This is a genomic window from Variovorax sp. FW305-3-2-15-B-LB1 (genome assembly GCF_058787635.1).
The window spans coordinates 1-45724 of the sequence record NZ_JBYSZY010000050.1; the positions used below are offsets into that span (position 1 = coordinate 1).

The 45724-nt window shown below is 66.2% G+C and carries 39 protein-coding genes, 5 tRNA genes and 1 pseudogene; 33 read left to right on the plus strand and 12 right to left on the minus strand.

From position 1 onward, the window contains the following. Window positions 1-423 precede the first annotated feature (423 nt). Together AC3WQR_RS24460 and AC3WQR_RS24465 are read right to left on the minus strand one after the other, a co-directional pair. Window positions 424-681 (minus strand): annotated as a pseudogene (locus AC3WQR_RS24460) (helix-turn-helix domain-containing protein); the annotation flags it as partial. Window positions 682-832: 151 nt separating this feature from the next. Continuing rightward, window positions 833-1225, minus strand: coding sequence for a hypothetical protein (locus AC3WQR_RS24465; protein ID WP_492744243.1), 393 nt, complete (start codon window positions 1223-1225; stop codon window positions 833-835). A gap of 800 nt (window positions 1226-2025) precedes the next feature. On the opposite strand from AC3WQR_RS24465, the gene AC3WQR_RS24470 reads away from it, so the two are divergent. Next, a complete protein-coding gene (locus tag AC3WQR_RS24470) occupies window positions 2026-2703 on the plus strand; it encodes a phosphoglycolate phosphatase (RefSeq protein ID WP_492744245.1) in 678 nt (225 codons plus the stop codon). Window positions 2704-2719: 16 nt separating this feature from the next. Here the strand turns inward: AC3WQR_RS24470 and AC3WQR_RS24475 are convergent, their stop codons facing one another. Next, window positions 2720-3325: a chalcone isomerase family protein gene (locus AC3WQR_RS24475; protein ID WP_095743420.1), complete on the minus strand. Its 606-nt coding sequence runs from the start codon at window positions 3323-3325 to the stop codon at window positions 2720-2722. Between the two features lie 334 nt (window positions 3326-3659). On the opposite strand from AC3WQR_RS24475, the gene trpE reads away from it, so the two are divergent. The 26 genes from trpE to AC3WQR_RS24605 all read left to right on the plus strand — a co-directional run bounded on the left by trpE (window position 3660) and on the right by AC3WQR_RS24605 (window position 29892). Further along, the gene (trpE, locus tag AC3WQR_RS24480) at window positions 3660-5162 is read left to right on the plus strand and encodes an anthranilate synthase component I (RefSeq protein WP_492744247.1); all 1503 of its coding nucleotides are present in this window, start codon (window positions 3660-3662) and stop codon (window positions 5160-5162) included. After that, window positions 5159-5551: a GxxExxY protein gene (locus AC3WQR_RS24485; RefSeq protein ID WP_070063895.1), complete on the plus strand. Its 393-nt coding sequence runs from the start codon at window positions 5159-5161 to the stop codon at window positions 5549-5551. The genes trpE and AC3WQR_RS24485 overlap by 4 nt, the downstream gene beginning before the upstream one ends. Continuing rightward, window positions 5548-6132 carry an aminodeoxychorismate/anthranilate synthase component II gene (locus AC3WQR_RS24490; RefSeq protein ID WP_492744250.1) on the plus strand — a complete coding sequence of 195 codons (585 nt, stop codon included), beginning with the start codon at window positions 5548-5550 and terminating at the stop codon, window positions 6130-6132. The genes AC3WQR_RS24485 and AC3WQR_RS24490 overlap by 4 nt, the downstream gene beginning before the upstream one ends. 6 nt (window positions 6133-6138) lie before the next feature. Further along, window positions 6139-7197, plus strand: a complete 1059-nt coding sequence (ltaE, locus tag AC3WQR_RS24495; protein WP_492744252.1) for a low-specificity L-threonine aldolase — start codon at window positions 6139-6141, stop codon at window positions 7195-7197. A gap of 36 nt (window positions 7198-7233) precedes the next feature. After that, window positions 7234-8256, plus strand: a complete 1023-nt coding sequence (gene trpD / locus AC3WQR_RS24500) for an anthranilate phosphoribosyltransferase (RefSeq protein WP_492744255.1) — start codon at window positions 7234-7236, stop codon at window positions 8254-8256. Window positions 8257-8293: 37 nt separating this feature from the next. Further along, complete coding sequence (gene trpC, locus AC3WQR_RS24505) at window positions 8294-9094, plus strand: indole-3-glycerol phosphate synthase TrpC (RefSeq protein WP_487848674.1); 801 nt, start codon at window positions 8294-8296, stop codon at window positions 9092-9094. Continuing rightward, window positions 9091-9813, plus strand: a complete 723-nt coding sequence (locus tag AC3WQR_RS24510) for a uracil-DNA glycosylase (RefSeq protein WP_487848673.1) — start codon at window positions 9091-9093, stop codon at window positions 9811-9813. Before trpC ends, AC3WQR_RS24510 begins: the two co-directional genes overlap by 4 nt. 94 nt (window positions 9814-9907) lie before the next feature. Next, window positions 9908-9993 (plus strand) — tRNA-Tyr (locus AC3WQR_RS24515). A gap of 65 nt (window positions 9994-10058) precedes the next feature. Continuing rightward, window positions 10059-10132 (plus strand) — tRNA-Gly (locus AC3WQR_RS24520). A gap of 42 nt (window positions 10133-10174) precedes the next feature. After that, window positions 10175-10249: transfer RNA gene (locus AC3WQR_RS24525), tRNA-Thr, on the plus strand. A gap of 73 nt (window positions 10250-10322) precedes the next feature. Continuing rightward, entirely contained in the window at window positions 10323-11516 is a 1194-nt protein-coding gene (tuf, locus tag AC3WQR_RS24530) for an elongation factor Tu (RefSeq protein ID WP_062478858.1), read from the plus strand. Between the two features lie 21 nt (window positions 11517-11537). Continuing rightward, a tRNA-Trp gene (locus tag AC3WQR_RS24535) sits at window positions 11538-11613 on the plus strand. Between the two features lie 101 nt (window positions 11614-11714). Next, entirely contained in the window at window positions 11715-12098 is a 384-nt protein-coding gene (gene secE, locus AC3WQR_RS24540) for a preprotein translocase subunit SecE (RefSeq protein WP_062479313.1), read from the plus strand. Then, on the plus strand, window positions 12098-12709 hold the full coding sequence (nusG, locus tag AC3WQR_RS24545; protein ID WP_062479316.1) for a transcription termination/antitermination protein NusG: 612 nt from the start codon (window positions 12098-12100) through the stop codon (window positions 12707-12709). The genes secE and nusG overlap by 1 nt, the downstream gene beginning before the upstream one ends. A 141-nt stretch (window positions 12710-12850) precedes the next feature. Then, window positions 12851-13282, plus strand: a complete 432-nt coding sequence (gene rplK, locus AC3WQR_RS24550) for a 50S ribosomal protein L11 (protein WP_056584627.1) — start codon at window positions 12851-12853, stop codon at window positions 13280-13282. Continuing rightward, complete coding sequence (gene rplA / locus AC3WQR_RS24555) at window positions 13283-13981, plus strand: 50S ribosomal protein L1 (protein WP_062479319.1); 699 nt, start codon at window positions 13283-13285, stop codon at window positions 13979-13981. It begins immediately after the preceding gene. A 246-nt stretch (window positions 13982-14227) separates the two neighbouring features. Further along, the gene (gene rplJ, locus AC3WQR_RS24560; protein WP_056584633.1) at window positions 14228-14767 is read left to right on the plus strand and encodes a 50S ribosomal protein L10; all 540 of its coding nucleotides are present in this window, start codon (window positions 14228-14230) and stop codon (window positions 14765-14767) included. A 47-nt stretch (window positions 14768-14814) separates the two neighbouring features. Beyond that, entirely contained in the window at window positions 14815-15189 is a 375-nt protein-coding gene (gene rplL, locus AC3WQR_RS24565; RefSeq protein ID WP_070063901.1) for a 50S ribosomal protein L7/L12, read from the plus strand. A gap of 301 nt (window positions 15190-15490) precedes the next feature. Then, window positions 15491-19615 carry a DNA-directed RNA polymerase subunit beta gene (rpoB, locus tag AC3WQR_RS24570; protein ID WP_369631092.1) on the plus strand — a complete coding sequence of 1375 codons (4125 nt, stop codon included), beginning with the start codon at window positions 15491-15493 and terminating at the stop codon, window positions 19613-19615. A 21-nt stretch (window positions 19616-19636) separates the two neighbouring features. Further along, a complete protein-coding gene (rpoC, locus tag AC3WQR_RS24575; RefSeq protein WP_062479330.1) occupies window positions 19637-23872 on the plus strand; it encodes a DNA-directed RNA polymerase subunit beta' in 4236 nt (1411 codons plus the stop codon). A 115-nt stretch (window positions 23873-23987) separates the two neighbouring features. Beyond that, window positions 23988-24587 (plus strand): LemA family protein, encoded by a 600-nt coding sequence (locus AC3WQR_RS24580; protein WP_492744258.1) that lies wholly within the window; start codon window positions 23988-23990, stop codon window positions 24585-24587. Window positions 24588-24681: 94 nt separating this feature from the next. Beyond that, a complete protein-coding gene (gene rsmB, locus AC3WQR_RS24585; protein WP_492744260.1) occupies window positions 24682-26070 on the plus strand; it encodes a 16S rRNA (cytosine(967)-C(5))-methyltransferase RsmB in 1389 nt (462 codons plus the stop codon). A 52-nt stretch (window positions 26071-26122) separates the two neighbouring features. Continuing rightward, window positions 26123-26692, plus strand: a complete 570-nt coding sequence (locus AC3WQR_RS24590) for a DUF4390 domain-containing protein (protein WP_175497139.1) — start codon at window positions 26123-26125, stop codon at window positions 26690-26692. After that, window positions 26689-29019, plus strand: a complete 2331-nt coding sequence (locus AC3WQR_RS24595) for a sensor histidine kinase (protein WP_062480362.1) — start codon at window positions 26689-26691, stop codon at window positions 29017-29019. Before AC3WQR_RS24590 ends, AC3WQR_RS24595 begins: the two co-directional genes overlap by 4 nt. Before the next feature lie 77 nt (window positions 29020-29096). Beyond that, window positions 29097-29798, plus strand: coding sequence for a response regulator (locus AC3WQR_RS24600; RefSeq protein ID WP_062480363.1), 702 nt, complete (start codon window positions 29097-29099; stop codon window positions 29796-29798). Window positions 29799-29816: 18 nt separating this feature from the next. Then, a tRNA-Phe gene (locus AC3WQR_RS24605) sits at window positions 29817-29892 on the plus strand. A gap of 77 nt (window positions 29893-29969) precedes the next feature. Here the strand turns inward: AC3WQR_RS24605 and AC3WQR_RS24610 are convergent. Further along, window positions 29970-30398, minus strand: a complete 429-nt coding sequence (locus tag AC3WQR_RS24610; RefSeq protein ID WP_095743449.1) for a low affinity iron permease family protein — start codon at window positions 30396-30398, stop codon at window positions 29970-29972. Window positions 30399-30664: 266 nt separating this feature from the next. Between AC3WQR_RS24610 and AC3WQR_RS24615 the strand changes: the two genes are divergently transcribed. Together AC3WQR_RS24615 and AC3WQR_RS24620 are read left to right on the plus strand one after the other, a co-directional pair. Continuing rightward, window positions 30665-31156 (plus strand): ferritin-like domain-containing protein, encoded by a 492-nt coding sequence (locus tag AC3WQR_RS24615; RefSeq protein WP_492744262.1) that lies wholly within the window; start codon window positions 30665-30667, stop codon window positions 31154-31156. A 29-nt stretch (window positions 31157-31185) separates the two neighbouring features. Continuing rightward, a complete protein-coding gene (locus AC3WQR_RS24620; RefSeq protein WP_492744264.1) occupies window positions 31186-31512 on the plus strand; it encodes a hypothetical protein in 327 nt (108 codons plus the stop codon). Here the strand turns inward: AC3WQR_RS24620 and AC3WQR_RS24625 are convergent, their stop codons facing one another. Both AC3WQR_RS24625 and AC3WQR_RS24630 read right to left on the minus strand, forming a co-directional pair. Then, on the minus strand, window positions 31513-31941 hold the full coding sequence (locus AC3WQR_RS24625; protein WP_492744266.1) for a DUF1810 domain-containing protein: 429 nt from the start codon (window positions 31939-31941) through the stop codon (window positions 31513-31515). A gap of 5 nt (window positions 31942-31946) precedes the next feature. Further along, on the minus strand, window positions 31947-34205 hold the full coding sequence (locus AC3WQR_RS24630) for a hypothetical protein (protein ID WP_492744268.1): 2259 nt from the start codon (window positions 34203-34205) through the stop codon (window positions 31947-31949). A gap of 150 nt (window positions 34206-34355) precedes the next feature. Here AC3WQR_RS24630 and AC3WQR_RS24635 point away from each other — a divergent pair, with 150 nt between their 5' ends. Then, window positions 34356-34718, plus strand: a complete 363-nt coding sequence (locus tag AC3WQR_RS24635) for a hypothetical protein (protein ID WP_492744270.1) — start codon at window positions 34356-34358, stop codon at window positions 34716-34718. 131 nt (window positions 34719-34849) lie between these two features. Here AC3WQR_RS24635 and AC3WQR_RS24640 read toward each other — a convergent pair whose 3' ends face one another. From AC3WQR_RS24640 to AC3WQR_RS24655, 4 genes are all read right to left on the minus strand, one after another. Continuing rightward, the gene (locus AC3WQR_RS24640; RefSeq protein WP_492744272.1) at window positions 34850-35380 is read right to left on the minus strand and encodes a winged helix-turn-helix domain-containing protein; all 531 of its coding nucleotides are present in this window, start codon (window positions 35378-35380) and stop codon (window positions 34850-34852) included. A 440-nt stretch (window positions 35381-35820) separates the two neighbouring features. Then, window positions 35821-36816 carry a fimbrial protein gene (locus AC3WQR_RS24645; protein WP_492744274.1) on the minus strand — a complete coding sequence of 332 codons (996 nt, stop codon included), beginning with the start codon at window positions 36814-36816 and terminating at the stop codon, window positions 35821-35823. Further along, window positions 36813-39425, minus strand: a complete 2613-nt coding sequence (locus AC3WQR_RS24650) for a fimbria/pilus outer membrane usher protein (RefSeq protein WP_492744276.1) — start codon at window positions 39423-39425, stop codon at window positions 36813-36815. The genes AC3WQR_RS24645 and AC3WQR_RS24650 overlap by 4 nt, the downstream gene beginning before the upstream one ends. Before the next feature lie 80 nt (window positions 39426-39505). Continuing rightward, complete coding sequence (locus AC3WQR_RS24655) at window positions 39506-39814, minus strand: fimbrial biogenesis chaperone (protein ID WP_492744278.1); 309 nt, start codon at window positions 39812-39814, stop codon at window positions 39506-39508. Between AC3WQR_RS24655 and AC3WQR_RS24660 the strand changes: the two genes are divergently transcribed. The 3 genes from AC3WQR_RS24660 (at window position 39804) to AC3WQR_RS24670 (ending at window position 44105) form a co-directional block, all read left to right on the plus strand. Continuing rightward, the gene (locus AC3WQR_RS24660; RefSeq protein WP_492744280.1) at window positions 39804-42278 is read left to right on the plus strand and encodes a fimbria/pilus outer membrane usher protein; all 2475 of its coding nucleotides are present in this window, start codon (window positions 39804-39806) and stop codon (window positions 42276-42278) included. The genes AC3WQR_RS24655 and AC3WQR_RS24660 overlap by 11 nt on opposite strands. A gap of 166 nt (window positions 42279-42444) precedes the next feature. Further along, window positions 42445-43449: a fimbrial protein gene (locus tag AC3WQR_RS24665; protein WP_492744282.1), complete on the plus strand. Its 1005-nt coding sequence runs from the start codon at window positions 42445-42447 to the stop codon at window positions 43447-43449. Between the two features lie 200 nt (window positions 43450-43649). Beyond that, the gene (locus AC3WQR_RS24670; protein ID WP_369631105.1) at window positions 43650-44105 is read left to right on the plus strand and encodes a hypothetical protein; all 456 of its coding nucleotides are present in this window, start codon (window positions 43650-43652) and stop codon (window positions 44103-44105) included. On the opposite strand, the gene AC3WQR_RS24675 is transcribed toward AC3WQR_RS24670, so the two are convergent. Together AC3WQR_RS24675 and AC3WQR_RS24680 are read right to left on the minus strand one after the other, a co-directional pair. Continuing rightward, a complete protein-coding gene (locus tag AC3WQR_RS24675) occupies window positions 44096-45139 on the minus strand; it encodes a helix-turn-helix domain-containing protein (RefSeq protein ID WP_492744284.1) in 1044 nt (347 codons plus the stop codon). The genes AC3WQR_RS24670 and AC3WQR_RS24675 overlap by 10 nt on opposite strands. 269 nt (window positions 45140-45408) lie before the next feature. Then, on the minus strand, window positions 45409-45724 hold a 316-nt coding region (locus AC3WQR_RS24680; RefSeq protein ID WP_492744286.1), incomplete at its 5' end, for a response regulator.

Here is a 45724-nt window from a genome sequence, read left to right on the forward strand (position 1 = left end):
CGGGGGCGTCGTGGGGGTCATGGGCGCCTATTTTGCGGCCGGGGGACAATGCGTGCCTCGCGCATCCACCACCCACTTCGCTCCCCGGGAGCCGCCTGTTTTGGACACTCTTCGCACCGATCTCTCCCTGGGAAGCACTAATAGAGTTCGCAACAAGCAAGCTCCAGTTTCCCCTCGGAGAGCTATGCAATCTTCCTCCTTGCCCGTGTCCGGAATAGTTCAAAAAAATCGCCAAAATCGGAAACTGGCTCAAGCCGATCACGAAATAGAGTTCAGAAGACCCCCATACCTGCCTGTGCTACCACCAGGAGGTGTTGAATTTCGCCGATCTCTGACCCTAGATTTCCATTGAATACTGACCCACCCGCTTTGTGAGCCTGAAGGCCTCACGGTGTGGATAAGTGCTTGATGTTCTCCTTTTGTGTGGATCTGCCGCAGATTGCGCCGCTGTTTCCGCGATTTGGTTGCCTCGATCGCGAGCCAGGTCGCGAGCTTCTCGGCATAGGGATCGAGCTTGCTTGAGCTCGTCCGCTTGGCGTAGCGCGGCATTTCTTCGCCCGCACGCAGGTACTTCTTTACGGTGTTGCGAGACAGGCCTGTACGCCTGGCTATCTCGCGGATGGACATCTGCTCGCGCAGGGCCCAACGTCTGATGACACTCAATGTCGCCACGTCTATCACTCCTAGGATCCCCTGCTTTAAAAATGAGCAGGGTAGGGTTTTACGTGGGTCAGTCTTAGACGGAAATTACTGCGCTAGCTGGGTCAATTTTCAGTGGCAATCAACACCCGCTATGCCACGAGTGCCGAATGCAGAGAGAGAAGGCGCGGCTTCACAAGACGCGGTCCTCCGCCGTCTTTTCCGAGACGTGTCGCGAACGCCGAACCCGCGCCATCGAGCCAATCCTCAAGAGATGATAGTGGTTGTCGCGGTGCAGTTTGATCAGTTGCACCGTCCGGCGCAGCACATCATCAAGGCCGATCGCCCGGTTCGGCAGTGGATCGACCTGGCTGCGCCCGTCCATGGCGACCACCCGGCCACCGCCCTGCTGAAACGCAAGCCGAACGGTCACGGTATCTATCGCATCTGCTTCTGGGTCAATGAAGAGGTGGCGCGGAAACGGATGGCGAGAGGAGGCGGTAGCGATGTACAGATCCTCATGCGGGTCAGGACGCTTGCCTTGACTCGAGTCTTCGAAGGTTGGACTTTCGAGGAGGATGACCATCTTCCTGGCGAAGCCGATCTGATCTGGAGCACTGAAGCGGTTTCGGTGGCCGATGAGGACTTTCGCAGGGGCGGCGTCCCTCTGGAGGACTTCGAGGTTTGGACAGAGGATGGAGGGTGGCGACCATGGCATTTTGCGGAGCCTATGTGGCCTGAGCCAGTACGCATGGCACGCATTGGTTGGGGCCGCGTTGCTTACCGGGGACCGCAGTACACCGTCGGTGGTTGCTACTGGCAGATACTGCCAGATCCTCGAGTTGGCCGCGCCCATCAGTTCTGGTGTCTGCTTACTTCTGACGAGGTGATTGGCGGCAGTGTGGTGGGCGATCTATCGGCCCTTTCAGGCGTCCTTGAGCAGGTGGTAGATGGTGCTGCGGGCGCGTACGCAGGTGCTATCTGTGGTGTGCTGGTCGTCGACTTGTTGAACGTCCCATTGCCCGAAGTGTGGACGCAACAATATGCAGTCCAATGGACCCTTGTCCATCGGAGCACTTGCGATCATTGGCCTTGGGGTACCCGATTTCTCGTGCGACGCCTGGTTGGCTCGCGCAACATGCTAGTCCCAGACGTCGAGCCCAGCGTTCTTCTCAAGTCAGGCGACGTGCGAAATCTGATCGTCCGATCGGGGCTGCGTTTGGCGAAAACTGCGCCTCGCGAGGCTTGGCTCTCCCATCTTCGATGAACTGCGCCAGCTGCTGGCGCACCCTCGCTTTTCACCCAGGATTTTCGAAATTTTTTTGAACTCTATTTTTTGATGGCCAGTAAAGTACTGGGCAATTTTTTGAACTCTATTTGCTTGTTTTGAACTCTATTAGCTTCGACCACTCCCGCTTCGACGCCGCCATCGTCGACCTCGACGGCACCATGGTCGACACGCTCGGCGACTTTGCCGAGGCCCTGAACCGCATGCTGCGCGACCTCGAGCTGCCGCCGGTGGCACCCGCCGCCATCGAGCGCATGGTGGGCAAGGGGTCGGAGCACCTGATCCTGTCGGCGCTGGCGCACGTGGGTGCACCGGCCCCGGCGGCGCTGTTCGATCGCGCGTGGGAGCGCTACCAGCACCACTACCTGGAGATCAACGGCCGGTATTCGGCCGCCTACCCCGGCGTGGTCGAGGGCCTGAAGGCGCTGCGCGCGCGCGGGCTGCGGCTGGCCTGCCTCACGAACAAGCCGACCTCCTTCGCCAAGCCGCTGCTGGCCGCGAAGGGGCTCGACGGCTTCTTCGAGCAGGTGTTCGGCGGCGATGCCTTCGAGCGCAAGAAGCCCGACCCGCTGCCGCTGCTGAAGACCTGCGAGGCGCTGGGCACGGTGCCCGCGCGCACGCTGATGGTGGGCGACTCGAGCAACGACGCGCGTGCCGCGCGCGCCGCCGGCTGCCCCGTGGTGCTCGTGACCTACGGCTACAACCACGGCGAGCCGGTGCGCGGCGTGGATGCGGACGGGTTCGTGGAATCGCTGGCCGACCTCGCGGCGGCCTGACGGGCCGCCCGGCTACTTACTGCTTTCCGAGCAGCGCGTCCTTCAGCTTCCAGTCGGCCGGGTTCGGGCCGAGCCAGATGCGCATCAGCGCATTGAAGAACGCCACTTCCTTCACCGGGTCGGGCTGCGGCACGCCGCGCACCGTGATCAGCGTGCCCGTGCCGGGCACCCAGTCGATGGTGAAGGTGTCGCCGGCCTTGAGCTGCTTCTGGTCCGCGAACATCTGGCCCATGCGCAGCAGGCCGGGGATCAGATTGACCATTTCGCTCTTGGGCGAGTTGTCTTCCACGCCCTTGACGAAGAGCTTGCCGAGCTCGTTGGCGTCGATGTCGCGCAGCATCGTGATCGCCACGCGCTTGGGGCCCGGCACGGCCAGCGCCTCTTCGGTGGTCGAGGCCTTCTTGCCCAGGTACAGGCCGGCGGTGTAGACCTTGATGATGGTCTTGTAGCGGATGCCCGCGCCATTGAGCACCAGCGGGGCGCCGCGCAGGTCCATCTGGTCGTCGAGCTTGACGCCCGCCACCTCGACCTGTGCCGCGAAGGCGCTGCCGCAGAGCGCGGCCGAGAGGACAGCGAGCGCCGCGAGGCGGGAGAACACGGCCGGGAGCAGGGGTGCGAGCAAGTGAGTCTCCTTGAATTTGCGAACGGTCGTGCGAATGTATCTTTTCGTTTTATCCGAGAGGCTCCGGGGGAACCCTGAAGCCTGCGGTTGCACAAGGCCTGGTTTTCGTGGGCTAAACTCGGCGCTCCATGTTCGTTCATCACATCATTCAAACAGGTGAAGGCAGCCGGGGAGCCTGGCCCTGGCGTCGCCATACATCGCTGACTGTTTGATTGCGCGGCGCACGCCGTGCGCCCGCGGTTCCGAGCCGGCACGCATGCCGGCACCGGGCCACTCTCGTGAATGACCTTGCCACCGGCCAAAGGAGCGTCGGCAGGCAACTGGAGAACGATCCGTGATCACCGAACTTGAATTCAAGAGCCTCAGCGCCCAGGGCTACAACCGCATCCCGCTGATGGCCGAGGCCTTTGCCGACCTCGAAACGCCTCTTTCCCTCTATCTGAAACTCGCCCATTCGCAGGGCGGCGGCAAGCACAGCTTCCTGCTCGAATCGGTGGTGGGCGGCGAGCGCTTCGGGCGCTACAGCTTCATCGGCCTGCCGGCGCGCACCTTGCTGCGTGCCTCGGGCTTCGGCGACGAGGCCGTCACCGAAGTCGTGACCGACGGCCAGGTCGTCGAGACCGCCAAGGGCAACCCGCTGGACTTCGTGGCCGACTACCAGAAGCGCTTCAAGGTCGCGCTGCGGCCCGGCCTGCCGCGCTTCTGTGGCGGCCTGGCCGGCTACTTCGGCTACGACACCGTGCGCCACATCGAGCGCAAGCTCGAAAAAAGTTGCCCGCCCGACGCGCTGGGCTGCCCCGACATCCTGCTGCTGCAGTGCGAAGAACTCGCGGTCATCGACAACCTGTCGGGCAAGCTCTACCTCATCGTCTACGCCGACCCGAAGCAGCCCGAGGCCTACGCCGTGGGCAAGCGCCGCCTGCGCGAGCTGAAGGACAAGCTCAAGTACTCGGTGAGCGCGCCCGTCGTGAAGCCCACGCAGGCACACCCGCCCGAGCGCAGCTTCGCCAAGGCCGACTACCTCGCGGCCGTGGAGCGCGCCAAGGAGATGATCGCCGCCGGCGACTTCATGCAGGTGCAGGTGGGCCAGCGCATCAGCAAGCGCTACACCGAGTCGCCGCTGTCGCTGTACCGCGCGCTGCGTTCGCTGAACCCGTCGCCCTACATGTACTACTACAACCTGGGCGACTTCCACGTGGTGGGCGCCTCGCCCGAGATCCTGGTGCGCCAGGAGAACATGGGCGACGGCGAACAGAAGATCACCATCCGCCCGCTGGCCGGCACGCGCCCGCGCGGTGCGTCGCTCGAGCTCGACAAGGCGGCCGAGGTGGAACTCATCAACGACCCGAAGGAGCGCGCCGAGCACGTGATGCTGATCGACCTGGCGCGCAACGACATCGGCCGCATCGCCAAGACCGGCACCGTGAAGGTGACCGAGGCCTTCGCGGTGGAGCGCTACAGCCACGTGATGCACATCGTGAGCAACGTCGAAGGCACGCTGAAGGACGGCATGACCGCCATCGACGTGCTCAAGGCCACGTTCCCCGCCGGCACGCTGACCGGCGCGCCCAAGGTGCATGCGATGGAACTCATCGACCAGCTCGAGCCCACCAAGCGTGGCCTGTACGGCGGCGCCTGCGGCTACATCAGCTACGCGGGCGACATGGATGTGGCCATCGCGATCCGCACCGGCATCGTGAAGGACCAGATGCTGCACGTGCAGGCCGCGGCCGGCGTGGTCGCCGACTCGGTGCCCGAGCTGGAGTGGAAGGAAACAGAAGCCAAGGCGCGCGCACTGCTGCGTGCCGCCGAACTGGTCGAGGAAGGCCTGGAATGAGCAACGCACCCGACATCCAGAACGACTTCTCGCACGAGATCATCGGCGCCGCCGTCGAAGTGCAGCGCGTGCTCGGCACGGGGCTCGACGAGGGCGCCTACGCCGCGGCGCTGGCCATCGAACTGGCCGAGCGCGAGATCGGCTTTGCGCGCGACGTGGCGCTGTCGGCCAGCTACAAGGGCCGGTCGCTGGGCGAGGTGTACCGCGCGGGCTTCGTGATCGAGCAGTCGGTCATCGTCGAGCTGCGCGCCGTCGACGTGCTGACCGACCTGCACCGCGCGCAGGTGCTCGCTGCACTGCGCCTGTCGGGCCTCAAGCTGGGCCTCCTGATCAACTTCAACGTGTTCCCCGTCGTCAAGGGCGTGCACCGGATTGTGAGCAAGCCATGAAACTGCTGATGATCGACAACTACGATTCGTTCACCTACAACATCGTCCAGTACTTCGGCGAGCTGGGGGCGGACGTGCAGGTGCACCGCAACGACGAGATCACCGTCGAGCAGATTGGCGTGCTGATCGCTTCGGGCGTGACGCGGCTGGTGGTGTCGCCGGGTCCGTGTTCGCCGGCCGAGGCGGGCGTGTCGGTGGCGGCCATCGAGGCCTTCGCGGGCAAGCTGCCCATCCTGGGCGTGTGCCTGGGCCACCAGGCGATCGGCGCAGCCTTCGGCGGCAAGATCGTGCGCGCGCAGCAGCTCATGCACGGCAAGACCAGCGAGATCACGACCACGCAAGAGGGCGTGTTCGCGGGGCTGCCGCAGAAGTTCATCGTCAACCGCTACCACTCGCTCTCGATCGAGCGCGAGAGCTGCCCGAAGGAACTGGCTGTCACCGCCTGGACCGACGACGGCGAGATCATGGGTGTGCGGCACACCGGCTTTGCGCATGACGTGCGCATCGAAGGCGTGCAGTTCCATCCTGAATCGATCCTCACCGAGCACGGCCACGCCATGCTCAAGAACTTTCTGGACTGACCCACCATGACCGAACGCACTCCCATCGTCGACCTGCGCAGCGACACCGTCACGCAGCCCACGCCCGCGATGCGCGAGGCCATGGCGGCTGCGCCGCTGGGCGACGACGTCTTCGGCACCGACCCGAGCGTCAATGCGCTGCAGGAGAAGATCGCTGCGCTGCTGGGCTTCGAGGCGGCGCTGTTCGTGCCCACCGGCACGCAGAGCAACCTGTGCGCGATCCTGTCGCACTGCGGCCGCGGCGACGAGTACATCGTCGGCCAGCAGGCGCATGCCTACCGCTGGGAAGGCGGCGGCGCCGCGGTGTTCGGCAGCGTGCAGCCGCAGCCGCTGGACCACGCGCCCGACGGCACGCTGCCGCTGGCGCAGATCGAGGCCGCCATCAAGCCCGACGACGCGCACTTTGCGCGCACGAAACTGCTGGCGCTGGAGAACACGCTGGGCGGCAAGCTGCTGCCCTTCGACTACGTGCAGGTCGCGACAGACCTGGCGAAAAGCAAGGGGCTGCAGCGGCACCTGGATGGCGCGCGGCTTTTCAATGCCGCCACCGCACAGGCTGCGCTGAACAAGCGAACCGACATCCGCGCCGAAGCCCGCCGCATCGCGCAGTGCTTCGACAGCGTGTCGGTGTGCTTCAGCAAGGGCCTGGGCGCACCCATCGGCTCGACGCTGGTCGGTTCGCGCGAGGTCATCGCGCGTGCCCACCGCATCCGCAAGATGGCAGGCGGCGGCATGCGGCAGGCCGGCCTGCTGGCGGCCGCGGCCTCGCATGCGCTCGACCACCACATCGACCGCCTGGCCGACGACCATGCGCTGGCGCAGCGCCTGGCACAGGGGCTCGAGGGCATCGAAGGCCTGAAGGTCGAGGCGCCGCACACGAACATCGTGTTCGTCGATCTCGCGGGGGCGGCGCAGGCGCGTTCCGCGGAGCTGCTCGCCAGCCTCAACCAGCAGGGCATCCTCGCGACCGGGCTGTACCGCCTGCGCTTCGTGACGCACCTGGATGTCGACGCCGCGGGCGTCGACCGCGCCGTCGCGGCGATCCGCGGCTTCTTCAAGGCCTGACGCCTGGCTACACGCACACACCGAGGAGACATTCCCATGATCACCCCCCAGGAAGCGCTGCAGCGCACCATCGAACACCGCGAAGTCTTCCACGACGAGATGCTGCACATCGTGCGGCTCATCATGAGCGGCGAGTGCTCGCCCGTGATGATGGCCGCACTGATCACCGGCCTGCGCGTGAAGAAGGAAACCATCGGCGAGATCACCGCCGCCGCGCAGGTGATGCGCGAGGTGTCGACCAAGGTGCCCGTGGCCGACACCACGAACCTCGTGGACATCGTGGGCACCGGTGGCGACGGCTCGCACACCTTCAACATTTCGACCTGCTCGATGTTCGTCGCGGCCGCGGCCGGCGCCAAGGTCAGCAAGCATGGCGGGCGCAGCGTGTCGAGCAAGTCGGGCAGTGCCGACGTGCTGGAGTCGCTGGGCGTCAACATCAACCTCAAGCCCGAGCAGATCGCGCAGTGCATCGCGCAGGTCGGCATCGGCTTCATGTTCGCGCCGAACCACCATCCGGCGATGAAGAACGTCGCGCCGGTGCGCAAGGAGCTCGGCATCAAGACGATCTTCAACATCCTCGGCCCGCTGACCAACCCGGCCGGCGCGCCGAACATCCTGATGGGCGTGTTCCACCCCGACCTCGTGGGCATCCAGGTGCGCGCGCTGCAGCGCCTCGGTGCCGAGCATGCGCTGGTGGTCTACGGCCGCGACGGCATGGACGAGATCTCGCTGGGCGCGGCCACCATGATCGGCGAGCTCAAGGACGGCGAGATCCGCGAGTACGAGCTGCATCCGGAAGACTTCGGCTTCCAGATGGCGAGCAACCGTTCGCTGCGCGTCGAGACGCCCGAGCAGTCGAAGGCCATGCTGATCGGCGTGCTGGACAACCAGGCCGGCCCGGCGCTGGACATCGTGCTGCTCAACGCGGGCGCGGCGCTGTACGCGGCCAACGTGGTCGACTCGGTGCCGGCGGGCGTGGAGCGTTCGCGCCAGGCCATCGCATCCGGTGCGGCGAAGGCCAAGCTCACTGAGCTGGTCAAGGCCTCCACCTCCTTCTGAGAATCAGGCCGTCGTGCCACCGAAAGCAGAGCAAGCCATGTCAGACATTCTCGACAAGATCGTCGCCGTCAAACGCCAGGAAGTCGCCGCTGCACTGAAGCGTGCCCCGCTCGAGGCCGTGCGCTTCGACGCCGAAAGCCGCGTGCTCACGCGCGACTTCGAAGCCGCCTTGCGCGCCAAGATTGCGGCCGGCCAGGCGGCGGTGATCGCCGAGGTCAAGAAGGCCAGCCCGAGCAAGGGCGTGCTGCGCGAAGACTTCATTCCGGCCGACATCGCGCAAAGCTATGCCGAGGGTGACGGCTCGGTCAGCGCGGCCTGCCTCTCGGTGCTGACCGACAAGCAGTTCTTCCAGGGCGGCGTCGACTACCTGAAGCAGGCGCGCGCCTCGTGCGACCTGCCCGTGCTGCGCAAGGATTTCATCGTCGACGCCTACCAGGTGTACGAGTCGCGCGCGATGGGCGCCGACGCCATCCTGCTGATCGCCGCCTGCCTCGACGACGCGCAGATGAAGGACTACGAAGCCATCGCGCGCGGGCTGGGCATGGCGGTGCTGGTCGAGGTGCACGACGCGGGCGAGCTCGATCGCGCGCTGAAGCTCAAGACGCCGCTCATCGGCGTGAACAACCGCAACCTGCGCAACTTCGAGGTGTCGATCCAGGCGACGATCGATCTGCTGCCGAAACTGCCGGCGGATCGCCTGCCGGTGACCGAATCGGGCATCGCCACGCGCGAGGATGTCGCCACGCTGCGCGCCGCGGGTGTCAACGCCTTCCTCGTCGGCGAAGCCTTCATGCGCGCCAAGGAACCCGGCGAGGCACTCGCCGCATTGTTCAAATGACGCGGCCGGACCAGCTGTCGAGCAGCGATCCTGCCGACTGGCCGGTGGCGCCGGGCTGGCAGCCGCTGGTCGACGAATTCTTCGCCAGCGCGGTCGGCCAGAAGCTGCAGGGTTTCCTGCGCGAGCGCCTCGACGCCGGGGCGGTGATCTTTCCGCCGCAGCCGCTGCGGGCGCTGGAGCTCACGCCGCCGGAAGACGTGCGGGTGGTGATCCTGGGCCAGGACCCGTACCACGGGCGCGGGCAAGCCGAGGGCCTGGCCTTCTCGGTGGCGTCGGGCGTGGCGCTGCCGCCGTCGCTGCGCAACATCTTCAAGGAGCTCCAGCGCGACCTGGGCACGCCGCCGCCGGCGTTTCCGAACCCGGGCGGCAGTCTTGTGAAGTGGGCGACGCACGGCGTGCTGCTGCTCAACACCTGTCTGACGGTCGAGGAAGCCCAGCCGGCCAGCCATGCAGGCCGCGGCTGGGAAGTGCTGACCGACGCCGTGATCCGCCATGTGGCGCAGGGCGAGCGACCTGTTGTTTTTATGCTATGGGGCTCGCACGCGCAAAGTAAGCGTGCGTTGATCGATGTTGGGCGCCATAAGGTGCTGATGTCGAATCATCCCTCGCCGCTTTCTGCGCTCCGGCCGCCGGTTCCGTTCATCGGCTGCGGTCATTTTGGTCAAGCCCGTGCATGGCGTGAGGCGCAGCAGTCGGGAGGCTCCGAACTTCGCTCATAATCAGAGGCTTCACACCTCGAGCAGGTTTCCACGCTTCATCTTTTGCTGGGAATCCTGTGTAGTCACAAAATCGTGCTATATTTCGAGGTTCGCCGGAGAGGTGGCCGAGTGGTTAATGGCAGCAGACTGTAAATCTGCCCTCTTACGAGTACGCTGGTTCGAATCCAGCCCTCTCCACCAGCGATGAATTTGGTTTCTAAGAGCGATTGGATCTAGCGCTTTGGGTGCCTTGAAGTGCCCCCGATGCGGGAGTAGTTCAATGGTAGAACCCCAGCCTTCCAAGCTGATGACGCGGGTTCGATTCCCGTCTCCCGCTCCAGAGACCCGGTTCGGCGCCGGAAGCGATTTGGTTAGAACAAAAGCCCTTTTGGCTCAGTGGTAGAGCACTCCCTTGGTAAGGGAGAGGTCGCGGGTCCGATTCCCGCAAAGGGCACCAGTTTTCTGGGGTTGCAACGACAGGCTTGCGACCCATCTGCATGCGTTGAAATCGTTTTTTTCGGAGTCGAAAAATGGCAAAAGGTAAATTCACCCGCACCAAGCCGCACGTGAACGTGGGCACGATCGGTCACGTTGACCACGGCAAGACCACGCTGACGGCTGCGATCGCCACTGTGCTGTCGGCCAAGTTCGGCGGCGAAGCCAAGGCTTACGACCAGATCGACGCAGCGCCTGAAGAAAAGGCCCGCGGCATCACGATCAACACCGCGCACGTCGAGTACGAAACGGCCAACCGCCACTACGCACACGTCGACTGCCCCGGCCACGCCGACTACGTGAAGAACATGATCACCGGCGCCGCCCAGATGGATGGCGCCATCCTGGTGTGCTCGGCCGCCGACGGCCCGATGCCCCAGACCCGTGAACACATCCTGCTGGCTCGCCAGGTGGGCGTGGGCTACATCATCGTGTTCCTGAACAAGTGCGACATGGTCGACGACAAGGAACTGCTCGAGCTGGTCGAAATGGAAGTTCGCGAACTCCTCGACAAGTACGAATTCCCCGGCGACGACACCCCCATCATCCACGGCTCGGCCAAGCTCGCCCTGGAAGGCGACAAGGGTGATCTGGGCGAAGGCGCCATCATGAAGCTGGCTGAAGCCCTGGACACGTACATCCCCACGCCCGAGCGCGCTGTGGACGGCACGTTCCTGATGCCCGTGGAAGACGTGTTCTCGATCTCGGGTCGCGGCACCGTGGTGACTGGCGCTGTCGAGCGTGGCGTGATCAAGGTCGGCGAAGAAATCGAAATCGTCGGTATCCGCCCCACTGTCAAGACCACCTGCACCGGCGTGGAAATGTTCCGCAAGCTGCTGGACCAGGGTCAAGCGGGCGACAACGTTGGCGTGCTGCTGCGCGGTACGAAGCGCGAAGAAGTCGAACGCGGCCAAGTGCTGTGCAAGCCCGGCTCGATCAAGCCGCACGTGCACTTCACCGCCGAGGTGTATGTCCTGTCCAAGGACGAAGGCGGCCGTCACACGCCGTTCTTCAACAACTACCGTCCGCAGTTCTACTTCCGCACGACGGACGTGACCGGCGCGATCGAGCTGCCCGCGGACAAGGAAATGGTCATGCCCGGCGACAACGTCAGCATCACCGTCAAGCTGATCAACCCGATCGCGATGGAAGAAGGCCTGCGCTTCGCCATCCGTGAAGGCGGCCGTACCGTGGGTTCGGGCGTCGTGGCCAAGATCCTCGACATCTAAGTCGAGCGTAAAGAGTACCGGAGGGGTATAGCTCAATTGGCAGAGCGTCGGTCTCCAAAACCGAAGGTTGTAGGTTCGATTCCTACTGCCCCTGCCACCTAGGTGGCACCCCGACAAGCCCATCGCGATCCGATGGGCTTCGGCGTCTCAAGAGACGCATTGAATTGAAGGCCGCGAGGCCACAGGAAATCAGCCGACATGGCCACTTCTCAAATCGAAACCGTGAGCACGGGTGCCGACAAAGCCAAGCTGGCTGCGGCGGTGGTGCTGGCAGTGGGCGCCATCGTGGCGTTCTACCTGCTGTCGCGCCAAGGCTCGCTGGTGCAATGGGCTGCGCTGCTGGTCGGCCTGGCCGCGGCCGTGGGCGCCTTCGGCAGCTCCGAGAATGGCCGTCAGCTGTGGGCTTTCGGTCGTGACTCGTGGCGCGAGGTCAAGAAGGTCGTGTGGCCGACCCGCAAGGAATCGATGCAGATGACGGCCTATGTGTTCGCCTTCGTGGCGATCATGTCCGTCTTCCTCTGGCTCACCGACAAGACGCTCGAATGGGTGTTCTTTGACCTCATTCTGGGCTGGAGAAAATAATGACCGACGACGCAGTTGAAACCACGCAGAGCACGCCGGAAGAGGAGCAGAACCCTCTCCTGACCCCCGCTGCCAACCCTGATCTGCGTTGGTACGTGGTGCATGCCTACTCGGGCATGGAAAAGGCCGTCGAGCGCAACATCACCGAGCGCATCACCCGCGCCGGCATGCAGGACAAGTTCGGCCGCATCCTGGTTCCGACCGAAGAAGTGGTCGAGATCAAGAATGGCCAGAAGCGCACCACCGAGCGCCGCTTCTTCCCGGGCTACGTGCTGGTCGAAATGATCATGGACGACGAGAGCTGGCACCTGGTGAAGCACACCAACAAGGTGACGGGTTTCGTGGGCGGCGCCAAGAACCGTCCGGCCCCGATCTCGCAGAAAGAGGTCGAGGACATCGTCAACCAGATGCAGCAGGGCACCGAGAAGCCGCGCCACAAGGTCGAGTTCACCGTGGGTGAGTTCGTGCGCGTCAAGGAAGGCCCGTTCACCGACTTCAATGGCACGGTGGAAGACGTCAACTACGAGAAGAGCAAGGTCAGCGTGTCGGTCATGATTTTCGGCCGCGCCACCCCTGTGGAGCTCGAATTCGGTCAGGTCGAGAAGACCTGATCCCATGGCCTGCCTTCGGGTGGGCCTGCCAGTTTCCGGCTGCGCGTTGTCCGACTCGGCGCGCGGTCTTGATCGAAGAGTCGTTTAACCCCGGGGAGCCGCGGCGAGAGCCAAGGCGATATCACCCGCAAGGAGCAAAGCATGGCGAAAAAAATCGTCGGCTTCATCAAGCTGCAAGTGCCAGCTGGTAAGGCCAACCCGTCCCCGCCGATCGGTCCCGCACTGGGTCAGCGCGGTCTGAACATCATGGAGTTCTGCAAGGCGTTCAACGCGCAAACCCAAGGCGTCGAGCCGGGTCTGCCGCTGCCGGTGGTCATCACCGCGTTCGCTGACAAGAGCTTCACCTTCATCATCAAGACGCCTCCGGCGATCACCTTGATCAAGAAGGCCATCAAGCTGGACAAGGGCTCGGCCCGTCCGCACACCGACAAGGTCGGCAAGATCACGCGCGCTCAGCTCGAAGAAATCGCCAAGGCCAAGATGAAGGACCTGACTGCCGCCGACCTCGACGCAGCAGTTCGCACCATCGCCGGCTCGGCCCGCTCGATGGGCGTGAATGTGGAGGGCGTGTAAATGTCCAAGATCACCAAGAAGCAAAAGTCGCTGCAAGGCAAGGTCGACAGCAACAAGCTGTACCCCCTGGCTGACGCCATCGTCATCGTCAAGGATGCCGCCACCGCCAAGTTCGACGAATCGATCGACGTGGCCGTGCAACTGGGCATCGACGCGAAGAAGTCGGACCAGGTGGTTCGCGGTGCTGTCGTGCTGCCGAACGGCACCGGCAAGACCAAGCGCGTCGCCGTGTTCGCCCAAGGCGCCAAGGCTGAAGAAGCCAAGGCCGCCGGCGCCGACATCGTCGGCATGGACGACCTGGCTGCGATGGTCAAGGCTGGCGACATGCCTTTCGACGTCGTGATCGCTGCCCCCGATGCCATGCGCGTCGTCGGTACGCTCGGTCAGATCCTCGGCCCGCGTGGCCTGATGCCCAACCCCAAGGTTGGCACCGTGACGCCTGACGTCGCCACCGCTGTCAAGAACGCCAAGGCTGGCCAGGTCCAGTTCCGCGTCGACAAGGCCGGCATCATCCACGGCACGATCGGCCGTCGCTCGTTCGACAACGACAAGCTGCAAGGCAACCTCGCTGCGCTGATCGACGCTCTGGTCAAGGCCAAGCCGGCGACCAGCAAGGGCGTGTACCTGCGCAAGGTGGCTGTGTCGTCGACGATGGGTCTGGGTGTCCGCGTGGACACGCAAACCATCTCGGCAAGCTAAAGAGATTGGCCCGATCCCGCAAGGAGAGGGCGAATGTGGTGGGTCGCGGCAGCTTCGGTTGCCGCGAGCCATCCAAGACCGCTGGTGTGCAGGGCGCTGCACTTAATGGCCGGATCGATCCTTCCGGTATCCAGCGCAGATGGCGACCCCACTGCAAGGAATTTGATTTTTGTTCCGAAACAGTTGGTCGCTGCATGAAGCGCGATCCGAGGCCCCGGCCGAAGGTCGCATTAAAAGGAGTAGACCTTGAGTCTGAATCGCAGTGAGAAAGAAGCGGTCATCAGTGATGTGACCAGCCTCGCCGCAAAAGCTCAAACGCTCGTGATGGCGGAATACCGTGGCATCACGGTGGCCGATATGACCAAACTGCGCAGCGAAGCGCGCAGCAACGGTGTGACCCTGAGTGTTCTGAAGAACACGCTGGCTCGCCGTGCTGTCGCTGGCAGCCCGTTTGAGATCGTCGGCGACCAGATGACCGGTCCGCTGATCTATGGCTTCTCCGAAGACGCTGTGGCTGCCGCTAAGGTGGTGGCCAATTTCGCGAAGACCAACGACAAGTTGGTGATTCGCGGTGGCGCATTCGGTGGCAAGGCCCTGGACGTCGAAGGCGTGAAGCAACTGGCCAACATCCCTTCCAAGGAAGTGCTGCTGGCGCAACTGCTGGGCTTGATGCAATCCCCGATCTCTCGTACCGCCCGCGTGCTCGCGGCGCTGGCCGAGAAGCGTGGTGGTGGCGAAGCTGCACCCGTCGCCGATGCACCGGCAGAAGAAGCGCAGGCCGCCTGAGCGCGCCCTCGTTTTTGAATATTCAACCCAATTGTTAGGAAACAAAAATGGCATTCGATAAAGACGCATTTCTGACCGCGCTCGACGCAATGACGGTCCTGGAACTCAACGACCTGGTGAAAGCCATCGAAGAGAAGTTTGGCGTGAGCGCCGCAGCCATGTCGGCACCCGCTGCCGGCGGTGGCGCTGCTGCTGCAGTCGCTGAAGAGCAAACCGAATTCAACGTCATGCTGATGGATGCTGGCGCGAACAAGGTGTCGGCGATCAAGGCCGTGCGCGAAATCACCGGCCTGGGCCTCAAGGAAGCCAAGGACCTGGTGGAAGCCGCTCCCAAGGCTGTCAAGGAAGGCCTGTCGAAGGCTGACGCTGAAGCCGCCAAGAAGAAGCTGGAAGATGCCGGCGCCAAGGTGGAACTGAAGTAATTCAGACCCCCTAGAGGGCTGGAGGTGCCTGAAAAGGCCCTCCAGCCTTTGCCGCTTTCAGAGCGCACCCAAAAGCCGGCTTGGCGCCGGTTTTCTCAGAGACCGAAAGGTCGATGAAAAAGCAAAAGCCAAGACGATTTTTGAGTGTCTTCTGAACCCGACTGCAGAAGACCCCTTGGTTCGGGCGATGTGCAATGCATCGCCGTCCGCCAACGGCTGGTAGTGGCCAGCCGCCAAGCAGTGGTGCCGTTCGCCCGGCATTGCTGACAAGTCGCTGAAGATCTCAAGCACCGGAGCTCTCATGGCCCAATCGTCCGCGTACAGTTACACCGAACGCAAGCGCATCCGAAAAAGTTTCGGTAACCGCGACAGCGTCGTCGAAATCCCTTACCTGCTGCAGATGCAGAAAGACGCGTACACCGCGTTCCTGCAAGCCGGCATCGCCCCCAAACAACGCACCGTCGAAGGCCTGCAGGCCGCGTTCGACGCCGCCTTCCCGATCGTCTCGCACAACGGTTTCGTCGAGATGAAGTTCCTCGAGTACAACTTGGCGAAGCCGGCGTTCGATGTGCGTGAGTGCCAGACCCGCGGTCTGACCTTCGCCTCGGCCGTGCGCGCCAAGGTGCAGCTCATCATCTATGACCGCGAGTCGTCGACCTCGCAGTCGAAGGTGGTCAAGGAAGTGAAGGAACAAGAGGTCTACATGGGCGAAGTGCCGCTCATGACCGACAAGGGTTCGTTCATCATCAACGGCACCGAGCGCGTGATCGTCTCGCAGCTGCACCGTTCGCCCGGCGTGTTCTTCGAACACGACAAGGGCAAGACGCACAGTTCGGGCAAGCTGCTGTTCTCGGCCCGCGTGATTCCTTACCGCGGTTCGTGGCTCGACTTCGAATTCGACCCGAAGGACATGCTGTACTTCCGCGTGGACCGTCGCCGCAAGATGCCGGTCACGATCCTGCTGAAGGCCATCGGCCTGAACCCGGAATCGATCCTCGCGAACTTCTTCGTGAACGACAACTTCCGCCTGATGGACAGCGGCGCGCAGATGGAGTTCGTCTCCGAGCGCCTGCGCGGCGAAGTCGCGCGCTTCGACATCACCGACAAGTCGGGCAAGGTCGTGGTCGCCAAGGACAAGCGCGTCACCGCGCGCCACACGCGTGAGCTCGAGCAGGGCGGCACCACGCACATCAGCGTGCCGGAAGACTTCCTGGTCGGCCGCGTCATCGCCCGCAACATCGTCGACGCCGACTCCGGCGAAATCCTGGCCAAGGCCAACGACGAGCTGACCGAAGCGCTGCTCAAGAAGCTGCGCACGGCCGGCGTGCAGGACATCCAGGTCATCTACACGAACGAACTGGACCAGGGCGCGTACATCTCGCAGACGCTGCGCATCGACGAAACGGTGGACGAGTTCGCTGCCCGCGTGGCCATCTACCGCATGATGCGCCCCGGCGAGCCGCCGACGGAAGACGCGGTGCAGGCCCTGTTCCAGCGCCTGTTCTACAACCCGGACACGTACGACCTGTCGCGCGTGGGCCGCATGAAGTTCAACGCCAAGGTCGGCCGCGACGAGTCGACCGGCCCGATGGTGCTGACCAACGAAGACATCCTGGCCGTGGTCAAGATCCTCGTGGACCTGCGCAACGGCAACGGCGAAGTCGACGACATCGACCACCTGGGCAACCGCCGTGTGCGTTGCGTCGGCGAACTGGCCGAAAACCAGTACCGCACCGGCCTGGCACGTATCGAGAAGGCCGTGAAGGAACGTCTGGGTCAGGCCGAGCAAGAGCCGCTGATGCCGCACGACCTGATCAACAGCAAGCCGATCTCGGCCGCGCTGAAGGAGTTCTTCGGTGCGTCGCAGCTGTCGCAGTTCATGGACCAGACGAACCCGCTGTCCGAAATCACCCACAAGCGCCGCGTGTCGGCCCTGGGCCCGGGTGGTCTGACGCGTGAACGTGCAGGCTTCGAAGTGCGCGACGTGCACGTGACCCACTACGGCCGCGTGTGCCCGATCGAAACGCCTGAAGGCCCGAACATCGGTCTGATCAACTCGCTGGCCCTGTACGCCCGCCTGAACGAGTACGGCTTCATCGAGACGCCGTACCGCCGCGTGGTCGACAGCAAGGTCACGATGGACATCGACTACCTGTCGGCCATCGAAGAAGGCAAGTACGTCATCGCCCAGGCCAACGCGGTCCTGGACAAGGACGGCAAGCTGACCGGCGACCTGGTCTCGGCGCGTGAAGCCGGCGAATCGATCCTGGTCGGTGCCGAGCGCATCCAGTACATGGACGTGTCGCCCGCGCAGATCGTGTCGGTGGCCGCCTCGCTCGTGCCGTTCCTGGAGCACGACGATGCGAACCGCGCGTTGATGGGCGCCAACATGCAGCGTCAGGCCGTGCCTGTGCTGCGCCCCGAAAAGCCGATGGTCGGTACCGGCATCGAGCGCGTTTCCGCGGTCGACTCGGGCACCGTGGTCACGGCCACCCGCGGCGGTATCGTCGACTACGTCGATGCGACCCGTGTCGTGGTGCGCGTGAACGACGCCGAAGCGGCTGCCGGTGAAGTCGGTGTGGACATCTACAACCTGATCAAGTATCAGCGTTCGAACCAGAACACCAACATCCACCAGCGTCCGATCGTCAAGCGCGGCGACAAGATCGCCAAGGGCGACGTGGTGGCCGACGGCGCATCGACCGACCTCGGCGAACTGGCCCTGGGCCAGAACATGCTGATCGCGTTCATGCCCTGGAACGGCTACAACTTCGAAGACTCGATCCTGATTTCGGAACGCGTCGTCGCCGAAGACCGCTACACCTCGATCCACATCGAGGAGCTGGTGGTGATGGCCCGCGACACGAAGCTGGGCGCCGAAGAAATCACGCGCGACATCCCGAACCTGGCCGAGCAGCAGCTCAACCGCCTCGACGAATCCGGCATCATCTATGTCGGCGCCGAAGTGCAGCCAGGCGACACGCTGGTGGGCAAGGTCACGCCGAAGGGCGAGACCACGCTGACGCCGGAAGAGAAGCTGCTTCGCGCCATCTTCGGCGAGAAGGCTTCCGACGTGAAGGACACCTCGCTGCGTGTGGACCAGGGCTCGCAAGGCACCGTGATCGACGTGCAGGTGTTCACCCGCGAAGGCATCCAGCGCGACAAGCGCGCCCAGCAGATCATCGACGATGAACTCAAGCGCTTCCGCCTCGACCTGAACGACCAGCTGCGCATCGTCGAAGCCGACGCGTTCGACCGTATCGAGAAGCTCTTGACCGGCAAGGTCGCCAACGGCGGCCCCAACAAGCTGGCCAAGGGCACCAAGCTCGACAAGGCCTACCTGTCGTCGGTCGAGAAGTTCCACTGGTTCGACATCCGCCCGGCGGAAGATGACGTGGCCTCGCAGCTCGAGTCGATCAAGAACTCGCTCGAGCAGACGCGCCACAGCTTCGACCTCGCGTTCGAAGAAAAGCGCAAGAAGCTCACGCAGGGCGACGAGCTGCCCGCGGGCGTGCTCAAGATGGTCAAGGTCTACCTGGCCGTCAAGCGCCGCCTGCAACCCGGCGACAAGATGGCCGGCCGTCACGGCAACAAGGGTGTGGTGTCCAAGATCGTTCCGGTCGAAGACATGCCCCACATGGCCGACGGCACGCCGTGCGACATCTGCCTGAACCCGCTGGGCGTGCCCTCGCGGATGAACGTGGGCCAGGTGCTCGAAGTGCATCTGGGCTGGGCCGGCAAGGGCATCGGCCAGCGCATCGGTGACCTGCTGCAGCAAGAGGCCAAGGTGGCCGAGCTGCGCAAGTTCATGGAGCAGCTGTACAACGGCTCGGGCCGCAAGGAAGAGCTCGACCAGCTGAGCGACACCGAGCTGCTCGCCATGGCCGCGAACCTGCAAAGCGGCGCGACGTTTGCCACGCCGGTGTTCGACGGCGCCTCGGAAGAAGAAATCCGCGGCATGCTGAAGCTCGCCTACCCGGACGACATCGCCAAGCTCAAGGGCCTGACCGAGACGCGCACGCAGGCTTACCTGTACGACGGCCGCACCGGCGACCAGTTCGAGCGTCCCGTCACCGTCGGCTACATGCACTTCTTGAAGCTGCACCACCTGGTGGACGACAAGATGCACGCCCGTTCGACCGGCCCGTACTCGCTCGTCACGCAGCAACCGCTGGGCGGCAAGGCGCAGTTCGGCGGCCAGCGTTTCGGTGAAATGGAAGTGTGGGCGCTGGAAGCTTACGGCGCCGCCTACGTCCTGCAGGAAATGCTGACCGTGAAGTCCGACGACGTGCAAGGCCGTACCAAGGTGTACGAAAGCATCGTCAAGGGCGAGCACTCGATCGAAGCCGGCATGCCGGAATCGTTCAACGTGCTGGTCAAGGAAATTCGTTCGCTGGGTCTCGACATCGAGCTCGAGCGTTCCTAAGTTGAAAAGGGAAAGAGTCTTATGAAATCGCTACTCGACCTGTTCAAGCAATTCACGCCCGATGAGCATTTCGATGCCATCAAGATCGGCATGGCTTCGCCCGAGAAGATCCGTTCGTGGTCTTTCGGCGAGGTGAAGAAGCCTGAGACGATCAACTACCGCACGTTCAAGCCCGAGCGCGACGGTCTGTTCTGCGCCAAGATCTTCGGCCCCATCAAGGACTACGAGTGCCTGTGCGGCAAGTACAAGCGCCTGAAGCACCGCGGCGTGATCTGCGAGAAGTGCGGCGTTGAAGTCACGCAGACCAAGGTGCGTCGCGAGCGCATGGGTCACATCGACCTGGCCGCGCCCTGCGCCCACATCTGGTTCCTGAAGTCGCTGCCGTCGCGTCTGGGCCTCGTGCTCGACATGACGCTGCGCGACATCGAACGCGTGCTGTACTTCGAAGCGTACGTGATCACCGACCCCGGCATGACCCCGCTGAAGAAGTTCGGCATCATGTCCGAGGACGACTACGACGCCAAGCGCAAGGAATACGGTGACGAGTTCATCGCCAAGATGGGCGCCGAAGGCATCAAGGACCTGCTCGAAGGCATCGAACTCGACAGCGAGATCGAACGCCTGCGCGGCGACCTGACCGGCTCCGAAGTCAAGGTCAAGAAGAACTCCAAGCGCCTGAAGGTGCTCGAGGCCTTCCGCAAGTCGGGCATCAAGCCCCAGTGGATGGTGCTCGAAGTGCTGCCCGTGCTGCCGCCGGACCTGCGTCCGCTGGTGCCGCTGGACGGCGGCCGCTTCGCGACCTCCGACCTGAACGACCTGTACCGTCGCGTCATCAACCGCAATTCGCGTCTGCGCCGCCTGCTGGAGCTGAAGGCTCCGGAAATCATCGCGCGCAACGAAAAGCGGATGCTGCAAGAGGCGGTCGACTCGCTGCTGGACAACGGCCGCCGTGGCAAGGCCATGACGGGCGCCAACAAGCGCGCGCTGAAGTCGCTGGCCGACATGATCAAGGGCAAGAGCGGTCGTTTCCGCCAGAACTTGCTGGGCAAGCGCGTAGACTACTCGGGCCGTTCGGTCATCGTGGTGGGCCCGACGCTCAAGCTGCACCAGTGCGGCCTGCCCAAGCTGATGGCGCTCGAGCTGTTCAAGCCCTTCATCTTCTCGCGCCTGGAAGCCATGGGCATCGCGACGACGATCAAGGCTGCCAAGAAGGAAGTCGAATCGGGCACGCCGGTGGTCTGGGACATCCTGGAAGAAGTGATCAAGGAACACCCGGTCATGCTGAACCGTGCGCCTACGCTGCACCGTTTGGGCATCCAGGCGTTCGAGCCGATCCTGATCGAAGGCAAGGCCATCCAGCTGCACCCGCTCGTTTGCGCGGCCTTCAACGCCGACTTCGACGGCGACCAGATGGCTGTCCACGTGCCGCTGTCGGTGGAAGCGCAGATGGAAGCCCGCACGCTGATGCTGGCCTCCAACAACGTGCTGTTCCCGGCTTCGGGCGAACCGTCGATCGTTCCTTCGCAGGACGTGGTGCTGGGCCTGTACTACACGACCCGCGACCGCATCAACGGCAAGGGCGAGGGCCTGATCTTCTCCGACATCGGTGAAGTGCAGCGCGCGCTGGACGCCAACGAAGTCGAGCTGACCGCCAAGGTCGCGGTGCGTATCACGGAGTACACCAAGGACAAGGAAACCGGCGTCTTCACGCCGTCGACCTCGCTCGTGGACACCACCGTGGGCCGTGCCCTGTTGTCCGAGATCCTGCCCAAGGGCCTGCCGTTCTCGAACATCAACAAGGCGCTGAAGAAGAAGGAAATCTCCAAGCTCATCAACGTCTCGTTCCGCAAGTGCGGCCTGAAAGAGACCGTCGTGTTCGCCGACAAGCTGCTGCAAAACGGCTTCCGCCTGGCGACCAAGGCTGGCATCTCGATCGCGATCGACGACATGCTGGTGCCCGCTGAGAAGCACGGCATCATCGAGCGCTCGGCCAAGGAAGTGAAGGAGATCGAACAGCAGTACGTCTCCGGTCTCGTGACCTCCGGCGAACGCTACAACAAGGTGGTGGACATCTGGGGCAAGGCCGGCGACGAAGTGTCGAAGGTCATGATGGCCAAGCTCTCGAAGCAGAAGGTCATCGACCGCCACGGCAAGGAAGTCGAGCAGGAGTCGTTCAACTCCATCTACATGATGGCCGACTCCGGCGCCCGCGGTTCCGCAGCGCAGATTCGCCAGGTGGCCGGTATGCGGGGCCTGATGGCCAAGCCGGACGGCTCGATCATCGAGACGCCCATTACCGCGAACTTCCGCGAAGGCCTGAACGTGTTGGAGTACTTCATCTCCACCCACGGTGCCCGTAAGGGTCTGGCCGACACGGCGCTGAAGACGGCGAACTCGGGTTACCTGACCCGTCGTCTGGTCGACGTGACGCAAGACTTGGTCGTGACCGAGCAGGACTGCGGCACGCACGGCGGCTACCTGATGCGCGCCATCGTCGAAGGCGGTGAAGTGATCGAGTCGCTGCGCGACCGAATCCTGGGCCGCTCGGCGGCGGACGACGTGCTGCACCCGGAAAACCGTTCGGTGCTGCTCAAGGCCGGCGAGATGTTCGACGAAGACAACATCGAAGCACTGGAAGCCCAGGGCGTCGACGAAGTCAAGGTCCGCACCGCGCTGACCTGCGAAACGCGTTTCGGCATCTGCGCGACCTGCTACGGCCGCGACCTGGGCCGCGGCGGCCTGATCAACATCGGCGAAGCCGTCGGTGTGATCGCTGCCCAGTCCATCGGCGAACCCGGCACGCAGCTGACGATGCGTACCTTCCACATCGGTGGTGCCGCTTCGCGCGCTGCCATCGCCTCGAGCGTGGAAGCCAAGTCGAACGGCTCGATCGGCTTCAACGCCACGATGCGCTACGTGACCAACAGCAAGGGCGAGCTGGTCGTGATTTCGCGTTCGGGCGAGATCGTCATCCATGACGAGCACGGCCGTGAGCGCGAGCGTCACAAGGTGCCGTACGGCGCCACGCTGACGGTCAAGGCCGACCAGCAGATCAAGGCCGGCCACGTGCTCGCCAACTGGGACCCGCTGACCCGCCCGATCATTACCGAGTTCGCCGGCAAGGCGCAGTTCGAGAACGTCGAGGAAGGCCTGACGGTCGCCAAGCAGGTGGACGAAGTGACCGGTCTGTCGACCCTGGTCGTGATCGACCCGAAGCGCCGCGGCGCTGCCAAGGTCGTGCGTCCGCAGGTCAAGCTGATCGACGCCCAAGGCCTGGAAGTGAAGATCCCCGGCACCGACCACTCGGTGACGATCGGCTTCCCGATCGGCGCCCTGGTGCAGATCCGCGACGGCCAGGACGTGGGCCCCGGCGAAGTGCTGGCACGCATCCCGGTCGAAGGTCAGAAGACCCGAGACATCACCGGCGGTCTGCCGCGCGTGGCCGAGCTGTTCGAAGCCCGTTCGCCGAAGGACAAGGGCATGTTGGCCGAAATGACCGGTACCGTGTCGTTCGGTAAAGAGACCAAGGGCAAGATCCGCCTGCAGATCACCGATCCCGAAGGCGGCGTCTACGAAGACCTCGTGCCGAAGGAAAAGAACATCCTGGTGCACGAAGGCCAGGTGGTGAACAAGGGCGAAAGCGTGGTCGACGGTCCGGCGGACCCGCAGGACATCCTGCGCCTGCTGGGTTCGGAAGAACTCGCGCGCTACATCGTGGACGAAGTGCAGGACGTGTACCGTTTGCAGGGTGTGAAGATCAACGACAAGCACATCGAGGTGATCGTTCGCCAGATGCTGCGCCGCGTCGTGGTCGACAACATCGGCGACACGAGCTACATCTCCGGCGAACAGGTCGAACGCAGCGAAATGCTCAACACCAACGACGCCCTGCGCGCCGAAGGCAAGATCCCCGCGACGTTCACCAACCTGCTGCTGGGTATCACGAAGGCGTCGCTGTCGACGGACTCGTTCATCTCGGCCGCTTCGTTCCAGGAAACGACGCGCGTGCTGACCGAAGCCGCGATCATGGGCAAGCGCGACGAGCTGCGCGGTCTGAAGGAAAACGTCATCGTCGGTCGCCTGATTCCCGCAGGCACCGGCATGGCGTACCACCAGGCCCGCAAGGTCAAGGACGCCATGGACGAGGCCGAGCGCCGCGCCATCGCCGAGTCGGAAGCTGCCGAACTGGCCGGCTCCGGCGACAGCGATGCTGCGACCAGCACGGTCGACGCCAACGAAGGCGCCGCGACCGAATAACTGGTTAGCATCACCGGCATGACCGGTTGCCCACGCCCTCCGACCGCTCCGGTCGGGGGGCGTTTTTCTTTGTGTTCGCAGGGTTCCGACCGATGACCAAGAGGTTCTGTTTCCGATGAGCGTCCTGCCCGATTCGCTGGCCGGCTGGCTCGTTGTCGCGCTGCTGCTGTTCTGGTTCGTGGGCGCCTACAACCGGCTGGTGCGTCTGCGCGCGGCCGTGCTCCAGGCCTACGCCGTGCTCGACGTGGCGCTGCGCAAGCAGCTCGATTTCGTCCAGGCCAGCATCACCGCCGCGCCCCGGCCCGAGTCGCCGCCCGAAGGCGCGCCCACCGTGGCCCCGCTGCAGGCCGCCACGACGCAGCTCGCGACCCTGCTCGGTGCGACGCGGGTGCGCCCGCTCGACCCGGGCAGCATGGCGGCATTGGCCACTGCGCTGCAGGTGCTCATCGCTGCATGGCGGCGCCAGTACCCGGGTGCGGTCACGGTGTTCGATGCGGACGGCACGCTGTCGCGGCCCGCGCCGCTGATGCCCGGCCTGGGCGGCGCGTCCGATCCGGCCGCGCCCATCGCCTGGCCCGAGCCCTCGGCGGCGGCGGAAATCGCGCGCGGCCAGTTCAACCAGGCCGTGGCGCAGTACAACGCGGGCATCGCCCAGTTCCCGGCGCTGCTGGTGGCCTGGATCGTGCGACTGCGGCCCGCGTCTCCCTTGCTCTGACCCGCCTCGACCTGACGACAGGCGGGTAACGCCTTCGTTTCCATTCCCACCGCGCGGCGTGCTGTCTTTCTCGCCCGTTACCATCGGCTCCAACTTGCCAGCAGATCTTTCCTCCGACCCCTCTTCGGGCAGCGCCTCCTCGGCGCCGCAACAACCGCCGCTCTGGCGCCAACTGCAACTGACCGCAGGGGCGCTGGCGTCGATTCGCGCCGGCACCTCGGGCACCGTCGCGTTCGAGGCCGTCGAGCCCGCGCTGCGCCCCGGCGTGCAGGCGCTCGGCTTCCAGGTGCTGCGCTGGCTCGGCCGCGCCGAGGCGCTGCGCCGCCACTTGGCCAAGCGCACGCCGCCGCCGCTGCCCGACGCCTTGCTGTGCACCGCGCTCGCGCTGGCCTGGCACAGCGACCACGCCCCTTACGAACCCTTCACGCTGGTCGACCAGGCCGTGGAAGCCGCCAAGCGCAACCCGGCGACGCGGGCGCAGGCCAGCTTCATCAACGCCTGCCTGCGCCGCTTCCTGCGCGAGCGCGACGAGCTCGTGGCCGCCACCGACACCGAACCGGTCGCGCAGTGGAACCACCCGCGCTGGTGGATCGAACGCCTCAAGCGCGACCACCCGCGCGACTGGCAGCGCGTGCTGTCGGCCGACAACGCCCAGGCGCCGATGACCTTGCGTGTCAACGCGCTGCAATCGACGCCGGCCGCCTACCTGCTGGAACTGGAAGCGGTGGGCCTCGCGGCCACGCGCGTCGGCGCCGACGGCCTGCAACTCGCGCGCGCCCGCCCAGTGCAGCAACTGCCCGGTTTCGCCGAGGGTGCCTGCTCGGTGCAGGACGCCGCCGCGCAACTCGCGGCCCCCTTGCTGCTCGACGGCCTGCTGCCGGCCACGCCCGGTGCCGCACCGCTGCGCGTGCTGGACGCCTGCGCTGCCCCCGGCGGCAAGACCGCGCACCTGATCGAACGGGCCGGCCCCGGCGTCGTCGAGGTGACCGCGCTGGAGGTCGACGCCGTGCGCAGCCGCCGCATCGACGAGACGCTCGCCCGCCTCGGCCTGAAGGCCAAGGTGGTGGTGGCCGATGCCGGCCGCCCCGCTGACTGGTGGGACGGCGCCCTGTTCGACGCCATCCTGCTGGACGCCCCGTGCACCGCTTCGGGCATCGTGCGGCGCCATCCCGATGTGCGTTGGCTGCGCCGCGAGAGTGACACGGCCCAGCTGGCGACCCAGCAGGCGATGCTGCTGGCCGCGCTGTGGCCGCTCGTACGGCCCGGCGGCCGGCTGCTTTATTGCACCTGTTCCGTGTTCCGCGAAGAAGGCTCGCAACAAATTGATGCGTTTCTTGTACGCAACACCGACGCCCGTTTGCTGCCGTCCCCGGGACACTTGCTACCCCAAAGTGGGGCGAATGCCCGTGGCGTCCCGGACAATCCCTCTGGTGACCACGACGGCTTCTTCTACGCCCTGCTTGAAAAACCCGCGCCGCACTGACGGCCGCCGGTCGATCCTGCTGGCCGGCCTGTGGCTGGCCTGGGCCCTGTGGATGGCCCTGTTCCCGGCCGCCGCCACCGCCCAGGGCAGGCCCGGCGGCGCCACCATCACCCAGATGCGCCTGGAGCAGGCCGACGACGGCGTCTACCTGAGTGCCGCCGTGCAGTTCGAACTGCCCACGCTGGTGGAAGACGTGCTCGACAAGGGCATCGCCATCTATTTCGTGGCCGAGGCCGAGGTCTTCCAGGAGCGCTGGTACTGGACCGACCGCAAGGTCGCCCAGGTGGCGCGCCACATGCGGCTGGCCTACCAGCCCCTCACGCGCCGCTGGCGGCTGAACGTGTCGCCGGTGCCGATCACCGGCGCCGCCGGCTTCGGCATCTCGCTGAACCAGAATTTCGACAGCCTCGGCGACGCGCTCGAGGCCATCAAGCGCATCGGCCGGCTGCGTCTGGGCGACGCCGCCGAGATCGGCGACGAGCCGCTGCACCAGGTCACCTTCCGTTTCCGGCTCGACACCTCGCAGCTGCCGCGTCCCTTCCAGATCGGCATGGTCGGGCAGGCCGAATGGAACATCGCCGCCGAGCGCACCGCCCGGCTGCCGTTGGAGAAGCAGCGGTGAGCAGCAAGCCGCGCAGCGGCGCCGCGGCCACGCCTGCCGCCCGCCGCTCGCGCGCGCTGCGCTGGGCCGTGGGCGTCGGCGCCGCGATGGTCACGGCCATCGGCCTGGTGCTGATGTTCCTGCTGGCCCAGGCCACCAACAACCGCGCGCTGTACGAGCGCTACTACGTGCGCCTGTTCGGCATCAACGTGGTGGTGGCCGTGCTGCTGGTGCTGGTGATCGGCTGGGTCGCGTTCCGGCTGCTGCGGCGGTTGCGCCAGGGCAAGTTCGGCAGCCGGCTGCTGATCAAGCTCGCGGCCATCTTCGCGCTCGTGGGGGTGGTGCCGGGGGCGCTGGTCTACGTGGTGTCCTATCAGTTCGTCGCGCGCTCGATCGAGAGCTGGTTCGACGTCAAGGTCGAGGGCGCGCTCGATGCCGGCCTGAACCTGGGCCGGGCCACGCTCGATTCGCTGTCCGACGACCTCGCCGCCAAGACCCGCACCGCCAGCGCCCAGCTGTCGCAGGTGCCCGACGCGAGCGCGGGGCTGCTGCTGGAGCGCATCCGCGACCAGCTCGAAGCCAGTGACGTGATCCTCTGGACCGGTTCGGGCCAGCTCGTGGCCAGCGCGGGCGCGTCGCGCTTCCAGCTCAACCCCGAGCGGCCGACGGCGCAGCAGTTCCGCCAGGTGCGGCCCGACCGCGCCGTCGCGCACGTCGAGGGCCTGGAAGAAACCGCCTTGCCCAGCGCCACGCCGTCGAGTGCCAGCGTGCGCGCGCTGGCCATGGTGCAGCGCCCGGGCTTCGATTTCGACACCGCGCCGCGCTACCTGCAGGTCACGCGGCCGCTGCCGCCGGCCGTGGTCGCCAACGCCCTGGCCGTGCAGGAAGCCAACCGCGAATACCAGGAGCGCGCGCTGGCGCGCGAGGGCCTGCGGCGCATGTACATCGGCACGCTCACGCTGAGCCTGTTCCTCGCCGTGTTCGGCGCGGTGCTGCTGGCCGTGCTGTTCGGCAACCAGCTCGCACGGCCGCTGCTCGTGCTGGCCGACGGCGTGCGCCAGGTGGCCGCCGGCGACCTGCGGCCCACTGCCGTGCTGCAGGGCAAGGACGAGCTGGGCGGCCTCACGCGCTCGTTCGCCGTCATGACCCAGCAGCTGGCCGACGCGCGCGGTGCGGTCGAGAAGACCATGGACCAGCTCGACGCCGCCCGCGGCAACCTGCAGACCATCCTCGACAACCTGACCTCGGGCGTGATCGTGCTCGACGCCAAGGGCACCGTGCTGTCCACCAACCCGGGCGCCACCCGCGTGCTGCGCGCGCCGCTCGCCGCCTATGAAGGCAAGGCGCTGGTCGATGTGCCGGGGCTGGCCGATTTCGGCGCCAAGGTGCAGCAGCAGTTCGACGAGTTCCTGGTCGAGCGCATGCAGCACGGCCTTGATCACTGGCAGCACGCCTTCGAGCTGCACGCCACCGGCAACGACCTGCCGCAGCAGGACGACGCCATCAACATCGTCGCGCGCGGCGCCGAGTTGCCGGGCGATGCGCGGCTGCTGGTGTTCGACGACATCTCCGAAATCGTCTCGGCCCAGCGCGCACAGGCCTGGGGCGAGGTGGCACGCCGCCTCGCGCACGAGATCAAGAACCCGCTCACGCCGATCCAGCTGTCGGCCGAGCGGCTCGAGATGAAGCTCTCGGGCAAGGTCGAGCCGCCCGAGCAGGCCATCCTGGTGAAGTCGGTCAAGACCATCGTCGACCAGGTCGATGCGATGAAGCGGCTGGTGAACGAATTCCGCGATTACGCCCGGCTGCCCGCGGCCGACCTCAAGCCGGTCGACCTCAATGCCCTGCTGGCCGATGTGCTGCAGCTGTACCACGCCGAGAACCTGCCGATCACGCTGCGCTCGGAGCTCGACGAGCGCTGCCCGCCCGTGCGCGGCGATGAGCAGCAGATCCGCCAGGTCGTGCACAACCTGTTGCAGAACGCGCAGGACGCCGCCGAGGCCGCCGCCAGCGGCACGGGCCGGGTGGGCGAGGTCGTCATCCGCACCCGGCTGGGCGATTCGGGCCAGCGCGTGCGCCTCACCGTGCAGGACAGCGGGCCCGGCTTTGCCGAAAACATTCTCAAGCGCGCCTTCGAGCCCTACGTCACCACGAAAACAAAAGGTACCGGTTTGGGCCTGGCCGTCGTCAAGAAGATCGCCGACGAACACGGCGCGCGCATCGAGCTTTCCAACCGTGTCGTCGACGGGGCTGTGGCAGGGGCGCAAGTCTCGCTATCATTCGCGCTGGCAGGCGAACCGCGGGCAGCGGTCGCTCACACCGAAGATTCGAAATCTTCGTCCGCCTGAGTACCGGCGAATCCAGCGCATAGGGGCTGGATCGGGAGCGGATCAATACACACCAGCGCATACAACAAGCAGCACTCATGGCAAACATTCTCGTGGTCGATGACGAGCTGGGCATCAGGGACCTGCTCTTCGAAATTCTCAATGACGAAGGCCACAACGTGGAGCTCGCGGAAAACGCCGCCGAAGCCCGCGCGGCCCGACAACGCGCCCGGCCCGATCTCGTGCTGCTCGACATCTGGATGCCGGACACCGACGGCGTCACCTTGCTCAAGGAGTGGTCCACCGCGGGCCTGCTGAGCATGCCGGTCATCATGATGAGCGGGCACGCCACCATCGACACCGCGGTCGATGCCACGCGCATCGGCGCCTTCGCGTTCCTCGAAAAACCCATCACGCTGCAGAAGCTGCTCAAGGCGGTGGAGCAGGGGCTGGCGCGCGAGAGCGCTCGCCGCACCGCCGCCGGCGTGGTGCCGCCGCCCACGGGCGCCCACCAGGCCGCCGCCATCACGACCACGGGCGACAGCCTGCTGATGGCGTCGCTGGCGGCCGTGCCGGTGGCCGACGCGGGTCCGCAGTCGACCCAGAGCTTCGACCTGGACCGCCCGCTGCGCGACGCACGCGACGGTTTCGAGAAGGCCTACTTCGAGTTCCATCTGGCGATGGAGAACGGTTCGATGACCCGCGTGGCCGAGAAAACGGGGCTCGAGCGCACCCACCTGTACAGAAAACTCAAACAATTGGGTGTGGATCTTTCCCGGGGCCGCAGAAGCGCTGTATAATTTGAGGCTGCACACAATGGCCCGGTAGCTCAGTTGGTAGAGCAGCGGATTGAAAATCCGCGTGTCGGTGGTTCGATTCCGCCCCAGGCCACCAAATTCAGTCAAAAAGCCCGACCTTCCGAGGTTGGGCTTTTTGCATTCTGGCGCCGTGTTTGGGGAATCTCGCTCCCGCTACCCGGCCCGATCCCCGTTGATGTCGTCATGCCCGCGGCGCCTGCGTTCGGCCCGCGTCTTCGCCAGTGTGGCCTGGCTCTGCTTGGCCGCCGCCTCGCAGCGCGCGTGCAGCGCGATCAACTCCTTGTCCGTGAGCCGCTCGATGCCGATGAAGTCGTCCTCCGCGTCGGAGGTGCGGATCAGTTCGTCGAGCTTGGTCTGCAGGGCGACGCTGTCGCGGTTCTGCGTGTTCTGGATCAGGAACACCATGAGGAAGGTGACGATGGTGGTGCCCGTGTTGATCACCAGCTGCCACGTTTCCGAAAAGCCGAAGAACGGCCCCGCGACTGCCCAGGCCACGACGACGACCACGCAGACCAGGAAGGCCGCCGGGCTGCCCGTCCAGCGTGCGACGGTGTTGGCGAAGGAATCAAAGAGTCGCTCCATGCGCGTGTCCTCCAGTCGGGGCGATGCTGCCGCGGCGGTGCGTGCGAGCGCGTCAGCCGAGGCCCGCCTCGCATGGCATCGCAATTCCCCTGAGGCTGTCGGCGTATAGCGGCGCGTGGCCGTGGCCTCGGACACGGCTTACACGCGTCGTCGGGTCGAGACGACAGGGCGCTTGCCGCACCGTGTCGACCATGAAGGCTCATTGCAGTCTTTCTTTCTCAACCCGGCCCTCGCTTTGGCGACCGGCCTTCAAGGAGCAACCACCCATGGCCAACGATACCCAGGTAACCACCGCGGACGCGGTGTCCAACGATCAGGTGATCGACGTTCTGAACGACCTTCTGGAGAACACGCGCGACGGCGAGTACGGCTTTCGCGCCTGCGCGAAGGAAGTCGACTCGGCGCAACTGAAGCCGGTGTTCGAAAGCCGCGCTTCGCAATGCGCCAGCGCGGCGTCCGAACTCGTCGCACTCATCCGCCAACTCGGCGGCAAACCCGACGACGGCGGCACGGTCAGCGGTGCCGTGCATCGCGGCTGGGTGCATGTGAAGGGCGCGGTCGGCGCGAACAGCGCGCTGTCGATGCTCGAGGAATGCGAGCGCGGCGAAGACGCGGCACTCGCGCGCTACCGCAAGGCCCTGAAGGCCGACCTGCCGGCCGAGGTGCGCATGCTGGTACAGCGCCAGGCCGACGGCGCGCAAGCCAACCATGACCAGATCAAGGGCCTGCGCGATCAATTCCGCAGCGCCAAGGGCTGACCGGCCGGCACCTCGGGATGCCTTTCACCATGACCGGTGACAGCCACGCGCCAGCCATGCCCAGTGCGCCGTCCGCGACGGAAGTTGCGGACGGCGTCGGCGAGCGCCTTCTCACTTTCAGCTACCTCGGCTGGTGGTTTTCGTGCGCCGCGCAGCGGGTGGACGATCAGACCTTCAGGCCCGTGGTCTTCTGCCGCGCCCATGGGGGCGGCGACGTCGAAGGCGCGGAGCAGCGCCTGCCGCCCGACACGGACAACGTCGCGTACGGCAGCGAGGCCGAGGCGCTGCGCCACGCCGAGCAGCAAGCCATTCGCTGGGCGCATGACCGCACGGGAGACGGCCAGGGCCGGTTCTGATCACGCAGCTCGGACGAGTGCGATCGTCGCGTCGTCCCGCGCGCCGTTGAAGTACTGCGCCAGCACGTCGCCGAACACGGGGGCTTCAGGCGCCACGATCTCGAACAGCGTCATGCAGGAGCGCAGCTTGAGGTCGTCCGGCGAGCCGAAGACCTGGTGCGCATCGGTGCCGGGCAGGGCGCGCACCAGCGCCGCGCAGTGGCGCAGTCGCTCACCGAGCACAGCGTGCTGCCAGTACGCCGTCGCTTCGGCGGTACCGTCGAGGCCGAAGAACTGCGCGGTCGCACTGCGGCCCAGCGCCTTCAGTTGAGGAAACACGAACCACATCCAGTGCGTGCGCTTGCGTCCCGCCGCGAGTTCCGCGCAGACCTGGGCGTACACGGGCTCTTGTGCCGCCACGAAGCGTTCGAGGTGCCAGTCGATGGTCATGTGTGTCAAGCGCCCGGTGTGGTTGCGGTCGCCCGATCATGCTGCAACCGCGGCGGCAACCGAGGGTCGAGCCAGTCCATGCGCCACGCCAGCAGCAGCACCGCGCCGACCACGCAGGTGACGGCCAGCGCGCCCGCGAGACCATGCCGCTGGCGGTACGGATCGGGCGCGATGCGCTGGGCGCCCGGCGGCACGCGCGCCGTCTGCGACAGCATGCCGCCCAGGCGCACGTTGACCTTCATGCGCCCGTTGATGGCCCATCCGCTCGCATCGAGGATCGGGCCCAAGCTGCGCTGGCGCAGCTTCAGCCACGCGATCAGCATGCTCGGTCCCGAGATCGCGATCACGATGCCGACGAGCGCCACCGGAATCCATTGCCCCAGGTCGACGAACTTGCCGAAGATGCCGACCAGCACCGCGCTGATGCTGCCCAGTGCCACGCCGATGGCGGCCACGGTGCCTACGTCGATGCGGCTGGCGGTGGGCAGGATCGGCCCTGGCTTGGCCGGCGTCTTCGTCGACGAGGCCGCTGCGTCGGTCGGTTGGTCGGCGGTGGCGACGCGTCCAGCGAGTGTCTGCAACGCGCTCTGCGAGCCGGCTTCGCTGGCTGCCGCGCGCTTTGCCACCTGCTCTTCGATCAACCGCACGAATTTCTTGTACGGCGCGAAGAAGGCCTGCGCCACGCTCGTGGGGTTCTCGATCAGCTTGGTGACGGTGGCGTCCCAGTCGCGGCCCTGGCGGTCGTAGAACACGCCGTTGCGCCCGGCGAAAAGGAAGTCGACGTCGCCGGCCGTGAAGGCGGCGACGATGCTCATCTTCTCTCCCTGGCGCGTGCAGTCGCAGTACGCGAGGCAGGTCTTCGCCAGGCCGGCCAGCGCGGCGTGCCGCGCGGTGTCCTGCACCTGCACCGTGAGCTCGCAGCTGCGCCCGTCGAGGTAGAGTGTGCCCGCCTGGAAGATCGCGCCCTCGCGCCGGTAGAACGCCTTGAACGACACGAAGTTGTGCAGCAGCACGCGCAGGTCGCGCTGCAGCCGCAGCAGCTTCTCGAGGTCGGTCAGCAGCCGGTTGTGGTGCTCGGCGGCCTCGTCTTCGGCAATGAGTGCGAGCAACGCGTCGCGTGTCGCGAGCAAGGCGTCGATGCGTTCGCGCGACAGGCCCGCGAGGGCGTTGGCAGGGCGCGCGGCGATCCATGCGTCGCAAGGCGCGAGCCGCTCGCGCAGCGCTTGCCACTGGGCTTCTTCGAGCGTGTCGCGTTCGCCGAGCAGCGGCGCCACCGCATCGCGCGCGAACGCGGCCATGGCCTCGGCCCAGGCGGGATTGAGGCTCGCACCGCTCAGTGGCAATGCGCGATGGGGCGTCACCGGCGCCAGCGGCAACTCGGCCACAGGCTGCACGTTCGCATCGAAGGTGTGTCCCGCGAGCGCGTCGTAGGCCTCGGGCGAGGGGTTGAGCGCCACCACCGCCTGCAGGTCGTAGGCGGCCACGCGGCAGCGCGCGAAGAAGTCGTCGACCTTGGCCGCGACCGCGCGCAGGGCCTCGGCCGCGGCCAGCGTGCGTGCGCCCAGCGGGAGCAGCGCCTCTGCGTCGCCCTGCGCATGCCAGTCGCGGACCGCTTGCGCTTCGGCCATGAAGGCCTCGGCACGTGCGCGATCGAGGCCGGGCGTCTGCTCGTGCCGGTCGGGCGTGCTGCCGTGGGTGCGCATCGCTTCCTCGATGGTGGCGCGCAGCGCGTCGTCGGTGCCGGCCGTGGCCGGCGTGACCACACCGTCGCCGTTGAAGCGCATCGCGGCCAGCCATTCGCCGCGGTCGGCGATGTCGGCGAGGGTCAGCGTGTGCGTGTCCTGCTTGCCGAGCAGGTCGAGGATGCGCCGGCCTTCCTTCGCGAGGTCGGCGCCCGGCGCGCGCGTGTCGTCGAGGTCATCCAGCGACAGCGTGCCGCCGCCCGCGAGCAGCACGTCGGCGCTGCGCAGCCGCTCGCAGGCCCACTGGCAGGCCGCGATGACCTCGGGCGGTCGCACGCGGCCGTCGCCGTCGGTGTCGATGAGGTCGAGCGTGCGCGCATCGAAGTCGATGCCGCGCGTGGGGCACGCGAGTGCGACCCACAGTTTCTGGTCGAGCTCGGCGATGCGTGCGATGTCCTCGCCGCTGCGGAACACCACCTGGTCCACGCCGCCCGCACGGATGAACTGCCAGCGGTGCGGCGTTGGGCCAGGCGAGTGGGTGCCGGGAAGGCCGGCGGGAACGGGGGCGGTGGCGGTCGTCAACGGGCTGGTGTCCTTGGGGTGGTTGTGCGGGGTCGGGAGTGTTTGAAAGAGAGGGCTGCCGTGCGTCATGCACGACGCAGCGCCTTCAATTCGTGGGCGTCAGCCTAGATCGGGCGACGCGGCGGTCATGAGGACAGACGGCGCGCGGCGTTGTCGGTCGACGCCGACATCGCGACCGATGACCGTGGCATCCCACCCATGGCTAGCAGGGTCAATGCCAGGGTATTGAGCGGATGCGCCGCGCCGACTTATCCTGCGGTCGCCATGACCGCTACACGCATCGATCTCGATCTGCCCGAAGGGTGGAGTTGCTGGTTCGAACTGCAGCAATCCGCCGAAGGCGCCTGTTCGGGCAAGGCGGAACTTCGCGAGGGCAACGAGCCGCGGTGCGTGCTGGTGATTGCGCAGCAGCCGACGCGCGAGGCCGTGATCGAACGGCTGAAGTTTCGCGCCGACTACTTCGTCGGGGAGTGGCGCATGCGGCAGCGCGAGGGCAGGACGCCGCGGCCCTGAGCTTGGGCGGTCTTGCGATCTTCTGCGCAGACCTCGGACCCGCAAGAAACAACACCCCCAAAAGAAAAGCGACCGTCCGAAGCGGTCGCTTTTTTCTCTCGATGCGCGAGGGTGCGTTCGCACCCCGGATCTCACATGCGATACGACGGCGCAGGCGACGAGACAGGCACCAGCTGGTAGCCCTGTCCGTAGACCGCGCGCAGCACGTACCCGTTTTCGCGCTGCAGCGACAGCTTGCGCCGCACGTTCGTGGCGCAGGCGTCGAGCGAGCGCGTGACGGGGCGTTCGGGCGGGAGCTTCCACACCGAACTCATGAGCCAGGAGCGCGTCAGCACGTTGCCGAGGTTGCGGAACAGCTCGAGTGCGAAGGAGAACTGCCGCGGCTGGAGCGCGATCTCGCGGTCGCGGTGCAGCACGGTGTTGTTGCCGTCGACGAAGCGGTACTCGCCCCAGGTCCAGCGGTCCGTGGAGGGGGCCTGGCGCGTGGCGGCGCTCGTGTCCTGCTCCGTGTAGAGCGTGTGCATGTGTTGCACCAGCGCTTCGTTCGAGATGCGGCGCAGGTCGAAATTGGTGCCGCTGCCCAGCAGGGGCATGTCGTCGAAATAGGAGGGCAGCGCGACCACGTCGGGCTCGCCCTGTGCGGTGATGGGCAGCGCGGGCATGCCCAGCACCCAGCACCCAGCACACGGTGAGCAGGCTTTCGCTGCCCATGGCATCGGGCGCAGCCAGCAGCAGGTCGAAGCGGCTGCCGCGGCTCAAGGTGGACAGCAACTCTCCGATGGTGCTGAACATCACGGGCCGGTGACCCATGGTGCGCAGGCGCTCCTGGAGCAAGGTGCTGCGCGAGCTGCTGTTGTCCAGCAGGGCCAGGGACAGTTTTCCCTCGAGGGTCATGGGATGGGTCGATTCCAAAAGACGGCGGTAACTCACAGCGGAATCAGCCAGCGACCTTGAACCTGCTTGCAAGGCGCCGAAGCTGCCTCCGCGGTGCGCGAAGAATCTTGATTCTGGTCAGGGGGGGGGCTTTTCTTGATCCGATCCTGCCGCTGGGTGATCCTTCCTTGCCCGCTTCTTGGTACGGAGCGAGCCTCTCCATGGGCTCTTACTTGTATTCGATGCTGAACGTGGCGGTGCCGTCGGCCCGACCCGGCGTCACCTGGTTGCCGGTCTGGAAGTAGCGCGCGGTGTAGTTCAGCACGTAGTCGCCGTTCATCGAGGTGCCGACCAGCGCTTCTTCCCCGAACTTCACGGGCACGTTCTTCGCGTCGATCACCTGGATGCCCACGCCGGTCGCCAGGTTCGGCGTGCCTCGCGTGGGTCGCAGCACGCCGGGTTCGTTCGACGGATCTTGTGGCGCGTCCATGCGCAGGTACACCGTGTTCTGCGCGTTCTGCCCCGCCTTGCAGTTGAGCTTGATGCTGAACTTGCGTTCGGCCGTGGTGCTGCCGCGGCCCTTGAAGCCGTCTTTGGGCACCTTGCCGAATTGCACCAGGAGGTTGCGCGAGCCCAGGTCGACCGAACACGAGGGCGTGATGATGGTGATGCCTTCGCCCAGCAGGTTCGTCGTGAGAACCGACTGCGTGTCGGCGACGCTGTAGTACTGGGTGTAGGTGCCCTGCGCGAGCGGGCCGTTGCCGGTGACGGGCGCGGTCTTGAACAGTTCCACCTGAAAGCGGGACGCCGCGTTGAAATCGCCGAAGTCGTCGGTGGTCGAGCGCTCGTGCGGGTAGTAGGAGACCGAGCTTTGGTCGAAGTAGCGCGACAGGCGGATGCCCACCCCGGGGACGCTGGTGGTGAACACGTGGTCGTAGCCCGGCACGGGGGTGCCCTGCAGCATCACGCCTTTCACGACGCCGCCTTTCTTGCAGGTCCATGGCTTGTCGGTCGTGCCGGAAAGGGGCAGGGGAAAGAACTGCTGCTTGAACACCGTGCCCACGGTGGCGTCGTTGGGAATGACGACGCGGCCGATGTTCATGTTGACGATTTTTTCCACGTAGCCCTTGGTCACGTAGCACTCGGCCAGCACTGGCGAGGCGCACAGCAGCAGGCCCAGGGCCGAGGCGGCCGTGCAGGCATTCAACAGGGGGCGTCTGCTCATTTCATTCCCTTCGGTGGCGCGCTGTCTGTCGCCTGGCATTGCGCGGTCAGTTCGCGGATGGGCGGGGGGCTGGGATCGACCGGCAGGCGGTAGGGCACCTCGCACTGGTCTGCCGCGTCCTGGCCCCAGCGCACCGTGAGCCGGCCGCTGTCGCCCGCGCCCGTGACGAAGGCCTGGCCGTCCGGTCCGACAACGCCGACTTCCTGGCCGCTCTCGTTCTCGATCCGCGCGCCCAGCGGCAGTGCGCGTCCCTTGCCATTGGTCAGCGTGATCAGCAGCCGGTAGCCCACCGAGGTCTCGAACCGCGCGGCCACCACCGCGCCGCGCGTGGGCACCACGTCCATGGCGGCGTTCTTGACTTCCACGGTGTCACCCAGGTCGCCGGTGCGAAGCGCGACGCGGTTGAGCCGGTACGGGCTGAGGTTCGGAATGACGGCGTCGCCCGCCCGGTCGGTGCTCACGCCCGGACGCGACTCGAGGCCGACGCCCTGCGCCTTCGGTGCTTGCACCAAGGCCACGGTCTCGCCCAGCGGTTGCGACGGCGTCACGCCGCCGGCATGCGCCAGCAGGCCACCGGCCACGCCGACCGTGGTCTGGCCGTAGCCCGGGCCGCGCGAATGCCCGAGATCGAAGCGGCCCACGGGCGAGAGGTAGCTGGCGCTTGCGCTGCCGCTGCTGTCGCCGCCCTGGTTGGCATGCGCCGCGGTCAGGTTGTAGGTCAGGCGACTGTCGTCCAGCGCCGCGCCGTAGACGCTCGCCTGCTGCACCAGTCGCCCGCCGATCTCCCGGGTGGCGGCGTACTGCGCATGGGCGCGCGTGTCGCCCAGGGGAATGGTCAGCGTGAACATGATCTGCCGGTTCGGCGCGCGGTTCAGGTTGGTGCTGTGGTTGTAGAAGAGGCTGTAGCCGAACTGCCTGTAGCTGCCCGAGTAGCCGATTTGCACCAGCCGGTCCTGGGCGGAGGTGCCCCAGTAGCTCTGCTGGCGCGCCGAGGCGTACACCGATCCCCACTCGCCGAGCTGCTGCGACAGCTCGAAGCGCAGCTCGTTGCGACGGCTGTGGAACGACTCCTGCGGTTGCAGGTCCTGCATCTGCACCGCCTCCTGGAAGGTGCGGTAGCCGCTCGTGGAGTAGCGGTAGCCTGCCACGCGAAAGCTGGTGCCGGCGTCCAGGAAGGATTTCGAATACAGGAAGCGCAGCGACTGCCCGTTGTAGACGGACGCGCCGTTCAGGGGCGTGCGATCGGTGGTCCGCGCGTGCGTCAGGTCGACCGAGACGGCGCCGAAATCGCGCAGGTTCTTGCCAACCCCGACGAGCAGCGACTGGTACATGTTCGCCCCCAGCAGCCCGCCGTACAGCGAGAGCTCGTTGCCCAGCCCGCGCGCCAGCGTGGCCTGCAGGAAGGCCGGTCGTGCCGCTGCAGGCGTGGTCGGCGCGGTCTCCACGCCTTCGCCATTGCGGTACCTGCCGACGGCGGCCGAGAAGCGCCACGTGCCTTCGCGCAGCAGCGTGGGCACGGCCGAGAAGGCCTGCGTGTAGAGCGTCTGCCGGCCGTCGGCCTCGGCGATGCTCACTTCGAGGTCGCCGCTCGACGAGGTGGGGTAGAGGTCGTCGATGACGAACGGGCCGGGCGCGACGTAGGTGCTGTAGATGATGTAGCCGTTCTGGCGCACCGTGACCCGCGCGTTGGTCTGGGCGACGCCGCGGATGGTGGGGGCGTAGCCCTGCTGACTGTCGGGCAGCATCGCGTCGTCGGAGGCCAGCTGCACGCCCCGGAATGGCAGGCTGTCGAAGAAGTTGCCGGGCGTGTTGCCGTCGCCGATGCGCAGGTAGGCGTTGATCGATGCCAGGTCGCGTTGCGCATACGTGCTCACGCTTTGCCAGCGGCTGTGGCCGTCGAGGCCGCGGTTGTAGGTCGAGAAATGGCGAAAGCGCCAGTCGCCGACATTGAAGCCCGCGCGCAGTCCGGCGAAGAGCGTGTTGCGCTGCGGCTTGCGCGCGCTGTCGGTGAACGGATTGCCGTCGAAGATGTTCTGTGGCGCCGTCGGCATCGGCGCGGTGTCGCGCGTGCTGTTGCCGCTGTAGCGCGCGAAGTTCAGCTGGTAGTCCAGCATCCCGGCGGTGACGCCGCGGTCCCACTTTTCGGGGCCGACGGCCCCGCGTGCCGACCGCTTCAAGGCCGCTTGCGGGATGCTGAGCGTCAGGCGCTGCTTGCTGCCGTCGTAGGTGACGGCGGATTCGGGAATGGCGGAGGCCAGGTCGACGCAGGCGTCGTCGGGGAGGCTCGCCAGGCCGGGAAACACCGGCACGTTGAGGCCCCACGTGTCGAACATGCCGCGTGTGAGGCAGGGCGTGGCGTCGAGCTGGCCTTCCACCGCAGTGAAGCGGATGTCGGTCTGGCCGGTGCTGCGCTCGTTGAGCGAGACATCGACGAGGTACGTCCCGGGCAGCACGCGGTTGCCCGTGGAGAACAGGGACAGGTCTGCGTGCGGCTGGTCGCCGCCGATGCTGAGAAATTCCGCATTGAAGTCGGCACCGCCCGATGGCGGCCGTGGCGCGGGTTGCTGCGCGAGGGCGGGCACGCTCAGCATGCCGAGCGCACCCAGCATGGCGGCATGAAGTGCCGATCGGGCGGGTGCGCGAAAGACGCAGGAGTGACGCATGGCGATTCGTCCCGAACGCGGGGTCATCACTGCTTGCTGCCGTCCGCCGGGGCGGTGGGCGGCGGCAGCGGCTCGGCCTTCACCGCCACGGGCGTGGCGCCCTGGGGAACGCGAACCTGCTCCCCGGGCGTCTCGCCGCCGTAGTCGTTGAGCGTGGTGAAGCTCACCCGGATCGCTTCGGGCGTCTTCACGGCGGTCAGCGGGTAGCTGGCTTCGCCGAAGGGCGGCACCATGTCCCCCTGCGCGTTGGCGGCGCTTCTGGCGATGGCGGTCGGCACGCAGGCCAGGGCCAACACGCCGGCCGCCGCAACGCAGCCTGCGGAGGTGCGCTTCAACGAAGACTTCCTGCGGCTGGGCAACGGCGTGCCGCTGGACCTGAGCCGCTACAACAAGGGCAACCCCGCTGAGGCGGGGCGCTATCGCGCCGACCTCTACGTCAACCAGGTCTGGCTCGGGCGCAGCACCGTCACGCTGAAAGCCGTGGGCGCGCGCAGCGGCGATGTTGCGACCTGCTTCGACCGCGATCTGCTCGAGCGTGTGGGCATCGACCTGCAACGGCTGTCGCCCGAGGCTGTGGCCCTGTTGCCAGGCTCCGCGCCTTCGCCACGTGACTGCGTGGCACTGGCACAACTGGTGCCCGACGCGACCGCGTTCTTCGACAACGGCGAACAGCGGCTCGACATCGGCGTGCCGCAGGCGGCGCTTCGGCGCCAGGCGCGCGGCCATGTGGACCCGAGCCAATGGGACGACGGCGTGCCCGCCGCCTTGCTGCAGTACGACGCCAACTACTACCGCTCGAAGACCGCAGGACGCTCGGACAGCCAGGGCTATGTCGGCCTGGTGGCGGGCGGCAACATCGGCCCCTGGCGGTTGCGGCACCACGGGAGCCTCACGACCGGCTCGGCGCGCGGCACCCACTACCAGGGCACGCAAACCTACGTGCAGCGCGCCATCGAGCCCTGGGGCAGTCAGCTGGTGGTGGGCGATGCCTTCACCGAGGGCGCGCTGTTCGACAGCTTCGGTTTTCGCGGCGTGCAACTGGCCACCGACGACCGCATGGTGCCGGAGTCTCAGCGCGGCTATGCGCCGCGCATCACGGGCATCGCCCGGGGCAATGCGGTGGTGCGCGTGAGGCAGAACGGCAACCTGCTGCGCGAGACCACGGTGGCGGCCGGCGCTTTCGTGATCGACGACCTGTATCCCACGGGCTACGGCGGCGACCTCGACGTCGAAGTCACCGAAGCCGACGGCAGCGTGCAGGTGTCGAAGGTGCCTTACGCCGCCGCGGTGAACGCGCTGCGCCCCGGCATCACGCGTTACCGCGTGACGGCGGGCCAATTGCGCGATTCACAGCTGCACAGCCGGCGCGCGTTGTTCCAGGGTACGGTGCAGCATGGCTTCACGAACATGCTCACGGGCTACGGGGGCGTGCTGCTTGCACGCGGCTATCGCGCCCTGGTGGGTGGGGCTGCGCTCAACACCAGCTGGGGCGCCTTCGGCGTCGACCTGACCGGCACCGCGGCCAGCCTGTCCGGGCAGGAGCGCCGAAGCGGCCACAGCGTGCGGCTGGCCTACACCAAGATCCTGGCGCCCACCGACACCCACGTCACGCTTGCGGCCTACCGCTATTCGAGCAAGGGCTACCTGGGCCTGCGCGAAGCCGTGGCGCTGGGCGAGGCCCCGGGGCCCTCGCGCGGCGACGGCAGCGGCCTGCCGGGCGGCCACCTGCGCGGCCGCCTGCAGCTCATGCTCAACCAGAACCTGCCGGGCGACATGGGGTCCTTCTACCTGAGCGGCTCGACCCAGGACTACTGGAACCGCGAGGGCCGGGACACGCAGTTCCAGGCCGGCTACAGCAAGAGCTTCGGCCGCGTGAACCTCGGGCTCTCGGCCGCCCGGCAGTTCGACCCCTTGCGCAAGCGCTGGAACAACACGGTCATGCTGACCTTCGGCATTCCGCTGGACGCCGGGTCGCGTGAGGTCTACACCACGTCGAGCGTGCAGCGCGATTCCAGCGGCGCGATCGACATGCGCACCTCCGCAGGCGGCGTGTTCGGCGAAGACAACGCGTGGAGCTACAGCCTCAACGCGAGCCACAGCAGCGGGGGCGACGGGGTGTCGACGTCGTCACGCACCGGCGGCGGCGCCACGGTGGCCCATGTCTCGCCCGTCGCCACCTGGCGCGGCAGCGCGTCGGCCGGCGAAGGCTATTCGCAGCTGGGCATGGGCGTGTCGGGCGGTGTGGTGGCCCACGGCGGTGGCGTGGTGTTCGCGCCTGCGATGGGCGAAACACTCGCCATCGTCGAGGCGACGGGCGCGAACGGTGCGCGCGTCGCCAATGCAAGCGGGTTGCGTGTCGGGCTAGGAGGGCAGGCCGTGGTGTCGAACCTCGCGCCCTTTGCGAGCAACGAAGTCGAGCTCGATCCCAAGGGCCTGCCGATGAGCGTGGAGCTGAAGTCGAGCACGCAGCGCGTCGCACCCACGGCGGGCGCCGTGGTCAAGCTGAAGTTCGAGACCTCGGGCGGCGGGCGCTCGGTGCTCGTGCGCGTCACCCTGGCCGACGGCACGCCGGTGCCGTTCGGTGCGCGGGTGACGGACGCGGCGGGGCAGGAGGTCGGCACGGTGGCGCAGGACGGGCGGCTCTTGCTGCGCAGCGTGATCGCCGACGCCGCGCAGTACGAACTGGCGTGGGGCGAGGAGAAGGGGCAGCGCTGCAGCTTGCCGCTTCTGTCGGGCGCGGCGCCGACCGATGCCCCTGCGTCGCCGTGGCAGGTGGTGGACGCTCAGTGCACCCAGTGAGGGGCGAGCCTGCCTCAAGACAACGGACAAACAAGGACACGCGATGAACTGCAAGGGATGGCTATCGAGATCGGGCAGTCGCATCATGCGCGCGGCACTGGTGTGTCTCGCCATGTGCTTGCTGGGGGTGCCTTCGATGACCCTTGCGCAAACGAAATGTGCTCCGATGGCCAATCAGATACTTGCTGTGCCAGCCACGATCGCTGTGCCTCGTGACCTGCCGGTTGGCGGGATTCTGATGGATTGGCGAGGCCTGCCTTCAGCGACGACTTCCATGTATGAGTGCACCGGGAATGCCGTTTTCGGCGCAGCAATCAGGGTCGCAGGACTGTCCAAGTCAGGCATTCAGACCAGTTACTCGGGGACAGCGGTCAGTGTCTTCGAAACCAATGTTCCAGGGGTCGGCGTCGCATTTGCCATCGGCCTTTCGGTACAAGGGCTTGCTTGCATGAGTGGTGTACTGGATCCCGGTGGATTGCCTTCGGCAGGCGTTGCAGGAACGGTCCAGTCGGCGCCTGAATACGGCGTCTGGTTCCAGTGCGGGCTGGCGTCGTCGACCAAGACCACGCTGGGGATTGGCCTGCGCATGCAGTATGTGAAAACCGGCCCGATCAGCGGTGGCACCGTCACTCCCTCCGCGTCGATGCTGGAATCGAGGTACAGCATCAATGGCGTTCTCAGCAAGGGAGCATGGGGAGTGACCGTGGGACCCACTGTCATCCAAGGCCCTCCGACCTGCACTGTGCAGGATGTGGCCGTTGCCCTGGGATCACACAAGAGCTCGGCCTTCAGCAGGATTGGAGCCACGGGGCCCGCGAAGGCGTTCGCGATCACGGTCACGTGCCCTTCGGGCATGCTGGTCACCGTCGGCGGCATCTCACGGCCGCTGAACATCGGATATCAATTTGCCGCGCCCGCTGGTGTGTTGGTGCCATCCAACGGTGTGATCGCGTTGTCTCCGGGGGCGACCGCCTCGGGGATCGGCGTGCAACTGAAGGACGCCGTGTCCGCAGTCCTGCAGTTCGGAAAGAACTATCCTCTGACGGGCTACAACGTTAATTCGGGTAGCACCCATTCCGTCAAGCTGCAGGCCGCCTACTACCAGACCGGAGCAGTGGTCGGGCCCGGTACTGCCAATGCCGTGATGACATTCACGTTGAACTACCAGTAGCACGCCCTTAACGCGCCCCTTGCGCATCCGGTCCGCACGCCCTCGGCACAACCCGCCATCTTGCACGCAGACAGCGCCGTCAGGTGGAGTGAATGCACTGAGAAACGCGTCACATCGCACGCTTAACATGGCTCCTTCGCCTTGCCCAAGGCGCTCTTGAACGTGCCGCTTCGGCGGCAGATGGCAAGGAGGGAGCACCCATGGAACGACGCACGGTTTCTCTTCGTCGGCTGGCCGCGATGGTTGGCATTTCCTGGCTGGGCGGGCTGGCGCTTGGCAGCCATGCCGGGGACGGCACCATTCATTTCACCGGCGCCATCGTCGCCGCGCCCTACCAGGTGGCCCTGGTGCAACCCCAGCAACATCAACGACAACAGCCGCAGCGGATGAAGGCGACATCGACGGGCGAACGCCAGGCCGAGCTGGCCTTTTCCCGTGAAACCGTGGACCGGCCCAGCGCGCGAATGAAGGTCGAGATGGCGCGCACGCAGGCGGTGTCGGCTCGCTTCGTGGACAGCCGGGGGCGCACGCAGGCCATCGATCCCGCGCAGTGGCATGCGATCGGTCAGCAGGGCGGCACGCTGTCACTGCTTGCGTTGGCGCAGCCGCAAGCGGGCGGCCCATCGGCCGCACTGGTGACGCTCGCCTACGACTGACGCTGCGATATCGCGACGCTGGCGTGAACCGTGTCGGTGGCGGCCATCGCACCGACGCCGACGCCCGCCATGTCGAGCCGCGAGATCGGCAGCGTCTGGCTCTGGCTGTGGCGCATGGCCATCCGCAGGCGGAACTCCTTGGGCGTCATGCCCTTGATCTCCAGGAAGCGCCGGTTGAAGTTGGCGATGTTGTTGTACCCGGCGGCGTAGCAGATGCTCGAGATCTGCTGGTCGCTTTCCATCAGCAGCTGGCACGCCTTGCCGACGCGCAGCCGGTTCACGAAATCGGTGAACGGCACGCCCGTGGCCTGGCTGAACAGCCGCGAAAAACTGCCCTGGCTCAGGCCTGTCTGCGCGCAGACCTCCGAGAGTGACAGCGGCTGGTCGAGGTGCTGCCGGATGTACGCGACGGCCTTGCCGATGCCAGCGACCGTCTCCGCGTTGCCCTTGACCGGCAGCCAGCCCGACGAGAGCACGCGATGCTGCCTGCAGCGCGTGAGCAGGCTGAGCAAGCCGAGAAACTCGGAGAACCGTTCGGGCCCTTCGCTGCGCTGCAGGCGCTCGAGGTGTTCGCGCACGTCGTCGCTGATGCCGAAGAACTCGACCCCGTAGCGGGCCATTTCGAGCAGCGGGGCCGCCTCCTGCAGTTCGGCGAACACCTGCATGCCCTGGCGCAGCGGCGCGTCCGGAAACTGCAAGGCGAGGCTGCGAAGTTCCACGCCTTCGGACGGCAGGTTGAGCGACACCCAGTTGTGCGGCAAGCGCGGCCCGGTGAGCACCAGGTGGCCGGGCTCGAAGCGTCCGACGTGGTCGCCGACGAAGGCCCAGCCTCCCGTGTCGGCGATCAGGTGCAGCTCGTACGCGTCGTGGCAGTGCCAGCGCTCCTGCGGTGACGGGCTGCCGTGCTGCAGGCTGTGCAGGAAGCCACGCTGGCCCGAAGGCACCGGCCCGGTCTGCGGATGGTGCATGAAGCTGTGCTCGATCTCCGGGGCGGGGTTGCGGCGTACGCCCTGGGGCTTGATGGCGCTCCTCATCGCGGATGCGGCGCGGCGGCGCCCCGTGCGGTTTTCCTGCGTGTCCCTCGTCCTGGCATCGAGCACTCCCCTTTGTGTGTGTCTTGTGGCGGTTGCCGGGCCGTCCGGATTCGCGGCAGGCGAACGGGCGGCGCTCAAGACCTATTGGGGCGTAGCTCTGTAAATAAAAAGTAAACAATTCAAAAGCGCAAAGAAACACGCGCAATGCAAACAAGTGTTCTGCGCATGCGGACGCCCGCGGCCCGGGGGCGCCCGCTCAGGTAACTCGGTCAGGCCGCGTGGGCCGTGGTCGCTGGTGCGTCTGTGCGGTGGTGGGCCAGGGCCTGCGCAATGGCCCGCACCAGGTCGGCCGTGAGGAAGGGCTTGCGCAGGATCCGCGTGCGCGGCGGCACCGCGTAGCGGTGCGCGAGCAGGTCGGAGGGCAGGCCCGAGATCAACACCACGGCAGTGCGTGGGTAGAGGCGCTGCACGTCGCGCATCAGCTGCAGGCCGTCGCCGCCGGGCCCCAGGCTGACGTCCGACAGCACCAGGTCGAAGGCCTGGCGTTCGAGCGCGGCGGTGGCGTGGGGGGGGGGCCCCCCCCCC

Bases quoted from the DNA above. Each gene is read 5' to 3' on its own strand.
- AC3WQR_RS24465 (WP_492744243.1), bottom strand. From the start codon at position 1,225: ATGGTCATCCTCCTCGAAAGTCCAACCTTCGAAGACTCGAGTCAAGGC.
- AC3WQR_RS24485 (WP_070063895.1), top strand. From the start codon at position 5,159: ATGAGCAACGCACCCGACATCCAGAACGACTTCTCGCACGAGATCATC.
- AC3WQR_RS24490 (WP_492744250.1), top strand. From the start codon at position 5,548: ATGAAACTGCTGATGATCGACAACTACGATTCGTTCACCTACAACATC.
- ltaE (WP_492744252.1), top strand. From the start codon at position 6,139: ATGACCGAACGCACTCCCATCGTCGACCTGCGCAGCGACACCGTCACG.
- trpD (WP_492744255.1), top strand. From the start codon at position 7,234: ATGATCACCCCCCAGGAAGCGCTGCAGCGCACCATCGAACACCGCGAA.
- trpC (WP_487848674.1), top strand. From the start codon at position 8,294: ATGTCAGACATTCTCGACAAGATCGTCGCCGTCAAACGCCAGGAAGTC.
- AC3WQR_RS24510 (WP_487848673.1), top strand. From the start codon at position 9,091: ATGACGCGGCCGGACCAGCTGTCGAGCAGCGATCCTGCCGACTGGCCG.
- tuf (WP_062478858.1), top strand. From the start codon at position 10,323: ATGGCAAAAGGTAAATTCACCCGCACCAAGCCGCACGTGAACGTGGGC.
- secE (WP_062479313.1), top strand. From the start codon at position 11,715: ATGGCCACTTCTCAAATCGAAACCGTGAGCACGGGTGCCGACAAAGCC.
- nusG (WP_062479316.1), top strand. From the start codon at position 12,098: ATGACCGACGACGCAGTTGAAACCACGCAGAGCACGCCGGAAGAGGAG.
- rplK (WP_056584627.1), top strand. From the start codon at position 12,851: ATGGCGAAAAAAATCGTCGGCTTCATCAAGCTGCAAGTGCCAGCTGGT.
- rplA (WP_062479319.1), top strand. From the start codon at position 13,283: ATGTCCAAGATCACCAAGAAGCAAAAGTCGCTGCAAGGCAAGGTCGAC.
- rplL (WP_070063901.1), top strand. From the start codon at position 14,815: ATGGCATTCGATAAAGACGCATTTCTGACCGCGCTCGACGCAATGACG.
- rpoB (WP_369631092.1), top strand. From the start codon at position 15,491: ATGGCCCAATCGTCCGCGTACAGTTACACCGAACGCAAGCGCATCCGA.
- rpoC (WP_062479330.1), top strand. From the start codon at position 19,637: ATGAAATCGCTACTCGACCTGTTCAAGCAATTCACGCCCGATGAGCAT.
- AC3WQR_RS24580 (WP_492744258.1), top strand. From the start codon at position 23,988: ATGAGCGTCCTGCCCGATTCGCTGGCCGGCTGGCTCGTTGTCGCGCTG.
- AC3WQR_RS24590 (WP_175497139.1), top strand. From the start codon at position 26,123: ATGGCCCTGTTCCCGGCCGCCGCCACCGCCCAGGGCAGGCCCGGCGGC.
- AC3WQR_RS24600 (WP_062480363.1), top strand. From the start codon at position 29,097: ATGGCAAACATTCTCGTGGTCGATGACGAGCTGGGCATCAGGGACCTG.
- AC3WQR_RS24610 (WP_095743449.1), bottom strand. From the start codon at position 30,398: ATGGAGCGACTCTTTGATTCCTTCGCCAACACCGTCGCACGCTGGACG.
- AC3WQR_RS24615 (WP_492744262.1), top strand. From the start codon at position 30,665: ATGGCCAACGATACCCAGGTAACCACCGCGGACGCGGTGTCCAACGAT.
- AC3WQR_RS24620 (WP_492744264.1), top strand. From the start codon at position 31,186: ATGACCGGTGACAGCCACGCGCCAGCCATGCCCAGTGCGCCGTCCGCG.
- AC3WQR_RS24625 (WP_492744266.1), bottom strand. From the start codon at position 31,941: ATGACCATCGACTGGCACCTCGAACGCTTCGTGGCGGCACAAGAGCCC.
- AC3WQR_RS24640 (WP_492744272.1), bottom strand. From the start codon at position 35,380: ATGCCCGCGCTGCCCATCACCGCACAGGGCGAGCCCGACGTGGTCGCG.
- AC3WQR_RS24645 (WP_492744274.1), bottom strand. From the start codon at position 36,816: ATGAGCAGACGCCCCCTGTTGAATGCCTGCACGGCCGCCTCGGCCCTG.
- AC3WQR_RS24650 (WP_492744276.1), bottom strand. From the start codon at position 39,425: ATGCTGGGTGCGCTCGGCATGCTGAGCGTGCCCGCCCTCGCGCAGCAA.
- AC3WQR_RS24665 (WP_492744282.1), top strand. From the start codon at position 42,445: ATGGCCAATCAGATACTTGCTGTGCCAGCCACGATCGCTGTGCCTCGT.
- AC3WQR_RS24670 (WP_369631105.1), top strand. From the start codon at position 43,650: ATGGAACGACGCACGGTTTCTCTTCGTCGGCTGGCCGCGATGGTTGGC.
- AC3WQR_RS24675 (WP_492744284.1), bottom strand. From the start codon at position 45,139: ATGAGGAGCGCCATCAAGCCCCAGGGCGTACGCCGCAACCCCGCCCCG.